The sequence below is a fragment of the Microbacterium sp. ZW T6_19 genome (assembly GCF_044987465.1).
In the GTDB taxonomy this organism is placed as follows: domain Bacteria; phylum Actinomycetota; class Actinomycetes; order Actinomycetales; family Microbacteriaceae; genus Microbacterium; species Microbacterium natoriense_A.
Window position 1 is genome coordinate 1 of sequence record NZ_JBJDRH010000003.1, and the last position, 56981, is coordinate 56981.

Sequence of the window (56981 nt, forward strand, 5' to 3'; positions counted from 1 at the left end):
TTCCCCACCCCCGCCGAGGCCCCACCTGGGCGCCGTCACCCAGATGGGGCGCGGACGCTGAGGTGGGGCGTCGTCGTGAGTCAATCGGTCGTGAGCAGCACCTTCGTGGCGCGGCGCTCGTCCATCGCGCGGTAGCCCTCGGCGGCCTCGTCGATCGGCAGCGTCAGATCGAAGACCGCGCCCGGGTCGATCTCGCGATCCCAGATCAGGCGGATGAGCTCGGGCAGGAAACGCCGCACGGGGGCGGGGCCGCCGTGCAGGTGCACGCTCGAGAAGAACAGCTCGAGCCCGTCGATCGAGACGTCGTGAGAGACGCCGACGAAGCCGACGTGTCCGCCGGCGCGAGTGGCGCGGATCGCCTGGTCCATCGACTCCTGAGTTCCGACGGCCTCGATCGTCGAGTGGGCGCCGAGCCCGTCTGTGAGCTCCTTGATCTTCGCGACGCCCGCGTCTCCGCGTTCCTCGACGATGTCGGTCGCACCGAAGCGGCGTGCGAGCGCCTGCCGGTCAGCGTGACGCGACATCACGATGATGCGCTCCGCGCCGAGCTGGGCTGCGGCGAGCGCACCCAGCAGTCCGACCGCGCCATCGCCGACCACGGCCACGGTCTTCCCAGGGCCGGCCTCTGCGGCGACCGCGGCGAACCAGCCGGTGCCGAGCACGTCGGACGCCGCGAGCAGCGAGGGCACGAGGTCTGCGGGAGGTTCGCCCGGGGTGACGACCAGGGTGCCGTCGGCGAGCGGGATGCGGGCGTACTGCGCCTGTGTGCCGACCGCGCCCATCATCACCTGGTGCACGCAGCGCGACTGGTAGCCGGCGCGGCAGATCTCGCAGGTGTTGTCGGAGGCGACGAACGATCCGACGACGTGGTCGCCGGGCTTCACGAGAACGACCGCGTCGCCGACCGACTCGACCACGCCGATGTACTCGTGCCCCATGCGCTGCGGGCCGTTCAACTGCTCGATGCCGCGGTACGGCCACAGATCCGATCCGCAGATGCAGGTGGCGGTGACGCGGATGATCGCGTCTGTGGCTTCGACGATCACAGGCATGTCGAGTTCTTCGGTGCGCACGTCGCCGGGGGCGTGCATGACTACTCCGCGCATGAGGGTTCCTTTCAATGGATGGTGGTGATGGTCCCCGTGGCGATCGGCTGCGGGACGCGAGCCGGCCGGACGAGGAAGACGAAGGCGAGGGCGGCCAGCACGAGGGACGTGACCGTGACGATGCCGAGGGGGAGGATGCTGGTCGCCCCCGCGACCCCGACGAGAGGCGCGGCGATGCCGCCGAACCCGTACCGCACCATGCCGAGCAGAGAGGACGCCGTGCCCGCGATCTGCGGATACTCGACGAGGGCGATCGTGGTGGCGGGCGGCGACGTGACGGCCGCACCGCCCGCGAGCAGGAACAGCGACACCAGCACGACCCACAGCGGCATCCGGGTCAGGCCCGAGGCGAGGAGGCCGAGCGCGCCGGCGCCGGCCACGACGATGCCGACGCTCAACGTGCCGCGCAGCGAACGGCCGGCGGTGCGACCGGCGACGAAGCCGAGCACCATGAAACCTGCAGAGTTCGCGCCGAAGGCGAGCGCATAGCCGAGCGGGGACAGGCCGTAGATGTCCTGCAGCACGAAGGTGGCGCCGGAGAGGTACGCGAACAACGCGGCGTACAGGAATCCCTGGTTGAGGATCGCCCCGAGGAACACCCGGTCGCTCACGAGCGTGCGGAAGTCGCGCAGCGTGCGGCCGAGGCCACCCGCCGTGCGCGACGCGATCGGCAGCGTCTCATCGAAGGCGATGAGGGTGATCAGGAGGATGACGGCGCCGATCGCGGCGAGGAACACGAAGAGCCCGCGCCAGTCCGTGACGCTGTTCAACAGCCCGCCGATCAGCGGTCCGACGATCGCCGCGAAGCCGCCGACCACGGTGAGCCGGCCGTAGAAGCGGATGAGCGCGCCGCCCGCGTAGACGTCGCGCCCCGCTGCCTGGGCGATCACGATGCCGACCCCGCCGGTGAGCCCCTGCACGAGACGTGCAGCGATCAGCAGTTCGATCGAGGGACTGGCCGCGCACAGCAGCGAGGTCGCGATGTACGCGACGATGCCGATGAGCAGGATGCCCCGCCTCCCGTACCGGTCGGAGAGCGGACCGGCGATCAGCTGCCCCGCCGCGAGGCCGACGAGGCACGCCGTGACGGTGAGCTGCGCGACCGACGTCGCAGCCGAGAGCTCGAGCGTGAGGGCGGGCAGCGCCGGAAGGTAGAGGTCCATCGAGATCGGGCCGAACACGGTCAGCAGGAGCAGCAGGGCCGGAAGGATCCGCTGGGCGAGCGATCGGGACGAAGTGGTCATGACTCCAGCATCCGCATTCGAGCGATCGCGTGGGAGTCCCTGAGAAGGGGTGTACCGGCAGGGCATCCCACAGCGCGGGCAGCCGGTCTAGCCTGCTGTTCATGGACAATCGAGCAGAGGTGCGGGAGTTCCTCATGTCGCGGCGTGCCAGGGTGAGCCCCGAAGCCGCGGGGTTGAACGCCGGCGGCAACCGCCGCGTCGACGGCCTCCGCCGCAGCGAAGTCGCCGCGATCGCCGGAGTGAGCGTGGAGTACTACGCCAAGCTCGAGCGCGGCGCGATCGCCGGCGCCTCGGCATCCGTCCTCGACGCGCTCTCGCGCGCTCTGCAGCTCGACGACGCCGAACGCGCCCATCTGTTCGATCTGGCCCGTGCCGCCGACGGCATCCCGACGAGCGGACGTTCCCGCGGGCGCGTCGCGAAAGCCGCGGCTCCACGACCGAGCCTGCACTGGGCGCTCGACGCGATCACCGAGGCCGTGGCGTTCGTGCGCGACCCGCAGCAGAACCTCGTCGCGATGAACGCGCTCGGACGCGCCTTCTACACTCTCGTGGTCGGCGACGGAGGACGGATGCCGAACCTGGCGCGCTTCCAGTTCCTCGACCCGGCATCGCACGAGTTCTACCCCGACTGGGAGCTCATGGCGCGGATGTGCGTCGGCGTCATGCGGGCGGAGGCGGGGCGCGACCCGCACAACAAGGCCATGCAGGACCTCGTCGGTGAGCTGTCGACGCACAGCGAGACGTTCCGTCAGCTCTGGGCCGCGCACGACGTGCGCATCCACGGCACCGGCACGAAGAGGTTCCGGCATCCGCTGGTGGGCGAGCTCGTGCTGGCCTTCGAGGAGCTGACGCTCACCGCCGAGCCGGGGAACGTGATGCTGATCTACAGCGCGGAGCCCGGGTCGCCCTCGGCGGAGCGGCTGCGTCTGCTCGCATCGTGGGAGGCGGCGGACGCGCGTGGCGAAATAGGTAAGGCTCAGCTAAGTTAGAAGGGTTCGTTTCGCTGACCCCTGGGTCCCTGAGCCTGTCGAAGGGCACCGTGCGCCCATCTGCGCCCCTGCTGAGCGTGCGTGACCTGTCCATCACCCACGCCGATGCCGCCGACCCCGCTCCCGCGCACGTCAACTTCGACATCCGCTCAGGAGAGGTCGTGCTGCTTCTCGGACCGTCCGGCTCGGGCAAGTCGACGCTCACGCTCGCGACGAACGGGCTCATCCCCCACGCTGTTCCGGCCGTCCTCACGGGCGCCGTCGAGGTCGGCGGTCTCGACGCCGCGACCACTCCGACGCCCACCCTCAGCACGCACGTCGCCATGGTGTTCCAGGATCCGGATGCGCAGATCGTCACCGGCACCGTGTACGACGAGGTCGCCTTCGGCCCCGAGAACCTGCTGCTTCCGCTCGCCGAGGTGCAACGCCGCACCGAGGACGCTCTTCGTCGCATCGGCCTCTGGGAACGGCGCGCCGACAACCCCGACCAACTCTCCGGCGGCGGCCGTCAGCGTCTCGCGATCGCGTGCGCCCTCGCGATGGGCTCTCCGCTCATCGTGCTCGACGAGCCGACCGCGAACCTCGACCCGCAGGGCATCGACGACGTGTACGACGCACTCGCCGACGTCGTCTCGGCCGGCGACCGCGCGATCCTGCTCGTCGAGCACAACCTCGACGCCGCCATGGGATTCGCGACCCGGGTGATCGTGCTCGATCGCGCCGGCCGTATCGCCTTCGACGGCCCAGCGGCTCCGGTGCTGCGTGACAACGTCGACGAACTGCTGGCGATGGGCGTATGGCTTCCGGCCGCGACGCTGGAGGCGCTGCGGATGCGGGATGCCGGTATCGTGTTCGACCCGCTGCCGCTCACCGCCGAAGAGCTGGGGCGCGTCCTCTCGGCCGCACCGGTCGTTGAGCGAGCACGCTCACGGGTCGTTGAGCGAGGGAGCGCAGCGACCGAGACGAAACGCGTCCACCCCACGTCGAGCTCGGAGAAAAGCGTCTCGTCTCGCTTCGCTCGCTCAACGAACGATGCGGAAGACGACCCGGTCATCCGGGCCCGCGGCCTCACCGTGCGCAAGGGGCGCCGCGAGATCCTGCACGGCGTGGACCTCGACATCCCGGCCGGCGGCCTGACCGCGATCGTCGGCACGAACGGCGCGGGCAAGACCACGCTGATCCAGGCTCTCGCCGGCGTCGTCCCTCCGCCCAAGGGGCAGGTCGACGTCGCGGGTCTCGACCCCGCCAAGGCCTCACCGCACGAGCTCGCGGCGCGCATCGGGTTCGTGTTCCAGAATCCCGAGCACCAGTTCATCGCGCACACCGTCTTCGACGAACTCGCGCACGGTGCCCGCGGGCCGTCCGTCGGCGACGACGTCCGAGAGATGCTCGTCCGCTTCGGGCTCGAGGACAAGGCCGACCGGCATCCGTTCCTCCTCTCCGGGGGCGAGAAGCGCCGCCTCTCGGTCGGCACCGCTCTGATCACGCGCCCTCACGTGCTCGCGCTCGACGAGCCCACCTTCGGACAGGATCGCGCGAGGGCCGCCGAACTGCTCAGCCTGCTCGATGACCTGCGCGCCGAGGGCACGACGATCGTGATCGTCACCCACGACCTGCAGCTCGTCGCCGAGCACGCGACCCATACCGTGATCCTCGCCGACGGACGTGTGCACGCGGCCGGCTCCACCGAGGAGCTGTTCCGGAGCGAGCAGACGTTCGCCGACGCCGGGTTGCGTCTGCCCGCGCTGCAGCGGATGCGAGCGGAGCTCTCGTGAGCGGCGCCTTCGACCCCTACGCGCGGATCGTGGCGACCTCGCCGCGACAGTTCCTCTACGCCCTGAACCCGATCTCGAAGATCGCCGCCGTCGCGCCGGCCATGATCCTGCTCGTGTTCGCGCGCGATCTGGCGACCCCCGCAGCGTTCCTGCTCCTCGCCTACGCGTTGCTGCTCGTCGGCGCACGGCTCACCGGCCGGCTCGCGGCGATCCTGTTCGGGGCGCTTCCCGCCGGCATGCTCCTGATCGGCCTCGGGTTCTCGGTATGGGTCGATGCGGCGCAGGTGCACGGCAGCGCCCCCGCCCTGCAGATCGGCGGCTGGACGCTCTACTCCGGCGCCCTCGCGATCGGCTTCGCCACCGCGCTGCGGCTGGGGTCGATCGTCGCGCTGGCGCTGATCGGCGGGCTCACGACGACCGGCCCCGACCTGGTGCGCGCGAGCGTGCAGCAGCTGCGGGTGCCGTACCGGATCGGCTACACGGCGCTCGCCGCGTTCCGCTTCGTGCCCCGCTTCGGGCACGAGCTCTCGGTGATCCGCGCCGCGCACCGCGTCCGCGGGCACCACGGCGGGCGCGGACCGTTCTCGCGGATCGCCCGCGGCTGGGGGTACATCGTGCCTCTGCTGGCCGGGGCGATCCGTCACGCCGAGCGCGTCGCCCTCGCGATGGACTCGCGCGCCTTCGGCGCCCATTCCACCCGCACCGAGCGGCATCTGGTGCCGTTCCGCGCGCGCGACATCGTCTTCATCGTGGTGGTGCTGGCCGCATCCGCAACGATCTTCCTCCTCTCCTGGAACCTCTGAAAGGCGCCCGATGGCATTCAGCAAGATGGTCAAACCCGAGTCAGCAGAGCTGATCCACCTCACCGTGCTGCGCACCGAACGGCTCTCCGCCCACTGGCTGAGAGTCACTCTCGGCGGAGGAGAAGTCGAGAGGTTCCGCCCGATGGGCTACGACCAGTGGTTCCGGCTGTTCCTCCCGATCGGCGGAGACGCCGGGCTCGAGCGTGTGCCCGCCAAGGCGAACAGCATGTTCGGGTACCTGAAGTTCCTGCGCATCCCCGACGGCGAACGGCCGGTCATGCGCAACTACACCGTGCGGGCGTACCGTCCGGCGACGGGCGACGCCGGCGCCGAGATCGACGTCGACTTCGTGCTGCACGGTTCAGCCGCAGACGGCACCGCCGGACCGGCGTCGCGCTGGGCGGAGACGTGCTCGCCCGGCGAGCACGTGCTGATCATCGATGAGGGTCTCACCTTCAATCCGCAGCGAGGCACCGACCGGGTCGTGCTCGTCGGCGACGAGACGGCGCTTCCGGCCATCGCCGGCATCTGCGCCTCGCTCCCCGCCACCGCCGTCGGCACGGCGATCATCGAAGTGCCCTCTGATGAGGACGCCCTGGCGTTCCCGCACCCGGACGGCGTCGACGTCACGTGGATCACACGTCCGCACGATACGGCCCCCGGCGTGCTCGCCCTGGCGGCACTGGCTACGAACGCCCTGCCCGACGCGCCCTTCCACGCCTACGCGGCAGGCGAGCAGTCGCTCGCCTCGGGCGTGCGCAAGCATCTGGTCGGCGAGCGCGGTGTCGACAAGAACGCCGTCAGCTTCTGCGGGTACTGGAAGATCGGCGCGGCGTCTCCCGCGTCGAAGGCCGCCCGCGAAGCCGCAGCGGAGCCCCTCGCATGAGCGGGACGGATGCCGTGAACGCCGGCCACGAGTCCCAGACCCCCCTTCCTGACGGCGCGTGGTCGGAAACGCATCCCGCCCCGCCCGCGGAGATGCAGAATCGACCACGCGCGAGCGGGAGGAGAGCGGATGCCGGACGCTTCCGCTTCCCGACCGCGATCCTCCTCACCTGCGCGGCGCTCGGCGTCGCGGGCGGACTGCTGCTCGCCCCGGCGAACTGGCTGTCGACCATCCTCTTCCCCGTGCTGCCGATCGTGAGCGTCGCGATGGCCGGGTTGTGGCTGCTGCCCTCGGTGATCGGGCTGCGCCTGCTGCGGCGTCCCCTGGTCGGCATGCTGGTCGGCCTGCTGGCGGGCCTCGTGATCGTGCCGTTCTCCGGCTACGGCTTCAGCAGCGTCCTCACGAACCTGTGGTGGGCCGCGTTCGCCGAGCTGCCGTTCCTCTTCGTGATCTGGCGCTATTGGGGTACCTGGATGCACTACATCGGCGCGCTGGTCGTCAGCGTCGTCTACCCCGTGATGGCGTGGGCGTCGTTCGACCTGGGAGCGTTCGGCCTCTGGTACCAGGTCTTGTTCTTCGCGGTCACGCTCGCGAGCTGCGTGGGGGCCACGGCTCTCGGCATCCTCATCGCCGACCGGCTGCGCAGGGCCGGCGTCGGCGGGCGGCTCCCGCAACCCCGGCGTTCGCGCCCGTAACCCCGCGCACTCAAGGCATCTGCACCCGATGCTGCCGCGGACCGCACGAGCGTGCGAGGGGATCAGGCGCTCCCCGCACACGCTCGTCGGGCTCGATCAGGCGGCTTTGACGCGACTGCCCACCTCTGCCGCAGAGGCAGTGCCCAGACGCCCGAGACCCCAGTACGCCCAGCCCTCGTCCTGCCACGATTCGGCGGGCAGGCAGTTGCGCGCATCGACGACCGCGCGACGCTCGACCAGCGCGCCGACTCGCGCCGGGTCGGCGGCGCGGAACTCCTCCCACTCCGTGAGCACCAGCACGATGTCTGCTCCACGCACAGCGTCGTCCATGCGATCCGCGTAACTGAGCGTCGGGAAGATCCGCTTGGCGGTGGGCCCGGCCGCAGGGTCGTAGATCGTCACGAGAGCCCCCCTCAGGTGCAGGGCCGCGGCGACGTTGAGAGCCGGAGAATCACGTACGTCGTCGGTGTCGGGTTTGAACGCCGCCCCGAGCACCGCGACACGCGCGTTCAGCACCGATCCGCCGAGAGCGGAGAGCGTGATGTCCATCACCCGCTGGCGCTGGTCCATGTTGATCTCGTCCACCTGCTGCATGAGCTTCACGGCCGAGTACGCCCCGAGCTCACCGGCTCGGTGCATCAGCGCCCGGATGTCCTTCGGCAGGCACCCGCCGCCGAAGCCCAACCCGGCGTTGAGGAACTTCCGACCGATCCGCGCGTCGTAGCCGATCGCGTCGGCAAGCACCGAGACGTCGGCATCCGCCTTCTCGCAGAGACCTGCGATCGCGTTGATGAACGAGATCTTCGTCGCGAGGAAAGCGTTCGCACTCACCTTCACGAGTTCGGCGGTCGGCAGATCGCAGGCGACGAATGGCGCCCCGGCCGCGATCGCCGTGCCGTAGACGTGGCGCATCCGCTCCTCCGCCCACGGCGATGCTCCCCCGATCACGACACGATCGGGCCGCAGGGTGTCCTCCACGGCCAGCCCCTCGCGAAGGAACTCGGGGTTCCAGATGAGCTCTGCGTGCACGGCCGGCGACGCAGTCGCGGCCACCATCTCCCTCAGCCGCGCCGCCGTGCCGACCGGCACCGTCGACTTGCCGACGATGAGCCCATCGTGGCCGAGGCTCTCGGCCACCGCGCGGGTCGCGGCATCCACGAAGCGCAGGTCGGCGGCATGGCTGGACGGATGCTGCGGCGTGCCGACGCAGATGAAATGCACATCGCTGGCCTGCACGGCCGCTCGCAGATCCGTCGTGAACGAGAGGCGCCCGGTCTCGACATGTCGGGAGATCAGTTCGGGCAGGCCCGGTTCGAAGAAGGGGACCTCGCCGCGCTCCAGCGCCGCGATCTTCGTCGGATCGGTGTCGACGCCGATGACGTCGAAGCCGAGTTCGGCCATCGCTGCGGCGTGGGTGGCGCCGAGATAGCCGGTGCCGATCACGCTGATCCGCAATGGGGCGGATCGATCCTCCGACGGCAGCGGGGTGATGTGTATCTGGTGCGCGTTCTTCGTCTTCATGATGTTTCCCTCCAGTTCACACGAGTCGAGCGATGGGTGGTGCGGACGTGCGGTCGAGGGGACGGGGCCGAGACCGCTGGGCGGGTCGGCCGACGCTCCCCGGAGCGGATCAATAGGGGATGAGGCGGAAGCGACCAGCCGGATCGGCGAGCCCCGTTGCGAACGCGGCGAGCGAATCGGCCCGCGAATCGATGCGCCAGTCGTTCGTGACGCGCTCGCCTCCGCTGATGGTCGTGACCGCGAGATTGAACCAGGCGAAGCCGATGATGTCGTCATTCGCGGGATCGGCGAACGCGTCGAACATCGACGTCACCCATGCGGCCTTGTGCCCGCCGGTCTCGGTCGCCCCGACTTCGGCGATGATGATGGGCTTGTCGGTGATCGCGCGCAGCTGATCCAGAGTGGCGTCGAACGTGTACCCGAACGTGAAGTCGTTCTCCGGCTTGAACGGAGTGCGCAGGTACCCCGACGCGCCGACCAGGTCGACGTATTCGTCACCGGGGTACAGCGATTGCAGGTACGACACGTCCTGATGACGAGTGGGCAGGTTGTTGACGATGTTGGGCGCCCAGGTCCAGATCACGAACTGGTTCGCCCCCTCCGCCGCGAAGATGTCGTGGACGTGGCGCCACATCGCGACGAAGTCGCCAGGACCGTTGCCGTTCAGCGATGAGCCGTCGCTCTTCTGCTCCGACCAGGGATACCAGGTGCCGTTCATCTCGTGATCCAGCCGGATCGCGAGCGGGAGCCCGGTGGCCACGATGTCCTTCGCGTACTGATGCAGGTAGGCGTCGAAGTCGCCGGCGAGGATGCGCGGCAGCGAGTATTCCGGCAGCACGGTCTGGTCGTTCGGCGCGCTGATCGGCCGCGACTCCCAGGTGAGCATCGGCAGCAGCCCCCGCTTCCATGACGCGGTGACCACGTCGCCGCGGTAGGTCTGATCCCAGCCGCCGAAGTAGCCCACGAGGGACTGCCGGCTGCCGGCATCCATCGCGGCATCATCGAAGGTGGCGAAATCGAACGGCGCCTGCGAGGTGTACATCCCGAAATAGCGCGACTCCGGCGCGAGGATGCTGGCGATCGAGGGGGCCGTGACCGTCTCGGGCGCCACCGGCACGGTCGGCTTGGGCGGGGATGTCGGGTGCGGCTGTCCCTCGCTCTCCGCATCGCGGTACACCACGATCGTCTCGGACTCGGGAATGGTCGGGGCATCGGGCGCCGCCGTGGGCGTCGGAGCGGGTGTCGGAGTCGGGCTGGGAGTCGGGGTGAACTTGTCGCCCTTCCTGCCGGCGGCATCCAGCTTCGCCTGAGCGTCGTCGAGCTTCTCCTGAAGCTCGGCGTTCTCCGTCTGGCTGGCGGCGAGCTGGGCGTCGAGGCTCGGCGGCGGGGTGGCTCCGCCGGGGCTCACCCAGACGAAGACGCTGACGATGACGAGGGAGACCACCAGAAGGGCTCCTCCGATGAGCCCGCGGCGACCTGCCGCGGGGGTGGCAGCCCACCAGCTCTGATTACGCGGTGCCGAGGACAATGAACATCGCCTCCAATCCGAAGATCGTGAACCCCATGACGTACGGCCACGCGGCCTTCGGGTTCAGCCGTCGGCGTTCGACGGCCGCCGGCACGTCCTGCATGGTCTTGCGGCGAAGCGGAGCAGAGGTCTTCACGAGAACCGCTGTCGATCCCGTCGACGTCGATACCGGATCGGCCGTGCTCGACTCAGGGGAGACCTTCACGCCGTCGGAGAGATCGCGCAGCTCCTGCAGCATCCGCTCGCTCTCCGGGTCAGCACCGCGGATGCTGTCGCCCGGATCGTCCTGACCTGCGGTGTAGGCGCCCGCCCTGGTCCCCCAGCCGGCCACATGCCCCATTCGGAAGAACCCGATGAGTCGAACAGGCATGAGGAAGAACGTCGACGCGAGGATGAAGACCGGCAGCCGCAGGAAGTCGCTGGGTTTCTCCGAGAGATGCCGCAGCTGCCGGATCGCCATGCTCAGCACCGACGAGACGACGATCAGCGCCACCACCCAGATCAGCCCTGATCCGACGCCGAACTCCTCGAGGATCGCCTCGTAGAAGTTGTGCCCGGCTCCGAGCGCCGCGCGGTACACCCAGCCCGCGATCACGCCGGCGAGCAGGAACGGCAGCACGATGTCCATGAGCATGAACACCGCGAGCATCGGGGCGTGCGCGAGCATCCAGGGGAGCATCCGCAAGGTGTTGTACTGACTGCCGCGGGCCCAGCGCAGCTGCTGCTTGAACAGCTTCCCCAGTTGGGTCGGAGCATCCGTGTAGACGAGGCTGGTGTGCTGATAGACCGTGCGGTAACCCTCCTTGAGGGTGAGGTTCGTGAGCGTACGGTCGTCGGACACCTCGAGGAACACGCCCATGAACCTCTCGGTCATGAACCTGTCCATCACGCGGACGAGGATCTCGCGGCGGAACGCGATCGTGCGTCCAGGCAGGCATCCCACCTGCCCGAGCACGCTCTGCGCCGGCATCGCGTAGAGCGCGCGGGAGTTCTCCAGCCAGTCGGCCCAGCGGGTCATCCACCGCCGCTCGGGCTCGAGGATGCGCTGGCGGGTTGTGACTCCGCCGACGCGTTCGTCGGCGAAGGGCTTGATCAGCTCCTCGAGCGCCCCGGGCGTCCAGACCGTGTCGGAGTCGACCAGGATCGAGATCTCATACGAAGACAGCTCGACGCCGACCTTGACCGCGTTGCGCTTGCCGGCGATCGTCGTATGCACCCAGCGCACCTTCGGGGCGAACTCGGCGCAGACCTCTTCGAGGCCGACATTGCGCGCACCGTTGATCACCACGATGATCTCGTCGGGGTTCTGGTCGATGATCCGCCCGAGAACGTCGCGGAACAGGTCGAGCGGCTCGTCGACCACCGGGATGATCACGCTCGTGCCGGCTCTGTGCGGCTCGGTGTACGGCCGGTAGTGCTGGCTGATCAGGAGCTTGGTGAGCCACAGGCCCCAGATCAGTGCCGAGTACACGACGAAGAGGTACAGCTCGGGATACCCCCCGAGCATGTTCCTCAGCTGCAGCAGAAAGATGAACATCGCACTCCCTCAACAGTTCGAACGGTTGGTGGAGCCCGCGACGCTGGGGGCGCTTTCGGTAAGGCCGAGTGTGAGAGCACTCGCGACCGCGCGCAAGCTTCTGACGAGATTCGTCATACGCCGTTAACAAATCCGCGCTGTCCGCCATTTGGCGGACAGCGCGGATTTAATCCCTGCTCAGGCGGCAGAATATTGGGATGTCAGAGAGGGGGAATCCGCCCTCTCATCCCTCCTCGGCTCAGCGCTTGCCGACGATCTGGCGACCCACCAGGTCGCGCATGATCTCGTTCGTTCCGCCGTAGATGCGGTGAACGCGGGCGTCGGTGAAGGCCCGCGCGATCGGGTACTCCATGATGTAGCCGTAGCCGCCGTGCAGCTGCACGCCCGTGTCGAGCACCTCCCACTCGCGCTCGGTCGCCCAGAACTTGACCTTCGCCGCGTCTTCCGCAGTGAGCTTCTTGTCCTTGTACGCGAGCAGCGCGCGGTCGATGTACGCCCACATCGCGTCGGTCGTGGCCGACATGTCAGCCAGCCGGAAGCGGGTGTTCTGGAAGTCGGCGATGCGCTCGCCGAACGCCTCGCGATCCTTCGTGTAGGCCACGGTCCAGTCGAGCGCTGCCTGCGCGGCGGCCGCGGCGGCCACACCGATCGACAGACGCTCGAGCGGCAGGTTCAGCATGAGCTGGATGAATCCCTGGCCCTCCTTGCCGCTGATGAGGTTCTCGTCGGGGACGAACACGTCGGTGAAGCTGAGCTCGGCGGTGTCCCAGCCGTGGAAGCCCATCTTGCGGAGCTTCTTGCCCTGGTCGAAGCCCTCCATGCCCTTCTCGACGAGCAGCAGGCTGAAAGCGTCGGGACGGTTGCCCTCGCCGGTCTTGACGAAGGTCACGACGACGTCGGCCGTCGTGCCCGAGGAGATGAAGGTCTTCGCGCCGTTGAGGATGTAGCCGCCGTCGACCTTCTTCGCGTTGGTCTTGATGCCACGCAGATCGGAGCCGGCGCCCGGGTCGGTCATCGCGAGAGCGCCGAGCACCTCGCCGGTGGCCATGCGCGGCAGCCACTTCTCCTTCTGCTCCTGCGTGCCCATGTGCACGAGGTACGGGACGGCCAGGTCGTCCTGGATGCCGAAGGCGCCGGCGAGCGAGCCCGCACCGGACGCAATGACCTCTTCCATCACGATCGTGCGGAAGCGGTAGTCCTGCAGCATTCCCGCGCCGCCGAACTCCTCGGGGACGGAGAGTCCGATCAGACCGGCCTCTCCCGCCGCCAGCATGGTCTCGCGGTCGATCTCACCCGCGGCATCCCACTTCTCGATCGCCTCGTTCGTGACGTGGCGCTTGACGAAGTCCTTGACGAGGTCGCGGAAGGCCTCGTGGTCCTCTTCGTAGATGTCGCGTTCCATGGGGGTCCTCCGATGAGTCTCGTGCGTCGTTGCTCCCGAGATTCTATGTCGGAATGAGAACTGATTCCACATTTGGTGAGACTCAGTACCGCGATCGGCGGATGCTGCGGCCCTGCGTTGTTCACTGCAGATAATCGGGCGCGGCCGGCAGCCCGAAGAACTCCTCGAGCGTGTGGAAGCCCCCCGCGTGGTACGCCTCCGCCAGCTCGACGCCGATGTAGCGGACGTGCCATGGTTCGGGCATGTATCCGCTGATCGGAGTCGATCCGTCTTCGTAGCGCACGATGAAGCCGTACTCCCACGCGTGCTCGGCAACCCAGGCGCCCTGTGGCGTCGCGCCGAAAGCCTCGATGCCGCCGCAGGGAGCGCACGCGACGAGGTCGAGGGCCAGACCCGTCTGGTGTTCGCTGTGCCCGGCCCGCGCGGATGCGGCATCCGCGTGATCCTGCCCCTCCGCCCGCACGTGCGAGGCGTAAGTGCGAACCTGCAGGTCGTAGGAGCGATAGCCGTTGTTGGCGCCGATCTGCCCCACGCCGTCGGCCGCAGCCCCCGCTGCGAGTTCGCCGACGGCTGCGGCGACATCGGATCGTGCCTGCCCCGACCCGGTCGTGAGCTGCAGCGGCGCCGCCGTGAGCGGCTGCGGCGTGAAGTCGATCGGGTCGAGCGGCCGCGCCTTGTTGACCACGACCCAGACGTGCGAGGGGTCGTTCAGGGCGATGCACGGGGCGTTGCCGGCGACGACGGCCTCGCGGAAGCTCTCACCCCCGCCGAACGCGGCGATGGTGGCGGCGTCATCCGCGCTCGCGATGGCCGCCTGCACGGCGGGCTCGGAACACGGATCGGCTGCCGCGATCGCATCCAGCTCGATCCCCGGCACCGCCTCCACGACGCTGGGTTCGGGCATCGTCTGCTCGGCGGACGCTCCGTTCGTCGGCGCCGTGCCGATCGCGATGAGGATGCCGATCGCCGTGACCGCGAGCCCGATCGGCAGCGCGGGACCGTGGATCGGGGAACGCGGCGGCGCGTGCTGGGGCTGCCGCGGAAGATGCATGACTCCATTGTCGCCGACCGCGGGGACGACGCCAACGCGGACGCATGCTTGTAGCCTCATTGCATGCCGCAAGCCCGAGAGTCCGTCTCCCCTTCGACGAGCATGGGTCGCGGCATGGACGTTCTGACCGCGCTGACCGCGCTGCGTCGAGACGGCGGCAAGCCGACGGTGGCGGAGATCGCCCGCGTGCTCGACCGCGAGCGCTCCCAGGTGTCGCGCACCCTGGCCACTCTGGCCGACAGCGGCCTGATCGAGCGTCGCGCCGATCGCTCCTTCGATCTCGCCTGGGGGTGGTACGCGACCGCGCAGGAGCTCACGGCGCAGAGGATGCGCGTGCACGGCCTCGCCGTGCTGCAGAGCCTCTCCGCCGAGCTGGGCGAGGCCGCGTTCCTGAGCGTGCTGCAGGGCGCGACGACGCTCACGATGCTCGAGAGCCTGCCAGCTGCCTCGCGGATGATCGGCTCGTGGATCGGGCGCGCATATCCCGCCTACTGCAGTGATGCCGGGCGGGCGACGCTCTGGGACGCGGCCGACGAAGAGGTCCGCGCCGTCTTCGAGACGACCGAGTTCTCGCCGCAAGGGCCGCGGACGCCGCTGTCGATCGAGGAGTTCCTGTCGAGGCTCGATGACGATCGCAGCCGCGGCTACTCGATCGTCGATCAGGAGGCGGAGCCGGGGCTGTACTCGGTCGCGGCTCCCGTCTGGGACTTCCGCGGAGAGGTCGTCGCCGCGATCCAGGTGGTGGGTGCACGCGAGGCGATGTCGGCGCGTGCGGCCGAGTGCGGTGCGGCGTGTGCCCGCGCGGCGACCGCCCTCTCAGACGCCCTCGGTGCGCCGCGAAGCTCGTGAGATGAGGCTCAGCCGCGCTCTGCGATATCGCTGAGCTGCTGCGAGAACTGCTCGAGCAGCATCCTGGTCCGCCGGCTCGGCCCCTTGGCCGTGTGCCGGCCGCGCACGGCGATCGAGGCGATGACCGCGCCGCCATGCCGGATGGGAAGAGCGAACTCGTCCACGCCCTGGTCGTACTCCTCCCGTGCGGAAATCAATCCGGCCGCACGGTCGCGCTCCTGCACCCGCTCGACCTCGTCCGCAGAACGCGGCGCAGTCGGTCCGCCCACCCCGACGAACTGCACGTCGTGGAGCAGGGTCTCGATGTCGGCGCGCCCGTGATCCCACAGCAGCGCCCGCCCCGCTCCGGTGCACCAGATCGGCGTCACCAGGCCGTCCCTGAGGGAGCGATCGGGACCCTCCGCGGCGGTCTCGTGTCTCAGGACCACGCCGCGCACTCCCTCGGCGACGGTGATGAACGCGTTCATGCCGAGAGCGGATGCGAGGGAGCGGAGCGCGACACGCGACTCCCGCAGCCAGGACACGTTGAGCGCAGCCGCAGTGCGGAAGAACTCCGCGCCGGCGGTGAAGAGCGCGTCGCCGTCGCGCTCGAGAAGCCGCCGCTCGCTCAGCTCGCGGCTGAGGCGGGAGACCCGGCTCCGCTCGATGCCCGTGTACTCCGCGAGGCGGGAAGCCGTGACACCGGGACGAGCGGAGCGTTCCTGTTCGACGGCGGCGGCCAGGAGGGCGAGCCCCTGGGTCAGCGATGATGATGCCACCGTGCGATCTCCTCCACGCGTCGAGACCGCCAGCCTAACCGCAGGGGCCGGCGTGGCCGCCGCCCCCTGCGCAGGAGCGTCCCGCTCGTCCGTCGATCAGTGCGGAGCAGTCAGACCCCGTCGGATTCGGACTCGTGGTCCACGGCAGTCGCGTGGCCCTTGCGTCCGTGCCGCCACCAGAAGTACAGGTAGCACGCGCCGACGAACGGCAGGCCGAAGTAGAGCGCGGCGACCTGGTTCGGGTCGAACGCGATCGCGATGACCGAGACCAGCAGAAGTGCGAAGGCGACGATCGGCAGAACCGGGTACAGCGGAGTGCGGTACGCGAGGTCGGCGACGCGCCCGCCCTCTCTGACGAACTTTCGCCGGTGGAAGTACAGCGAGGCGACGATCGACATCCACACCGCCACGACCGCGAAACCCGCGATCGACACGAGCACGAGGTACACGGTTCCCGCGGCGATGACACTGGTGAGCAGCGAGACCATGCCGATCAGGATACTGACGCTGAGGGCGATGATCGGAACTCCGCGCTTCGTGAGGCGGGTCAGCGCCTTCGGAGCGTGCCCTTCCTCGGCAAGGGAGAACAGCATGCGCGCACAGGAGAAGAGCCCGCTGTTCCCCGCCGAGAGGAGCGCGGTGATGATGACGAAGTTCATGATGTCGGGCGCGAACGGCACCCCGACGTACTGGAAGACGTCGACGAAGGGGCTGCTCGTGACGCCGGCCTGGTCATACGGGAGGATCGCGGCGACCACCGCGATCGCGCCGACGAAGAGCACGACCAGCCGGAGCACCGTCGATCGCAGGGCCTTCGGGATGTTCTTCGCCGGGTCCTTGGTCTCGCCGGCGGCGACTCCGATGAGCTCCGAGCCGCTGAAGGCGTAGAAGACGGCGAGCGAGGTGATGAGGACGCCGCTGAATCCGTTGGGGAAGAGCCCGCCAGGTGTCTCGAAGTTGCTGAAGAGCAGGGCAGGAGGATGCTCGGCTGACAGCGGCGTGAAGCCGAAGACCGCCGCGGCGCCCAGGACGATCAGCGCGACGATCGCGACGACCTTGACGAGGGAGAACCAGAACTCGGCTTCGCCGAAGACTCGCGCCGAGATCGCGTTCAGGATGAAGAGCACGGCGGCGAAGACGAGGCACCAGACCCAGACGGCGACGCCGGGGAACCATCGCTGCATGAGGATACCGGCGGCGGTGAACTCGGATCCGAGCGCCACCACCCAGCACAGCCAGTAGAGCCACGCGGTCGTGAAGCCCGTTGCGGGGCCGATCGAGCGCGCGGCGTAGATGTGGAACGCCCCGGAGACCGGGTAGGCGATAGCGAGCTCACCGAGGCACGCCATGACGAGGTAGACGACGGCCGCGCCGATGAGGTACGCGATGATCGCGCCGAGAGGGCCGGCCTGCGAGATCGTGTACCCGGAGCTGAGGAAGAGGCCGGAGCCGATCACGCCTCCGAGCGCGATCATGATGAGGTGCCGCGCGTCCATCGTGCGCTGGAGACGCCTCAGCGGCACCTGGGTAGCCGTGGTGTGCGGCAGGGCATTGGGGAGGGTCTTCTCCCCGGGGAGTGGCGTCATCGGGAAACTCGCAATCGGGTGCTATGTGCATCATATTCACATCCTTGTGTTTATGATGCATCTTTTTGTGGGTTGCCGGGACACTACCCCGGCGACGCGGCATCCCACAAGAACCCGTTCCGCATCCGTGCCCGCTCTCGGCCAGAGCGGGCGATCCGTCATCGCGACGGACAATGCGCCCATGTCCGCGGCCGTTCCGGAAGGGGCGCACGGACATCACCCGAGCCGACGATGGAAATCTGCCCCGCACGGCGTCGCCGCGCGGCATCCCCATCACGAACTGGAGAACCCCGTGAGCCACCACGACATCGCTCTCATCGGCTTCGGAGGCGTCAACCGGGCGCTCGCCGAGATCATCCACTCCCGCGGCGAGCGCCTCGCCGCGGACATCGGCTGCACCTTGCGCGTCGTGGCGATCACCGACCTGCGCTTCGGGTCGCTCATGCAGAGCGAAGGCATCGATCTCGCCGCCGTACTCTCGATGACCGGTGACCAGAGCTTCGCCGGGATGCCCGGCGGCGATTCCGAGCCGAAGAACGAACACGTCATCCGCCATACGACAGCGGACATCGTGGTCGAGGCGACCTTCACGAACCCGATCGACGGGGAACCGGCCGTCTCGCACGTGCGCGCCGCCCTCGAATCGGGCAAGAGCGTGACCACGACCAACAAGGGCCCCGTGGCTCTGGCCGGCCGCGAGCTGTCGGCGTTGGCCGAGGCGCACCGCGTGCGGTTCGAGTACGAGGGCTCGGTGATGAGCGGCACTCCCGTGCTGCGTCTCGCTGCGGAGACGCTGAAGGGCCTGCAGATCTCGAGCATCCAGGGCATCCTCAACGGCACCAGCAACTTCGTGCTCGGGCGGATGGAGGCGGGGTCCTCTCTCGACGCCGCCGTAGCCGAGGCTCAGGCGCTCGGCTACGCGGAGGCCGATCCGACCGCCGATGTCGAGGGATCGGATGTGCAGCTCAAGGTCGTCATCCTCGCCAACGAGATCCTCGGCGCCGGCATCACCACGGCCGACGTGAGCCGCACGGGCATCAGCGGGATCACCGAGCACGACGTCGCTGCGGCTGCGGCCGACGGCGAGCGCTGGAAGCTGGTCGGCTCGATCGCCCGCGACGAGTCGGGATCGGTGACGGCATCGGTCCAGCCGCTCGCGCTGGGGGCCGAGCATCCTCTGGCCGGAATCTCCGGAGCCACCAACGCCGTCGCCTTCACCACCGATCTGCTGGGCACGGTGACGATCTCCGGCCCGGGTGCCGGACGCATGGAGACGGCGTACGCGCTGCTCTCCGACATCATCGCGATCGACGCGCACCAGACCGCTCTGGCCGGGGCTGCACGATGAGCCTGCAGACCGTGCTTCCGCCCGCTCCCGCGGACTCGCTGCTGACCGTCCGTGATCCCTTCTCGGACGAGATCATCGGCCGGGTGGTGCAGAGCGATGCCGCAGACGTCGCTGAGATCATGGCGCGCGCCCGCCTCGGGGCGTCGCTGTCGCGGGAGCTCACCCGGTTCGAGCGGCACGCCATCCTCGCCCGTGCCGCGCGACTGCTCGAGGATCGTGCCGACGAGGCCTCGGCGCTCATCGTGCGCGAAGCAGGCAAGACGATCGTCCAGGCGCGCAAGGAGGTCGGCCGGGCGATCACGACCCTGTCGCTCTCGGCCGAGACCGCGCGGTCGTTCCAGGGAGAGGTCATCCCCTTCGACGCGTACGAGGGCTCGGCCGATCGGCGCGGCTGGTACACCCGGGAGCCGCTGGGCGTGATCCTCGCCATCACGCCGTACAACGACGCACTCAACCTCGTCGCGCACAAGCTCGGACCCGCCATCGCCGGCGGCAACTCGGTGATCCTCAAGCCGTCGCAGTTCACCCCGCTGACCGCGCAGCTGCTCGTCGAGGTGCTCACTTCCGCCGGCCTCCCCGACGAGATCGTGACACTCGTGCACGGCGACCGCCACCTGGCGCAGGCGCTTGTCTCGGTGCGCGACATCCGCATGGTGTCGTTCACGGGCGGTTTCGCGACCGGCGAGGCGATCGCACGCGCCGCCGGTCTCAAGAGGCTCGCGATGGAGCTCGGCGGCAACGCCCCCGTGCTCGTGTTCGCAGATGCCGACATCCCCGCGGCCGTCGAGGCGTGCGTCTCCGGTGCGTTCTGGGCCGCGGGGCAGAACTGCGTGGGCGCCCAGCGCCTCCTCGTCGCGCGCCCCGTGTACGACGAGTTCCGAGATCGCCTTGCGGCGCGGACCTCGTCTCTCACGGCCGGTGACCCGGCAGACCCCTCGGTCGATGTGGGTCCGATGATCTCCCAGGCCGCGGCGGAGCGCGCCGAGGCCGCGGTCGACGATGCCGTCGCAGCCGGCGCCCGCGTCATCGCCGGGCATCGCCGTGAGGGCTCGGTGTACTGGCCGACCGCCGTCGAGAACGTCGACGCGACGAGCGGACTGTGGACCGAGGAGGTCTTCGCCCCCGTCGTGGCGCTCATGCCGTTCGACACCGAGCACGAGGCCGTCGCGCGCGCGAACGACGTGGAGTACGCGCTGCACGCGGCCGTGTTCACCTCGGACGTCACCCGCGCGCTGCGCGTCGCCGAGTCGCTGGAGGCCGGCGGGGTGATGATCAACGACTCCTCCGACTACCGCGTCGACAGCATGCCCTTCGGCGGTGCCAAGTACGGGAGCATGGGCCGAGAAGGCGTGCGGTTCGCCTTCGAGGAGATGACGCAGCCGAAGGTGACCTGCATCGCGCTGTGATGCAGGAGTGGGCGGGCGGATGCTGCGCAGCCTCCGCCCACCGCTCACTCGCGGTCGATGACGCGGGTGAGCGAGACCGCCGTGACCGTGTTCGACACCCCGGGCAGCGCGGCGAGCATCTCCCAGATCTCCCCGATGCGGTCCATGGACTCCGCCTCCAGCGACACGAGCAGATCGAAATCCCCCGACATCACATCGCATCGGCGCACTTCAGGGATGCGGGAGATCTCGGCGATCACCCCTCCCCCGCGCATCCTGTCGCTGCGATACACCATGACGATGGCCGACACCCGCGAACGACCCGCGCGCCCGGAGACGACGGTGTATCCCGCGATCACTCCCTCGCGTTCCATGCGGTCCATGCGCTGCTTGACGGCGTTGCGCGAGAGATGCACGCGGGCGGCGAGCGACACCAGCGGGACTCGCGCGTCTTCGGTGAGCGCCGCGATGATGCGGCGATCGATCTCGTCCAGACGATGCTCGCTCATCTGCGCCTCCCGTGCATTATCAGCAATTGTCTGTGCTTATTATGCACTCTAAGATCGACACAGAACCATCCGCGCATCGCGGAGCGAAGGAGCATCCATGCACGCGCGTCCTGACCGCCACGACCCCCGCACCCTCTCGGATCTGAGCCTGGCGGTGCATGCCGGCATCCAACTCGACTCGACGCTGGCGCTGCGCACCCCGCTGGTCATGGCGAACTCGTATCAGCTCCCCGACGATCCGAGCGACATCAGCTGGTCCGCCACGGCGCCGGGTCTCTACACGCGCAACACCGGGGTGAACCAGGCCGCGCTGGAGCAGAAGCTCGCCGCTCTGGACGAGGCCGAAGAAGCCGTCGCCCTCGCCTCGGGCGTCGCCGCGCTGCACGCGGTCTTCTTCACCCACGTGCGCGCCGGCGACCACGTCGTGGTGAGCGATGTCGTCTACGAGGCGACCTGGCGGCTGTGGACCGAACTGCTCCCGCGCCGCTACGGACTGGAGGCGACCTTCGTCGACGTGAGCGATCTCGATGCGGTGCGGGCCGCGATGCGTCCGGAGACCAGACTCGTGTGCATCGAGGCGATCGCGAACCCGACCACGAAGGTCGCCGACGTCGCAGCGATCGCCGAGATCGCCCATGCCGGCGGAGCGCTCCTGATGGTCGACTCGACGTTCACCCCGCCGCCGTTCTTCCGGCCGATCCGCAACGGGGCCGACCTCGTCGTGCATTCGCTGACCAAGTACCTGAACGGTCACGGCGACGCGATGGGCGGATCCGTCGCAGGCCGTCACGAGCTCATCGAGCCGATCAAGGCCGACGCGATGGTCGACGTCGGCGGCATCATCTCGCCCTTCAACGCCTGGCAGATCCAGCGCGGAACCGTCACGCTCCCTCTGCGTCTGCGTCAGCACTTCACGTCGGCCGCCCGGATAGCCGACATGCTGGCCGACGATCCTCGCGTGGAGTACATCGCCTACCCTGGGCTCGACTCCCACCCCGATCACGCCCTCGCCGTGCGGCAGTTCGAAGGTCGCGGCTTCGGAGGCATGATGGCGTTCGCAGTGAAGGGGTCGCCCGATGTGCAGAACCGCTTCGTCGCGAACCTCCGTCTGATCACCTCCGGGTTCTCGCTCGGTCACGACGATTCGCTGATCGTGCACACCGGCACCGAGGGCGGTCGAGTCGCCGCCTATCCAGAGCCGTTCCGGACGCACGGTCACCTCCGCCTCTCGGTCGGCCTCGAGGACGCCGACGACCTGCTGCACGATCTCGCAGCCGCGCTCGACGCGACGTTCTCGCACTGACTCGCCGCGTCGTGCCGGAAGCACCCGCGGGCGCCGCGTGTTGCATTCACAAGCAGGGTTTCCGCACGACGACCAGAGACGGCACGCCGACATGACAGAGACGCACCCCTCGCCCGCACTCGAGGTGCCAGCCACGCCCGGCCCGGGAATCGCTCACGACACCTTCACCATCACGCGCACGTTCGACCTGGACCGCGCCGAGGTGTTCGCTGGGTTCGCCGACGATCGACGCCGCAGGCGATGGGTCAGGATGCCGGGCGGCGGCGCCACCTACGATCACGACTTCCGGGTCGGCGGCGGGGAGGATGCACGGAGCACCTTCTCTCTGCCCGGCGTGCCGGTCGAGACGGTGCGGAATCGATCGCGCTATCTCGACATCGTTCCGGACCGACGGATCGTGTTCGTGTACGAGGCGATCGTCGACGACGTGACCCGATGGGTCTCCCTGGTGACCGTGACGCTCGAGGACGCGCCCGAGGGAGGCACGACACTGACGTGGACCGAGCAGGCGGCATTCCTCGTGCGGACGGGCGACGGCAGCGCCGACCTGCCGCATCTGCGCACGGGCACGGCGCTGCGACTCAACGGTCTTCCCGCAGCCCTCGACGTCAAGCCGCCCACCGCCTCGTGATGGGAAGATAGTTTCGATGTCGGCTTGACATCTGTTCGCTTCTTTGTTCGAATAAAGCATGCGTTGGCAGGGTCAGAAGCTCGGAGACACGGATAGCGCCGCCCTGCCCGGCCTCGAGAACCGTGCCGGCATCCTCCGCACCGTCACGACTCCCGAGTTCGCCGGGATGACCTTCCACGAGGTGCTCTCGAAGTCGGCGCTGAACAAGGTTCCCGGCGCCTCGCAGATGCCGTTCTCATGGACGATCAACCCTTATCGCGGATGCAGTCATGCCTGCGTGTACTGCCTGTCTCCAGACACGCGGATCCTGTGCGCCGACGGGCGCCAGCGGCCGCTTCGCGATCTCGAGATCGGCGATGAGATCATCGGCACCGAAGTCCAGGGCGCCTACCGACGGTACGTGAGAACGACGATCACGGCGAAATGGGACAGCCGGAAACCGGCGTATCGCGTCGGCCTCGCCGACGGCACGCAGCTCGTCGCCAGCGGAGACCACCGTTTCCTCACTGACCGAGGATGGAAGCACGTGACGGATGCGGAGACCGGGCAGCGTCCCCACCTCACTCTGAATAACCGGCTCATGGGATTCGGCATCGGTGTCGACAGCATCTCGGTCGAGAGGACAGCGGTCAAGACCGTCGCCGATCTGCGCGTCGTCGAGATCGTTCCGCTCGAGGGGGAGCACGACCTGCTCGACATCACGACGGGCACCGGGGATTTCATCGCCAACGGAGTGATCAGTCACAACTGCTTTGCTCGAGGAACCCACGAGTACCTCGACCTCGACGGCGGAGCCGACTTCGACTCCCAGATCGTCGTCAAGGTCAACGTCGCCGAGATCCTCGAGAAAGAACTGCGGCGCGGCAGCTGGCAGCACGAGCTCGTCGCCCTCGGCACGAACACCGATCCGTACCAGCGCGCCGAGGGCCGCTACAAGCTCATGCCGAGCATCATCGAGGCGCTCGCGGCATCCGGCACGCCCATGTCGATCCTCACCAAGGGCACGCTGATCCGGCGCGACATCCCGCAACTGGTGAAGGCGGCGCAGCGCGTGCATGTCGACATTCAGATGTCGATCGCGATGTACGACGACGATCTGCAGAAGGCGATCGAACCGGGCACGCCGACGACGCAGGCGCGGCTCGACACGGTGCGGGCCCTCACGGATGCCGGGTTCCGGGTGACCGTCTTCCTGATGCCGATCATGCCCCACATGACCGACTCGGTCGACGCGATCGACACGGCGCTGGCCCGCATCAAGGCGGCGGGAGCGGTGCGCGTGATCTACGGCGTCCTGCATCTGCGGCCCGGTGTGAAGCCGTGGTTCATGCAGTGGCTCGGCGAGTTCCGCCCTGATCTGCTGTCGTCGTATCGCGGGCTGTATCCGGGGATGTCGGCCGAGGCGCCCAAGCCCTACCGGCAGTGGCTGTCGAAACGCGTGCGACCGCTGATCCGCATGCACCGGCTCGACGGGTACGACGAGATCGAGGTCGAGCCGGCGAGCGGCAGGGGGTTCGGACGGATGCCGGTGCGCCCTATTCGCGTCGCAGCATCCGCGCCGGCACAGCCGATGCTCTTCTGAACGCGCGCCGTATCGCTAGGATCAGGCGCATGTACGGGGGATTCATCATCGTTCTGCTGCTCGGAGGAATCGGCGCCGTGTTGTTCGGCGCGTCGATGCCGGCCACGATCGGAACGGTGTTCGTGGCCTTGGGCGCGGCCGCGTTCTGCGCGGGCCTCGTGCACGTCGGCACGCGCCTGTGGGATCAGGAGTCCGCGAAGAAGTAGCCTCCGCGCGCCGTAGGCTTGGGCCCTATGGCTATCGGATCGACTATGTACACGTTCGACGTGCAGCTCGCCGACACCGATCGCGGGGTGTACGAGGACTACGCGCTGCGGGTGGCGCGGCATCCGTCCGAGACCGACGCCTACATGCTCACGCGCGTGCTCGCCTACGGCCTCGAGTACACCGAGGGCATCGTCTTCGGTGGGAGCGTCTCGTCCACCGAAGAGCCGGCCGTGCTCGTGCGAGACCTCACCGGTCTCACCACCGCGTGGATCGAGGTCGGCGCCCCCGATGCCGAACGCCTGCACTACGGCAGCCGGATCGCCGAGCGCACCGTCGTCTACACGCACCGCGACCCCGCGAAGGTCATGGCGCTCTGGGTCGACAAGCGCATCCACCGGGCCTCGGAGATCAGGGTCTACAGCTTCGACCCCGGATTCATCGACTCGGCCGTGCCGGCGCTCGAGCGCCGCAACACGCTGACGATCACCATCACCGAGCAGACGCTGTACCTCTCGCTCAACGGCGTGACGCTGAGCACCGCGGTGCACGAGCACGAACTCGGCTGAGCCCCGCCGCAGCCCCACGGCATCCGTCTGCCCTCTGCCCTCTGCCGTCTGCCGTCTGAGCAGCTCTCGCTTCGAAGGAGATCTCTCGCTGCGAAGGATCATTCCAGCGGATCCTTCCTTCGAAGCGAGAGATCTCCTCCACAACGTGCGCTCCGGCACGCCTGCGGATTCCACGACGAAGGCCCCGCCCCGCGGATGCGGTGACGGGGCCTTCGTGAGCACAGCTCAGGAGGTGAGGTCGGCTGCGGTCGGAACGCGACCGGCGATCTCCTCGATCAGGTCGTCGTCGAGACGGGCGTTCTCGAACGGCGCGTCGATCTCGGCGCGCTGCAGCAGCTCGGTCATCCGACGCTGGCGCTGACGAGTGATCAGCGTGACGACGCGGCCCGAGCGACCGGCGCGGCCCGTACGGCCCGAGCGGTGCAGGTACGTCTTGTACTCGTCGGGCGCATCGGCCTGGACGACCAGGTCGATGTCGTCGACGTGGATGCCGCGGGCGGCGACATCCGTCGCGACGAGCACGTTCACGCGGCCCGACGTCAGACGCTCGAGGTTGCGCGTGCGCTTGGCCTGGTTGAGGTCGCCATGCAGAGACACGGCAGGGATGCCGGCGTCGTCGAACTGCTCGGCGAGCATGTCGGCGTAGGCACGGGTGCGGGCGAAGACGAGGGTCTTGCCCTGGCGGTCGACGAGCGACGTGAGGATGTCCGCCTTGTCGCGGTGCTCGATCACGAGCACGCGGTGCTCGATCGTGCTGGACTCCTGGTCCTCACCGGCGACCTCGTAGACGGCCGGGTCGACGAGGAACTCATCGACGAGAGCCGCGACCTCGCGGTCGAGCGTGGCCGAGAACAGGAGCTTCTGGCTGCCGTCGGCGGTGTGACGCAGAATCCGCTGCACGGGCTCGACGAAGCCGAGCTCGCACATGTGGTCGGCCTCGTCGAGAACCGCGATGCGGCAGTCGGAGAGGTCGAGCTTGCCCTGGTTGATGAGGTCCTCGACGCGGCCGGGAGTGCCGATGACGATGTCGACGCCCTTCTTGAGTGCGCCCACCTGACGACCCTGCGGCACGCCGCCGTAGATCTGGGTGGTGAACAGGCCCACGCTGCGCGCGATCGGCTGGATCGTGCGGTCGATCTGCAGCGCGAGCTCGCGCGTCGGAGCGAGGATGATCGCGCGCGGCGAGCGGCCGAACTCACGACGCTTGCCGGCCTGCGACTTCAGCACGTTCTCGACGAGCGGAGCGCCGAAGGCGATCGTCTTGCCCGAGCCGGTGCGGCCACGGGCGAGGACGTCGCGACCTGCGAGCACTGCGGGAATGCTGGCCGCCTGGATCGCGAACGGCGACGCGGCGCCCAGGTTCGCGAGGGTCTCGACGATGTTGGAGCCGAGGCCCAGATCGCCGAAGCTCACACCGTCGACCTCGACGGCCGCCACGGACTTGGCCTCGAGGCGCTCGTGCACGACATCGTCGGTCGGCTCGAACGCGGCCTTGGGCTTCGCGCTCCAGTCGTTGCGGCTCGGACGCGTGTCACGGGCCGTGCGGTCGTCGCGACGGGGGCGATCGGTGCGGTACGCGCCGCCGGTCGACGGACGCGAACGCTCGTCGCGGCCGCCCTCGATCGAGCGCTGTGCGCGATCGCGGTCGAAGGCGCGACGCGCACGGTCGGCGTCGTAGGAACGCTCAGGGCGCTCGGCTGCGCCGCGGTCGTTGCGCTGCGGGCGCTCGCTGCGGTCATCGCGACGCGGACGCTCGTCACGGTCGAAACGCGGGCGGTCGGCGCCGCGGTCGTTGAACCGGGGGCGCTCGGTGCGGTCGCCTGCGCGATTGGCGCGATCGCCGAAACCACGGTCGTCGCGCTGCGGGCGGTCGTCACGGTTGAACCGGGGGCGCTCGGTGCGGTCGCCTGCGCGATTGGCGCGATCGCCGAAACCACGGTCGTCGCGCTGCGGGCGGTCGTCACGCTGCGGGCGCTGACCGCCACGGTCGTCGCGATACGTGCCGGGACCGGTGGGCCGCTGGCCGTCGCGCTCGAAGCGAGGACGCTCTGCGCCGCGGTACGGGGCTCCCGAGCCTGTCGACGGGCGCGAGCGCTCGTCGAAGCGACGCCCCGTGGTCGGGCGGTCGTTGAACCGGGGGCGCTCGGAGCGCTCGTCGAAACGAGGACGCTCGTCGCGGTGGTGCGGCGCCTCGCGGCGACCGGATTCGGCGCGGTTGCGGATGCTGCGGGCCTCGTCACGGCCGGCGCGCTCCTGCGCGTTCCAGCGCTGCTTGGGGGCACCGGACTCAGCCTCAGCCGGACGGTAACCGCGGTGACCGGCGCTGCGGCTGCCCGGGCGACGGTCGTAGCCGCCGGCGGCGGGTGCGCTGCGGCGTTCGCCGGCATCCGCGCGGAAGGCGCCGCGCTCGGGACGGGCGCCGTCGCGGGCACCGGCGTGGCGGTCGTGGAAGGAGGTCTTCTTGGCGCCGTAGCGGGGCTCGAAGTTGGCGGCGGGACGGCCGCCGCGCGGCTTCTTGTTCTTGGGCATGGGTGTGTCCTTCTGAGTTCTCGCACGAGAACAGCGCTGCGCGCACGCGCGAGCACCCTGCGACTGAGCGCGGGTCCGGACTGTCTGCGGCCGGGGCCATTCATGTGATGGTTGATTTACGTCGATCGACGCTCACCATCGGCCCCTGGACTCACACTTCTTGCACAAAAACGTCCGCGACATGCGCGGGTGTCCGAAGCCGACCGCACGAGTCTACAGGCTTCGGCTGGGAGAGAGCCGGGCGGCGGCGTGCACGACCCCGGAGCATGTCTCCTCGCAGCCGCCGGATCGATCGCGAATTCTGCATCCGCTCGCGGATCGCGAGCAGTTGCGAACACGGCCAGCGCCGTACGATTGCGGGGTGAGCACCGAAACCCCCACCGGCACCCAGGTTCATCTCCGACGCGGCGAGGTCACCGCTCAGATCGCGCAGGTGGGCGCGTCGCTCCGCTCGCTGCGCATCGGAGACGTCGACCTGATCGCGCCCTACCCGCTCGAGGCGCCGACGCCCTCGTGCTCTGGCGTGGTGCTCGCCCCCTGGCCGAACCGGGTTCGCGACGGCCTCTGGAACGATGAGGGCTCGCAGCGCCAGCTGGCCATCAGCGAGCCGAAGTTCGGCAACGCCAGCCACGGACTCCTCCGCTTCGCCGCCTACGAGATCGAGCAGACGGATGCCGCCGCCACCCTGCGCGCGGCGGTCGTCCCGCAGACCGGCTATCCGTATCTGATCGACACGGCCGTCACCTACACGCTCACGGCGTGGGGCGTCGAGGTCAGGCACACGCTCACGAACCGTTCCGCGGAGGCGGCTCCGGTCGCGCTGGGTACGCACCCCTTCGTCACGATCGGCGACGTCGACCCGCACGAGCTGGTGCTCCGGGTCCCGGCCCGGACGGCGATCGAGACAGACGAGCGGATGCTGCCCACCGGAACCCGCGCGGCGGACCCGGCGCTGCGCGACGGCGTGCGCGTGGGCGACGTCACCCTCGACACCGGCTTCACCGACCTCGACCGCGACGACGACGGCCTGGTGCGGCACTCGCTCACGGCCCCGGACGGCCGACGGGTCACGCTCTGGCAGGACGAGAGCTTCGATTACGTCCAGGTGTACACCGCGACCAATTACCCCGGCCGTGAGCTCGCTGTCGCGATCGAGCCGATGACGGCACCCGCCGATGCGCTGAACAGCGGTCTCGGCATCCGCCGCCTCGCTTCCGGCGAGACCTGGAGCCTCCGCTGGGGCGTCGAGCTCGGCTGAACCGACGGCTGCCCGGGTGCGCGTTACGGTCGCCTCGGGCTGCGGAAGGCGACCGCAACGCACACCTCGCCCGCTCTCCGACTCAGGTCGCGATCGGTGTCGTCAACTCACGAGATGAGCGGCACAGTTCGCGACCCGAACGAGGAAGCCGGAACGCCGACTACTCGGCCGTCGGGTGCTCGCGCAGTTGCCGCCGGGTGAGCTGCGGAGCGTGCGGGAGTCCGGAAGCGGATGCCGACGACGGCCCCTCGACACCGGACGACGCCTCGGCTGCATCCGAGTCATCCGCCGCATCCGAACCGGCATCCGCATCCGAACCCGCATCCGAACCCGCCCCGGCCTTGCGGGCCTTCCGGCGCTCCCTGGCGCCCTCGACGAGGTTGTACAGCGTCGGCAGCACGATGAGCGTCAGCACGGTCGATGACACGAGTCCGCCGATCACGACGATCGCGAGCGGCTGCGAGATGAACCCGCCGTGGCCGGTGATGCCGAGCGCCATCGGGGTCAGCGCGAAGATCGTCGCGAGCGCCGTCATGAGAATCGGGCGCAGACGCTTCTCCCCGCCCGCGAGCACCGCCTCCGCCGTGGGCAGCCCCTTCTCGCGGTACTGGTTCACGAGGTCGACGAGCACGATCGCGTTCGTCACCACGATGCCGATGAGCATCAGCACGCCGATCAGCGAGGCGACGCCGAGCGGCACGCCGGTGACGATCTGCAGCAGGATCGCTCCGGTCGCCGCGAACGGCACCGAGACGAGCAGCAGCAGCGGCTGGCGCAGCGACTTGAACGTCGCCACCATCACCACGTACACGATGAGGATGGCCGCGAGCATCGCGAGTCCGAGCTGCGAGAACGAGTCGGCCTGCTGCGTCGCGACACCGCCGACCTCTGCCGAGGCGCCGTCCGGCAGGTCCACCGCGGCGAGCGCGGCGGAGACGGAGGTGGTCGCTACGGCGAGGTTGTCGGATGCCGGGGGCACCGTCACGGTAGCCGTGCGCTTGCCCTTCTCGGTCGTGATCGAGGTGGGGCCGTTGCGCTCCTCGACGGTCGCGATGTCCTGCAGCTGTACGATGCCGGCCAGCGTCGGGATCGCGAGCTCCTTCAGGGCCTGCGCCGTCGTGGGCGGCTCGGGGGCTGCGATGTACACAGTCAGCGCGGTGTCGTCGATCTCGACGGACCCGGCCTGCTGCGGACGCATGGTGTTCGACACGATCGAGCCCACGGCGACCTCGGAGAGCCCGCGCTCGGCCGCTGCCTGACGGTCGACGACCACGGCGAGGTACGGCAGCGCGGCGGCGAGGTTGTCGGTCACCTGGCCGACACCGTCGCGCCCCTTGATCTCGTCGACGACCGCAGAGGTCGCCTTCTCGAGGTCCTCGGAGTTCGACGCAGTGACGGAGACCTCGATGTCGCTGGACCCGAGGCCGGCGGATGCTCCTACGGCGACGTCTCCGACGTCCTTCAGCCCGTCGATGGCCTCCTGCACGTCGGCGCGAAGCTTCTCCTGATCGGCGTCGCTGTCGGTGAGCACCGAGAACGTCACTCCGGCACCGCCGGAGAACGCGTCGCGCAGCGCCGATCCGCTGGAGCCGATCGAGGCCTGCACGTGGGTGATGCCGTCGATGCCGAGGAGAGCCTTCTCGACCTTCATCGCGGCATCCGACTTGGATTCGAGGCTCGCGGTCGGACCGAGATCCTGCGTGACCGTCATCGTGTTCTGGCCGGAGTCGCTGAGGAAGTTCACCTTCATCAGCGGGGCTGCGGCGAGCGTCGCGCCGAGCACGACGACCGCGAGGATCACCGTGATGCCGGAGTGCTTGAGCGTCCAGCCGAGGATCGGCCGGTACGCGCGCTGCAGTCGCGTCGGCGGAGCGTCCGGGTGCTCCGGGTCGATCTGCACGCCGTGGTCGTCGAGCAGAGGCTTGCCGGGGCGCAGGAACCAGTAGGCCAGCACGGGGACGATCGTGAGCGCGACGAGCAGAGAGGCGACCATCGCGATCGTCACGGTCATCGCGAAGGGTCGGAACAGCTCGCCGACCATGTCGCCGACGAACACGATCGGCAGGAAGACCGCGACGGTCGTGATGGTGGATGCCGTGACAGCCGCCGCGACCTCGCGCACGGCGAGACGGATGGCGTCGCCCTTGTCGGCGTCGCCGACGTAGTGGCGCTTGATGTTCTCGATCACGACGATCGAGTCGTCGACCACGCGTCCGATCGCGATGGTCAGGGCGCCGAGGGTGAGGATGTTGAGCGAGTATCCGAACGCCTGCAGGCCGATGAAAGTGATCAGCACGCTGGTGGGGATCGAGATGGCCGTCACGAGCGTGGAGCGGATCGAGAGCAGGAACACGAGGATGACGATCACCGCGAACACGAGCCCGAGAAGGCCCTCGGTCGCGAGCGTGTCGATCGACTGGACGATGAAGGGCGCCTGGTCGAACACGATCGTGAACTTCGCGTCGGGGAACGCCTCCTTGATGTCGTCGAGAGCGGCGATCACCCCGTGCGACACCTCGACGGTGTTCGCGGCAGGCAGTTTGGTGATGGAGATCGACAGAGCGTCCTTGCCGTCCACGCGGGAGATCGACGTCACAGGATCGGTCTCCTGCACCACGGTCGCGACGTCGCCGATCGTCGCGTCCGTCCCCACGAGCGGGAGCGCGGCGATCTCGTCGACAGAGGTGATCTTCGCGCCGGTCTGCACCGTCAGGGTCTGACCGTTCTCGGTGATGTCACCGCCAGGGAACAGCGTGCCGTTCTGCTGCAGGGCCGAGCTGATGGCCTGGGTACTCTCGCCTGCGGCTGCGAGCTTGGCGACGTCCGGAGTGATCGTGATGCGCTGACCGACACCGCCGACGATCTGCGCGGCGTTGACGCCCTTGACGTCTTCGAGCTTCGGGATCGCGACGCTCTGGAGCTCGGCCTGGGCGTTGTCGGCATCGGCGAAGCCGGAGACCGCGACCTGGATCACCGGGAAATCGTCGATCGATACCGACAGGACCTGCGGGGTCACATCATCCGGCAGAGTGGAGGAGATGCGGTTGATCGCCTGCTGGATCTTCTGCTCGGCGGTGGCGAGGTTCGTGCCGTAGGTGAACGTCGCCTGCACGATCGAGGCGTTCGTCGTGCTGGTCGCCGTCGTTCCTTCGAGCCCCGGAACGCCCTGGATGGCCGACTCGATCGGCGTGGAGACGTCGTTCTCGACGACCTCCGGCGACGCCCCGGGGTAGGTCGTCATGACCATGAGGTTGGGCAGCTCGAGCGACGGGATGAGCTCCTGCTTGAGGTTCGTCAGCGCGAGGCCGCCGAACACCGCGGCGACGATCGTGATCAGCGCGATGAGCGCGCGGTTCTTCAGGCTCAGGACGGCGAGTTTCGACAAGGCGGTTCTCTCGGTTAGGCGGATGCTGCGGCTGGTGTCAGGATTCCGACGAGGGCGTCGCGGATGATGCCCTCGTCGAGCGGTTCGTCGTGGATCTGAGCGTGCCAGAGTACGCCGTCGATGAAGACGGCAGCTGCCCTGGCTCGGTCCAGACCGTGAACGGGTGCGATGAATCCGACGACCTCGTCGGACCAGTGCCGTGCGAGTTCGCGCACGCGCGGATCATGGACGGCCGCGGTGACCACGGCGCGATCGGCCTGCACGGCGTGAACGTCCGACAGGCTCTCGTGGATCAGCCGAGCCAGGCCTGCAGGTGTGACGCCGTCGGCGAGGACGGCCTGTCGCGTGGCCTCGATGCGGTTGTCGACCTCGGCGGCGAGCTCGCCGACTGCGGCTTCGCGGAGATCGTCGAGTGTGGCGAAGTACTGGGTCGTGGCGCCGAGCGGCACCCCTGCCCTGGATGCGACTTTGCGGTGCGTGATCGCGTCGACGCCGATCTCGACGATGAGCTCGGCTGCCGCGGTCACGATCTCGCGCCGGCGCGCCTCGGGGTCGCGCCTGCGCCGCAGTGCTTCGCTCATCCCCACCCCCTGTACAAGCAGTACATGTACGTTTGTACATTTTATGCCGAGGCAGGCTGAACGTTCGCCGCATCCGGCGAAGTCTGGCCGATGGTCTCTACCGCCGGCCGCTCGTGGCACGGACAATGGGATGCTGCCGCTGCCGACTCCCCTACCGCTGCGGCCTTCCGGAGGCCCCCATGGTCGCAAGACCCCCTACCGTGCGCGCCCTTATCGCCGCAGGAATCGTCGCCGCCGCGGTGTTCACGACGTCGACCGCGGCTCCGGCATCCGTCACCACACGCGTCAGCATCCTCGACGGCGATCACACGATGATCCTCGGCTGGGCATCGCACGACCTGACCACCATGTCCGCAGAAGAAGCGGCCTTCGAGCGATCGGATGCGATGATCTCGACCTACGTCGACTTCGTGCAATCGCCGGCCTTCCCCGATGACGAGGCCGACGCCGCCGAGGCACGCGGCTCAGCTCTGCTGATCGCGTGGGAGCCGTGGGACTGGAATCTCCCCGCCGATCAGCAGCCCGGGTTCGCACCGGCGCTGATCGCGGCGGGCGATTACGACACGTATCTGACGTCGTGGCTCACGTCGGCCCAACAGCGCACGGCCGACGCCGAGATCATCGTGCGCTTCGCACCCGAGATGGACGACACCACGCGTCCCTGGTCGAGTGGAACCGCGCCGGGAGACAGCACCCCCGCCGACTACATCGCGATGTGGCGGCACGTCTACGAACTGAAGCAAGCCGTCGCCCCCGACGTCGTCATGCTCTGGAACCCGCTGAACTACGGAGCGGGCCCGCATCCGTTCGAGGCGTACTACCCCGGATCGGCCTATGTCGACGCGCTCGCTCTCGACGGCTTCAACTGGGGATACACCCCGATGAGCCAGGCCGGCTGGCAGAGCCCCGACGACGTGTTCGGCTTCACCGACCCGAACGGCCCGGTGCCGCGGCTCAAGGCGCTAGCGGGCTCCAAGCCGTGGGGCATCGCCGAGACGGCATCCGCTCCCGACCGTCCCGCCGACTTCCAGCCCGGCGGACCGGGCTACGGCTCCTGGGGGAGCTGGGTGTTCCAGTGGCCCGAGAACCCTCCCTACGAGGCGACAGCGGATGACTGGATCACCCAGGAGGGATGGTCGCGGATGCTGATCGAACGCGCGAAGGACGCCGGCGCGTCGTTCGTCGACTTCTTCCACACCGTGAAGGAGACCGACTGGCGTCTCACCGACACCGCCGTTGGGCGCGAGGTGCTGAACGCCGGATCGTGAGCGCGGCGCCGGAGGGCACCGGCCACCACGTGAGCGACGCGCCACCACCCGAGCGACGTCATCTCGGCGGTGGCGCGTCGACATCACGGTGGCGCACTGCGGACTGAAGCCCGCTACTCGACCTGGCCGCGCTCGAAGTATGCGACCAGCTCGGGATCGAGTTGCGGCACCTCGATGGCCGAGCCGTCTCCGCGGAGCGACTGCGTCGCGAGGATGCCGGTGGCCACGGCTTCGCGGGCTGCGACGGGAGACGTCTCGGTGAGACCGCCGTCGCGCACGAAGCGCAGGAACTCGGCGACGAGCAGCGCGTCGGCGCCGTCATGCCCGGCATCCTCGACCTCGGGCACGATGAAGGTCTCGTCGGCCTCCCCCGCGCCGCGGTGACGGCGGTTCCACAGCTTGACCTCACTGCCCGCGGTGTCTCCGAAGTTCTCGATCCGCCCTTCGGTGCCGATCACCGTGTAGTTGCGCCAGTAGTCGGGGGCGAAATGGCACTGCTGATACGACGCCATGATGCCGCCGCTGAGCCGCATGTTCACCATCGAGATGTCCTCGACGTCGATCACCGGGTTCAGTCCGGTGAGCGACGTGGGCGGCCAGTTGTCCACGCTGAACCAGTCCGGCATCCGTTCGCCGGTGCGGTCGCGCCGATCGGCGATGCCGCCGTACACGCTGAGTTCGCCCATCGCCGCGACCCGTTCGGTGTAGGCGCCGGCCAGCCAGTGGATGATGTCGATGTCGTGCGCCCCCTTCTGCAGGAGGAGCCCGGTCGTGCGCCGGCGGTCGGCGTGCCAGTCCTTGAAGTAGAAATCGCCGCCGTGGCCGACGAAATGGCGCACCCAGACCGCCTTGACGTCGCCGATCCGCCCGTCCAGGATCAGCTCGCGCATGAGCGTGATCACGGGCATGTGCCGCATGTTGTGTCCGATGTAGAGGCGGCTGCCGGTACGGCGCGCGGCCTCCAGCATGGCGTCGGCGTCGGCGAGATCGATCGCGAGCGGCTTCTCGCAGAACACCGCGACGCCCGCCTCCAGGGCGCGGATGCTGAGAGCGGCGTGCATGTCGTCGGGTGTGAGCACCATCACGGCGTCGACGCCGGAGGCCAGCAGCTCGTCGACGGAGCCGGTGACGAGGGCGTCTGGAACGAGTCGTCGTGCGTCATCGCGAGCACGCTCTGACGGGTCGCAGATGGCGGTGATGCGCGACCCCTCGCCGGGGCGCTGCACCTCCTCGCGGAGAGTGGCGCGCGCGCCGAAGCCGATGATGCCGATGCGGAGGTCCACGGTGGCCTTTCTGGGAGTGTCGATTCGAGGACGGCGGGGCCGTCAGCGGGATGCCGGAGCGTCGATGTCGGTCGACGCCCCGGGGAAGAGCGACCACGAGAACTCGTGCAGCCGACCGGTGACGTCGTCGGCCGAGAGGGCGCGCTCGATGATGATGCGCGCCTGCCGCTCGTAGAAGTCGGTCGGGCCGACCGTCGTCAGTGTGGGAGCGATCAGCCGGGCGTCCGGCGTGTTGCCGACGCCGACCACGGCGACGTCGTGCGGCACACGAAGCCCCAGCATGTGCGCGGCGTTGATGGCCGCGATGGCCGCGAAGTCGGTGGTCGCGTAGACCGCATCCGGGCGGTTCTCGCTCGACAGCAGCCGCACGGCTGCGGCGAAGGCGCTTGCCTGGGTCTCGGCGTAGGTCTCCGTCCACGCCGGATCGACGACGAGGCCTGCGGCCGACATCTTCTCGACGTACGGCGTGTACCGGGTCACCTGGGTGGAGGCCAGGCGCACGGCCCCCTCCGCCGCCAGGCATCCGATCCGGGTGCGGCGCTCGATCAGGTGATCCATCGCGAGCTCGCAGCCCGGGATGGCGTCCGAGCGCACGACGTCGAAGCCGTCTGGTTCGAGGTGCTCCGAGAAGACCACGAGCCGCTGCCCGCGACGCACGAGGTCGCGCAGCTTCTCTTTCGCGACCTCGTCGAGTCCGACGCCGTCGAGATAGGCGACGTCGCTCTCCACCCGATCCAGTGCCGCGTGCCAGTCGCCGTCCGCGAGGATCAGCGTCGTGAGCCCGTGCTTGTTCGCCTCGGCGTTCACGGCATCGGCCACCGCGAGCGACCACGGGTCGCTGAGCATGTGCAGCGAGAGCTGCACCATGCCGCTGCGTCCGGTGCGGATCGCCCGTGCCGCGGTGTTCGGCCGGTAGTTCAGCTCCTCGGCTGCCGCGATCACCCGCGCCGCGGTGGCTTCGGCGACACCGGACCCGCCCGTCCCTGCACGTCCGGAGAACACGTACGAGACCGTCGCAGTCGACACGCCGGCCAGTTCGGCGACCATCCGAAGAGTGGGGCGGCGAGCATCCGTCTTCCTGCGCTGCACCATCGGTCAGCCCTTCGATCCGCTGAAGGCGATGCCCTGGATGAACTGCCGTTGCAGGATCATGAAGGTCACGAGCATCGGCAGCGTCGCGAGAAGGGCGCCCGCCATCAGCACGGGGTAGTCGGTGCCGTGGATGCCGACGAGCTGCGAGAGCCCGACCGAGAGCGGCATCTTTGCGGGATCCGTCGTCACGATCAGCGGCCAGAGCAGGTCGTTCCACGACCACAGCACAGTGAACACCACGAGAGCGATGATGCCAGGCTTCGCGAGCGGAACCATGATCCGCCAGAACGTCTGCCACGGATTCGCTCCGTCGATCCGCGCCGCCTCCTCGAGTTCGGCCGGCATCGACATGAAGAACTGCCGCATCAGGAACGTGCCGAACGCGCTGAAGATGCCGGGCACGATCAGGGCCTGCAGGGAGTTCAGCCAGCCGAGAGACTGGATGATCTCGTACTGCGGCAGCAGGTACAGCTGCGACGGCACCATGAGCACGGACAGGAACACCACGAACAGCGCGTTGCGGCCGGGGAACGGGATGCGCGCGAACGCATAGCCCGCCATGGTGCACAGCACCACCTGGCCGATCGTGCGCCCGACCGTGAGCAGCACGGAGTTCGCGAACATCTGCGCGAACGGCATCGATTCGAAGACCTCGGCGAAGTTCGTGAAGACCCATTCGCGAGGAAGGATGCTCGGCGGCACCTGCACAGAGTCGGACAGCGTCTTGAACGATGTCAGCAGCTGCCAGATGAAGGGGAACACCATGATCACGGCGCCGAGGCTCAGGAGCAGGTGCACGATCCAGAGGCCCCGGTTCTTCGGCTTCCCCGCGCGTGGCGTGCGCCCGGAGGGTACGCCGATCACGGCGCGCGTGTCGAGCGAGAGGTCACTCATAGTGCACCCACTTCTTCTGCAGGCGGAACTGGACGACGGTGAGCAGCAGGATGATCACGAGCAGCAGGAACGCGACAGCGGCGGCATAGCCGCGATCGTTGTCGAGGAAGCCCGCTTCGTAGAACAGGTACACCACGGTGCGGGTGTTCGGCATCGCCGGGTTGCTGCGTCCGAGCATCATGTAGATGAGGTCGAACACCTGCAGCGCGCCGATCACGCTGATCACGCTCACGAAGAAGATCGACGGCGACAGCATCGGGATCGTGATCGAGAAGAACTTGCGCACAGGGCCAGCGCCGTCGAGGTCGGCGGCCTCCATGATCGTGTCGGGGATGCCTTGCAGACCCGCGAGGAAGATGACGATGTTGGTGCCGAGGCCCGCCCAGATCCCGACGACGGCGATCGCGACGAGCGCGGTGCTCGGATCGGTGAGCCAGCTGCGGCCTTCGACGCCGACGGCTCCGAGCGCCGCGTTCAAGACGCCGTAGTCGCCGTTGTAGATCATCCGCCATACGAGCGCGATCGCCGCCGGCATCGTGACGACGGGAATGAAGTACAGCGTGCGATAGGCGCTGCGTCCCTTGAGTCCGGTGGTGTTCAAGAGGGCGGCGATCGCGACGGCGAGTGGAATGCCGATCAGAGCGATCACGGTGTAGATCGCGGTGTTGCGCAGCGCCCCGATGAGCTCGGGGTCCTGCAGAAGGCGGGCGTAGTTCTCGAAGCCCACCCACTCGGATCCGCCGAAGGGGCCCGACTTCGTGAACGAGATGATGAGGGTGCGCACGGTCGGCCAGAGGTAGAAGACCGTGATGCCGAGTGCGGTGGGACCGATGAAGACCAGTGCCCACCACGGCGAGGCACCGGGGTTGCGCCGCCGGCGGCGGATGCCGGGGCTGGGGGCCTCCGGCATCCGCCCCTCCGACGTGCGCGCGTGGGGCGCGACGACGCTCATGGAGGTCCTTACTTCTTCTGCTCGTCGTCCAGCGCGGCCTGCATCTTCTCGGCGAGGTCCTTCAGGCCGTCCTTCGGCGTCACTGCGCCCGACCACACCTGAGACAGGATCTCGCTCTCGATGCTGGTCCACGCCGAGGTGTTCCTCGAGACGGGGTAGGGCACCGCGGTGTCGAGCGCGTCGATGTAGACCTGGAGGTCGTACTGCGGCAGCGCGTCGACCCACGCCTGCTGGGTGCCGTTGAACGCGGGGATCACGGTGCCGGTCTCGGCCTGGATCTTGGCCGCCTCTTCACCGGAGGCGAACGCGGCGAAGGCCTGGGCCTCTTCGAGATGCGCGCTCTTGGCGTTGGCGACGTTGCCGACGCCGTGGATCACGCTCTGGTTCCCGTCGGGGCCCGCCGGCAGCGGGGCGACGTCGACCTTGCCGCCGATGTCGGCGTTGTCGGCGTAGGCGATGGCCGCCCACGAGCCGTTCTGGAACATCGCGACCTTGCCTGAGAGGAAGAAGTCCTCGGGGTTGGTGTCGGTCATCTGCTGCGCCGTCGGCGAGGATCCGCTCTCGATGAGGTCCGTCCACAGCTCGATGCCCTCGAGCGCCTCAGGCGATCCGTATCCGCTCGTCGTGCCATCCGCGGATATGACCTCGCCTCCCGCCTGCGCGATCGAGTTGTAGTAGTTCTCCTGGCCGTACTGGCTGGCCGCGATGCCGTACTGGCCCTTCGCCGGGTCGGTCAGCTTCGCGGCGGCGGCGGTGAAGTCGTCCCACGTCCAACCCTCGTACGGGTAGGCGACGCCCGCGGCGTCGAAGAGCTCCTTGTTGTACCAGACGGCGACGGTGTCGAAGTCCTTGGGGGCGCCGTAGAGCTTGCCGTCGTAGGTGTAGAGGTCGATGAGACCCCGGGGGTAGTCGGAGGCCTCGATGCCGGAGTCGTCGAGGGGTGCGAGCTGCCCGTTGGACGCGTACAGCTGGAAGTTCGGACCGTTCATCCAGAACACGTCGGCCGCGGAGCCTCCCGTCGCCGCGGTCTGCAGTTTGGTGAAGTACTCCTTGTACGGCGTGACCTGGATGTCGATCGTGACGTTCGGGTGCTCCTTCTGGAACGCCTTCGCGATCTCCTCCATCGCCGGTTTCTGGTTCTCGTCCCAGATCGCGTAGCTGAGGGTGACGTCGCCATCGGCAGAACCGGAATCCCCTCCGGTGGACGACGAGCAGGCGCTCAGGGCGAGCAGGGCGGCCGCTGAGGCGGCAAGAGCGCCGAGGGTGCGGCGGGGGAGGCGAGCCATGGTGTCTCCTTTGACGGTTCTGAGGCTTCGAGTCGGGCGCAGCTCTGGGGGAACACGCTTGTTAAACGATTAGCAGTTAAACGATTAGCACGAATGTACCCGTTGTTGCGGATGGGCGCAACAGGCGGATCAGAGAGCGGAGCCGAGCGCGAGTCCGAGACCGGCGGCCAGCACCCCCAGCAGCAGGGTGCCGATCGCGTTGAAGGCGGATGCCGGGCGTTCGCCGTCGCGCCACAGAGCCACGGTGTCGAGCATCGCGGTGCTGAAGGTCGTGTATCCGCCGAGCAGACCCGCGCCGAGCAGGAACGCCTGGTCCGGGAGGGCAGTGGTCACGACGCCCAGCGCGAACGATCCGCTGAGGTTGACGACGAAGACGCCCCAGGGGAAGCGTCGACCTGCGAACCGCGCGACCCCGAGATCGACGAGGTAGCGCAGCGCCGCGCCGACTCCCCCGGCGAGCGCTGCGCCCACGAACAGCAGCGGACTCACGAGACGACTCCCCTCGGCGGCCGCTCCGCACGCGGACGGCCGAGGTGCAGACCGAGCGCTGCGCCTCCGAGCCCGAGGACGAGAGAGCCCGCGGCGTACACGACGGCGAGGAGCGGAGCATCCGCCCACAGCCCCACGGTTCCGGTCACGAATGCGCTGTACGTCGTGAACCCTCCGAGCGCTCCCGTTCCGAGCAGGAGCCGCAGGTCGGCGCGTGCCGGATCCGCGAGCCGCTCGAAGGGCCGTGCCATGAGGAGGCCGATCAGGAAGGCGCCGACGACGTTCGCGATCAGCACGGGCAGGACACCGGCGTCGGCGAGCAGCATCCCGAGCGCGATCCTGGCGGCGGTCCCCGCCGTGCCCCCGGCGACGACGAGGAGCACGCGGCGGAGATTCACCCTGTCACTGTAGTCGTCGCCGACACTCGCCGCCGGGTGCTGACAGCACCCGGTCGTGCTGTCAAGGCGGTGCGAGCGGCGCGCTCGACGGGTTGACTGTTCGCATGACCCCGCTCTGGAAACTCGGCCCGACCGTCCCCCTCGGCTCTCCGTTCGAGCCGGGCGCGCGCCACGACGTCGTGATCGTCGGCGCAGGACTCACCGGCCTCTCGACCGCCGTCATGCTGGCGGATGCCGGACTCGACGTGGCCGTGATCGACGCGGGGGTCGTGGCCGAACTCGCGACCGGCGCCAACACCGGCAAGCTCTCGCTGCTGCAGGGCAGCCGCCTCGCCGAGATCCGCCGGCATCATCCCGCGTCACTCGTGCGTGCGTACGTCGACGCGAACCGCGACGGCATGCAGTGGCTCCTCGAGTTCGCAGAGACCGCCGGCATCCCGTGCACGCGTCGCACCGATCACAGTTACGCCCAGGAACGCGCAGGCCTCGACGTCCTGCGTCGCCAGCACGCCGCGGCGCGCGAAGCGGGTCTCGCTGCGCGGATGGTCCAGCCCGCAGACCTCGACGTCCCCTTCCCCGCTCTCGGCGCGGTCGCTCTCGACGATCAGGCGACGATCGACCCGGTGCGGGTCACCCAGGCGCTGGCCCGCAGGCTGCTCGCCTCGGGCGGCACTCTGCACGAGCATGTGCGCGCGACAGGCGCGCATGCCCTCCCCGAGCCGCGCGTCGAGACGACCGCCGGTCCGCTGTTCGCTCACGACATCGTGCTCGCGACCGGCACGCCGTTTCTCGACCGCGGGCTGTACTTCATGAAGGTCCGCGGTCTGCGCTCCTACTGCGTCTCGTTCCGCACCTCTTCCCCCGTCCCCGAGGGCACGTTCATCTCGGTCGACGGCTCGACCCGATCGATCCGTGCCGTGGCGGAGACCGACGGTCCTGCGGACGCGGCTCAGCTGGTCGTCGGAGGAGGCGGACACCCGGTCGGACGCTCCGACGGCGAGACAGCGGCCATCGATGATCTCGTGGCGTGGACCCGCCGGCATTTCCCGGATGCCGAGGAGACGCACCGCTGGTCCGCGCAGGACTACGAGTCGCACAACCTCATCCCCTTCGTGGGGGCGATGCCTCGGGGCCTCGGACGGATCCGCTTCGCCACGGGCTATGCGAAGTGGGGCCTCACGAACGCGCCGGCCGCAGCGCAGCGGCTCACCGCCGAGATCCTCGGCACGCCGCGGCGCGAGCGCGCTTCGTGGATGACCGCGATCGGCACACGGCTCACGGTGCCTGCCGACCTGGCGAGAGGCGCGGCCGAGGGCGCGCGCGTCGCCGCTGCGGCCGCATCCGGCTGGGCCGACGCGGAGCGCCGAGCCGTACCCGTTCCGCAACCCGCGGAGGGCCAGGGCGTGGTGGCGAACAGGGCCGCTCGCCCCGTGGGCATATCGACGGTCGACGGGGTCACCCGGGCAGTGGATGCCGTGTGCACGCACCTGGGCGGTGTACTCGACTGGAACGACGCCGAGTGCACCTGGGACTGCCCGTTGCATGCGTCGCGCTTCGCTCCTGACGGGCGACGCCTCGAGGGACCCGCCGTGCACGATCTCGGCCGCGTGCCGCGGACACGGGCTGACTGACGAGATTCAGGGGCGCGCGGCATCCCATCCGTCCTGCGGCGTCTCGCAGGTCTCGCGGAACACGTACTGCGACACGAGCCGGCGCTCGCTGCTCTTCCAGTCGATCGCGGGCCGACGCTGCTCGGGCGGCACGTAACCCAGCCGGTAGACGGCCATGAGCTCGAGGTCGTCGGGCACCCGCAGCATCCGCACGATCTCGTCCCAGCGACCAGGCACCTCCATCGGGAAGGAGATGAACTGGATGCCCATACTCAGCTCGACCGTGGTGAGCCAGATGTTCTCCATGGCGGCCCCCATGCTGAACACGGAGTAGAACGACGAGAGCTGCCCTGGTCGGTACTCGCTGCGATCGAGCATGACGCCCAGCAGCAGCGGTGAGCCGGCGACGAGCCGACGGTTCTCCTCGCCCAACGTCTTCGGCACGCCGAAGGCGTTCATGAGCTTCTGGCCGCGTTTCGTGAAGACCTGTCCGGTGAACGGCCGCAGGGCCGCAGGCAGCTTGTCGAACAGCATCCCGCTGCGCTTTTCGTCCATCTCGGCCTGACTGAACCGGAAGTACGGCTTGTAGCGTTCGAAGAAGGTGCCGTTCGACATCGCCTCCGTCATGCTCTCTCCGGAGATGCGCGCGATCGCCTCGATCGTGTCGCGGTTCTCGATCACGACGAACCGCCACGGCTGGCTGTTCAGCTGCGACGGGGCGCGTCCGGCCGCCTCGAGCAGAAGGCGCTGATGCTCCTCGGACACGGGGTCGGGCAGGAACGGTCCGTTCGTGGTCTTGCGGCGGCGGATGGCGTCGAGCAGTTCCATGCGGTCACTTCCGGTCGAGGGGCAGCAGTGATGAGGCGACGCTCGCGAGATAGAAGGGCGCCGCGGCGAGCGCGATGAGCGGATGCCGTCGGCCTCGCGTCCCCGCATACGGGATCACGGCGAGCGGCACGACGGCCGGTGCGAGGGCGATCGCCGCGCGGCGGCCTGTGCGCGATCGCCAGGCGCAGACGAGGGCGACGGCAGTGGTCGCGCAGGTCACGACGTACAGCAGGTGATGCACCCAGCGGAACCGGCTCGTGTCGACGAGCCGTGCGGCCACGGCAGTGCCGAGCGCACAGTTCGCGGCATAAGCGGCCGTGGCTGCGACGACGATCGCCGTCGCTTCCGTACGATCCCGTCGGCCGACCATGGCCCCGACCCTACTCCAGCCACGCGTTTCGTCTCGCTCCGCTCGCTCAACGACCGGAGGCATCCGGTCGTTGAGCGAGAAGCGAAGCGACGAGACGAAACGCCTACAGGTTCGCCTCCGCGTACACGCGGAGCGCGTCGCGGACGAACTCCGCACCGTTCGTGCCGCCGGCGGACGTCGCGTAGTTCGCACCGAAGCGCGGATCTGCCACGTACATCTCGCCGAGCCCGATCACGTAGCCCTTGACGTCTCCGCCGGGCACAGCCGCGGGCGTGCCCGGGATGCCCGTGAGCCACTCGACGTGGCGACGCGCGATGGCCTGGGCCTCGTCGGATGCCGGATCGACGCCGCTCTCGGCGGCGGCGATCCAGTCGCGTCCGAGGTCGGACACGCGGCGCTGCCAGTCGGCGCGCTCGGCATCCGTCATCCCCTGCCACCAGCGGTTGCTGTCGGCGTAGGCCTTCTTGCCCCAGCGCTCCTCGACCTCCTCCTTGTACTGGGTGTGGTCGAAGCCGTCGAACATGTTCTCTGCCATGAGTTCTTCACCTCCTTCCAATGCTCCGATGGTGGATTCGACCGACGCGATCTGCCGCGCCAGCCGGGCCTGCTCCTCGCGGAGGAGCGCGAGGTGGGTCTTGAGTGCCGTTGCTTCGGCGCGCTCCCTGTGGAGCACCTCCGCGATCTGCGGCAGCCCGAGTCCGAGTTCGCGCAGCAGCAGGATCCGCTGCAGTCGCACGAGCGCCTGCTCGTCGTAGTGCCGATAGCCGTTGTAGGCGATGCGCGACGGCGGCAGCAGACCGATGTCGTCGTAGTGACGCAGCGTTCTGCTGGTGGTGCCGGCGAGCCGTGCGATCTCCTGGATCGACCAGTCCCTGGTTCCCATGTCGCCCTCCTTCCGTAGTGATATCTCCACGGTAGAAGTTGACGCTACGTCAATGTCAACCGGGAACATTCGCCGGTTCGTAACACGCGCGACGCGCATGCTCGATACCGTCGACACGTGACCCGCGCCACGCATCCCCTCGCCCTCGCCCCTGTGACCGCTCCGGAGACGTCGGCCGACGCGTTCGTCGCCGACTTCCTGCACAACCTCAATTTCGACCGTGGTGTCGCACTGTCGGCGTCGAGCGAGAACGATCGGTACTTCGCGCTCGCGCACACGGTCCGCGACTACCTAATGGCGCGATGGCTCGAGGATCTGCGCCGCCAGAAGGAGTCGCAGGCGAAGGGCGTCTGCTATCTCTCGGCCGAGTATCTTCTGGGCCGCCAGCTCGACAACAACCTTCTCGCCGGGGGGCTCGCCGACATCGCGCAGGAGGCGCTCGCATCGTGCGGCGTCTCGCTCGACGATCTGCGCCAGCACGAGGTGGAACCGGGGCTCGGCAACGGCGGCCTCGGCCGGCTCGCGGCCTGCTTCGTCGACTCGCTCGCGACGCTCGGCGTGCCGAGCATCGGCTACGGCATCCGCTACGAGTACGGGATCTTCCGGCAGACGTTCGTCGACGGCCAGCAGGTCGAGCAGCCGGATTCCTGGCTGTCGCTCGGCTCGCCGTGGGAGTTCGCCCGCCCGGAGGACGCGCAGACGATCGCCTTCGGCGGTCACACCGAGACCTATGACGACGAGGGCGTCACGCGCTCGCGCTGGGTGCCGGGGTGGAACGTGCAGGCGGTGCCGTACAACTACATGATCCCCGGCTTTCAGAACGGCCGAGTGAACACTCTCCGGCTGTGGAGCGCGGTGGCGACCAAGGCGTTCGATCTGCGGATCTTCAACTCGGGCGACTACGAAGAGGCGGTGCGCGCCCAGACGTACGCCGAGACCATCTCCAAGGTGCTCTACCCGGAGGACTCGACGCCGCAGGGCAAGGAGCTGCGCCTGCAGCAGCAGTACTTCTTCGTCGCGGCATCCATCCACGACTTCCTCGACAGCATGCTCCCCGGCGACTACGACCTCGCGAAGCTCCCCGAGCGCGTGATCTTCCAGCTCAACGACACGCACCCGGTAATCGCGGTTCCCGAGTTCATGCGCGTCCTCGTCGACGAGAAGAAGATGGACTGGGATGCCGCGTGGGCGATCACGCGGCAGTGCTTCGCCTACACGTGCCACACGCTGCTGCCCGAGGCCCTCGAGGTCTGGCCCGTCGAGCTGCTCGGCCGTCTGCTGCCACGACACCTCGAGATCATCTATCGGATCAACGAGGAGTTCCTGGATGCCGTGCGCGCCCGCTACGGCGACGACGAGATGCGCATCCGCAACATGTCGATCATCGCGGAGCATCCGGTCCGTTCGGTCCGGATGGCGTACCTCGCGACGGTCGCGGGGGCGAAGGTCAACGGCGTCGCCGAACTGCACTCGCAACTGCTGCGCGACAAGGTGCTCAGCGACTTCGACGACTTCTTCCCCGGCAAGTTCACCAACGTGACCAACGGTGTCACGCCCCGTCGGTTCCTGCGCCTGGCGAATCCCGGGCTGTCGGGGCTCATCACCGAGGCGATCGGCGAGGGCTGGCTCACCGATCTCGAGCGCCTGCGCGAGCTGGAGCCGTTCGCCGACGACGCCGGGTTCCGCGCCTCCTTCGCCGAGGTCAAAGCCGCGAACAAGCGTCGGCTGAACGACGTGCTCCGTGAACGAGACGGATTCGAGGTGAGCGACGGTCACATGCTCGACGTGATGGTGAAGCGCCTGCACGAGTACAAGCGGCAGCTTCTGAAGGTGCTGCATGTGGTCTCGACCTACGAGGGCGTGGTGTCTGGGCGGGTCGCGGCATCCGATGTCCAGCCGCGCACCGTGATCTTCGGGGCGAAGGCCGCACCGGGATACACGATGGCCAAGCGGATCATCCATCTGATCAACGCGGTGGGATCGATCGTGAACAGCGACCCCCGGCTCGAAGGGCGCCTGAAGGTCATCTTCCCGCCGAACTACAACGTGACCCTCGCCGAACGGGTCATCCCCGCCGCCGACCTCTCCGAACAGATCTCGCTCGCCGGAAAAGAGGCCTCGGGCACCGGCAACATGAAGTTCGCCCTCAACGGCGCCCTGACGATCGGCACCGATGACGGCGCCAACGTCGAGATCCGCGAACTCGTCGGCGACGACCACTTCTTCCTCTTCGGCATGAGCGAACCCGAGGTCGAGACGCTCAGCGCACGCGGATATCGGCCCAGCGAGTTCTACCAGGCCGATGCCGGGCTCCGGGCCGCGATCGATCTGATCGCCTCAGGGGCGTTCTCACGCGGCGATCGCTCGGTCTTCGAGCCGGTCGTGTCGAATCTTCTCTACGAAGATCGGTTCATGGTGCTCGCCGACTACGCCTCGTACATCGCGGCCCAGGAGCGGGTGGATGCCGCGTACGCCGATCAGGAGGCGTGGACCCGCTCGGCCGTCCTCAACGTCGCCCGCACCGGATTCTTCTCCTCGGACCGATCGATCCGCGACTACATCGACCGCATCTGGCACACCCCGCCGCTGGCCTGACCCGCCCCGCCGGCCTCCCGCGCATCCACTTCGCACTCGGGACGTCTGCAGGGGCCGGGCACGTCTGCAGGAGCATCCCCCCGTTCGTGTCCTGCATTCGTGCGCCGATCCTGCAGACGTTCCGAGAAATCGCGATGCGTCTTGACCAAATCGAGCTATATCGTGTTACGCTGTTCAAACGCGATATAGCGCGATTCCGAACAAGGAGAAGCAACATGACCGAGAAGTGGCTCATCGCCCCGGGCGAGGAACGCGTGATCGACATCGAGAACGTGACCCGTCTGAAGATCGGGCTCGTCGGCGGGCAGGTCGACGTGATCGCCCATGACGAGCCCGGCATCCGCATCGAGGTGCACGGCGTCACCACCAAGGACCTTCGCATCGAGTCGATCGACGGCCAGGTCGAGATCGATCACCCGCAGCTGGGGTGGGACAACTTCCTCGAGGTGTTCCGCAACTTCGGCGCCGGCGGCCCCAAGGCCGAGGTCAGCGTCGCCGTCCCCCGCTCGATCGCCCTGAACCTGGGCGTGGTCAGCGCCGGTGCGCTCGTCTCCGGCATCCGCAACGATGCCCGGCTGAGCACCGTCTCGGGCGACATCATCGTCGACACGCTGATCGGCGACCTCTCGATCAACACCGTCTCGGGCGACGTGCAGGTGCGCGGCCTGACCGGGTCGATCAACGCCAACAGCGTCTCGGGTGATGTCGCCGCCACGGGAACGATCCGCAAGGCGACCGTCGACATCGTGTCGGGGACGACCATGATCGATGCAGCAGGAGACGTGAACGCCATCAACGTGAACTCGGTCTCCGGCGGCACGACCGTGCGGCTCGACGAGTCCCTCGCGGCCAACTACGTGATCCGCTCGATGAGCGGACGCATCCTCGTCGACGGAGTCGAGCGAGGATCGAGCGGTCCCAGCAACTTCACCGGTTCGACCGGTGAACTCGCCGGACGCTTCGTCGACCTGCGCGCGAACTCCGTCTCCGGCGGGGTGACCGTGCTGCGCCGCGCGACCGAGTCGATCGTGAACGACCCGGAGTGGGAAGCATGAGCCCGGCAGTCTTCTCCCACGGCGACCTGCGCCTGTACCTGCTCGCGCTGATCGCGGAGTCCCCGCAGCACGGCTACGGCATCATCCAGGCCCTCACCGACCGGACGGGCGGCACATACACGCCCAGCGCCGGCACGATCTACCCGCGACTGGCGAAGCTCGAAGAGGAGGGCCTCGTCACGAAGACCGTCGACGGCCGCACCACGATCTACACGATCACCGACGCCGGACGGGCCGAGGTCACGGCGCGCGAGGGCGAACTCGCGGGCATCGAGGCCGGGCTCACCGATTCGGTACGGCTGATCGCGAACGAAGTCCGCCAGAGCGTGCAGGAGGCGATGAAGAGCCTCCGCGCCGATCTCGCCAGCGCGGCGCGCGACGATCGCGCGTCGTCGAAGACCCGCCCGCGCACTCCCGCAGACGACGAGCGGATCGTCAGCCGCGAAGAGATCCATCGGGCGGATGCCGTCATCAACGCGTTTCGCGCCAGGGTGCGCACCGATCTGCGCACGCATGTCGCGCGCGGCGGCGTGCTGCCGGCATCCATCGTCTCCGAGCTCGAAGACGGCCTGGAGGCGGCGTCCAAGGGCGTCACCGCCGCGCTGGCCGCGCTGCAGGCACCCGGTCGTTGAGGGAGCGACCTCTCCACGCCGGTCGTTGAGCGAGCGAAGCGAGACGAAACGCGGAATCAGTCGTAGGACCGATTCCGCGTTTCTTCTCGTCGCTGAGCTCCTCGCCCAACGACCAGAGAGCTACTCGACCCAGATGTCCTTCTGGGTGTCCGGAACAGGCTCTTCCAGGGGCACCACGAGCACCGAACGATGCTGACGGTGTGCCAGGCGCGCGGCGACCGATCCGGTGAAGAACTCGCGGATCGACTCGCCGATGCCGCGCTTGCGCGTGCCGACGACGATCAGCTGCGCGTCGAGCTTGTTTGCGAGCTGCTTGATCGCGATGGCGGGGTCGCCGACGAGCTGGCGAGCGGTCCAGGTGAGTCCGGTGCTGTCGAGCACAGCGGATGCGGTGGCCTGCACGGCTTCGAACTCCGCAGCTCCGGCTTCGAAGTTGATGTCGATCGGAGCGGAGTGCACGTAGCCGTCGGGGTCTTCGTAGGTGACGAACCGAGTGACGTCGACGTGCACGACGACCAGGGGCGCGCCGAGGAGGCGCGCGTACTTCATGGCTTCGTCCAGCACGTGCTGCGACTGGTCGGGCTGCAGCCCGACGATCACCGCTTTCTGCAGAGCCGCGTTCTGTGCGGCTTCCTCGCTCGGCGCAGAGGGGTTGTCGGTCATGAGAATCGCTCCCTTCACCAGGCGGGCTACAGCAAGAGGGTCTTACCCGCGTGCTATTCTGAATGCTACTCTTACCGGCTTCGCGCCGGTGTCCTGAAACGCGCCGGGACTCACCACCCGGCTGCTGACTCGTGAGGGGGTCTCGCGCATGGGCCGTGGCCGTCAAAAGGCGAAGCACACCAAAATCGCCCGCGAACTCAAGTCGTTCAGTCCGTCTGTGAACTATTCGGCGCTGGAACGAGAACTCGGGCACCCGAGCGACGACTCGGAACCCGAGTACGTCGACAAGTGGGCCGATGAGTACGCCGACGAAGACGAGGACGAACTAGAGAAGGCCTGACCGCCTCTTCTGCTCGTCGTCTCCCCCGCGCGTTGCGCGGGGGTTTCGTCGTACCCGGAGGTCTTTCGCTCCACCGTCCGCGTCGACTCCGCCTTCCCCTTCTTGTCATCCCTTCTTGACGCCCCTCCGCACCGGTGTCGACAGGGAGTCCCGTGAATATCGAGGGGCCCGGACGGCGGGAGAGCACGGGCACGGGCGAACCACCGCGACAGGAAGAACCCTCCGCGATCGCCCGCGCCGGCATCCGATAAGCGAATGTCAGCGCTCCCCTCGGCTGCCTCGAATTCTCTTGTTTCGATTGCATTTCTGAGCTTGTGAACGCAAACATTTTCTGATTTGATGTGCAGAGCGATCGACGCCGCACGCGGTGTCGGGCCCCCGCCCTGGGGGGATATGCAGGAACATGACCTCAAAGAGGAGAACAGCATGGCAACCACCCGCTTCACCCGCACCGCCGCCATCGTCGCGGTCGGCGCCGTGTCGGCCTTCGGCCTCGCCGCCTGCTCGTCCGGCGACAGCGGCGAAGACGCTTCCGGCGAGCCGGTCACGATCGAGTATGTGCACCGCCTTCCCGATGGCGACGGCATGACCAAGATCGACGATGTCGTCGCGCGGTGGAACGACGAGCACCCCGACATCCAGGTCACGGCGACGAAGTTCGACGGCAAGTCGAGCGACATGATCCTCAAGCTCGAGACCGACATCAAGGCGGGCAACGGCCCGTGCCTTGCGCAGACCGGGTACGCCGAAGTCCCGCAGCTCTACGTCAAGGGTCTGCTGCAGGATGTCGCGGATGAGGCGAAGAAGTACGAAGACGACTTCTCGGCCGGCGCTTTCAGCGGCATGAAGGTCGGCGACGCGATCGTCGGGCTCCCGCAGGACACCGGACCCCTCGTGTACTTCTACAACGAGACCGCGTTCACGGCCCTCGGCCTGGAGGCCCCGAAGACCCTGGACGACCTGACCGCCGACTCCGTCGTCGCATCCGCCGCGGGCAAATACGTCACCGCCTTCACGCCGGACGAGGCGACGAACTGGCTCGCCGGCCAGTCGGCGGCCGCCGGCGACACCTGGTTCTCGACCGCCGGCGACGAGTGGAAGGTCGACGCCGAGGGCGCGGGCTCCCAGCGGGTCGCCGCGTTCTGGCAGGGCCTGCTCGACAGCAAGCAGACCCTCGCGACCGAGCGCTGGGGCGAGGGCTTCACGGCCGCGCTCAACGACGGCAGCCTCATCGGACACGTCGGCGCGGCGTGGGAAGCCGGCTTCCTCCTCGACTCGCTCGACGGCACCCCTGCCGAAGGCCAGTGGCGGGTCGCGCAGCTTCCGGACTTCGGCGCGGGCGCCCTCAGCGGCCCGGACGGCGGTTCCGGCGTATCCGTCATGAAGGGCTGCGAGCACCCCGCCGAGGCCATGGAGTTCAACGCGTGGCTCAACACCCAGGTCGACGACCTCGCGTCGCAGGGCCTCGTGGTCGCCGCCAAGGGCAGCGTGAAGACCCCTGACAAGATGCTGCGCCAGTTCGGCGGACAGGACGTCCTCGCCGAGCTCGCCACCGCGACCGAGAACCTGAACCCCGACTTCCCCTACGCTCCCGGGTTCTCGACGCTGTCCACGATGAACGAGACCGCGGCAGCCGCTGTCGCCGGCACCGCGAAGGTCGCCGACATCTTCACCACCGCACAGGACACGGCCGTCTCCTCTCTGAAGGATCTCGGCCTTCCCGTCGCGGAATGACCGTCGGACAAGGCATCATCTGATGATCGACGGCGGAGTGCAACCACGAGGCGCACTCCGCCGTCGTCATGAAACGAGAGGCGCACGCATGGTCACCGTGACCGACAGCCGGGTCACCCCGAAGACCCCGGCCCCGCACCTGCCCGCCAAGAGACGCCGCGGCACGGGCATCCGACGCGAAGGACTCACCGGCTGGCTGTTCATGCTGCCGTTCGCGGTGCTCTTCGTCGTCGTGTTCCTCGTGCCGATCATCGTGTCCGTGCGCTCGGCGTTCTTCGCGCAGGTGCCGTCAGGCGGCGGCCTCTACGGCGGCGGCGAACTGGTCGACGCCTTCGTCGGCTTCGACAACCTCGTGATGGCGGCCACGAACGGCGCCTTCTGGGCCGGGATGGGCCGGGTCGTCCTCTTCGCGGCGATCCAGATCCCGTTCATGATCATCGGCGCCCTCGCCCTCGCTCTGCTCCTGGACTCGTTCATCGTCCGTCGACCCGCGCTGTTCCGCCTCTCGTTCTTCCTCCCCTACGCCGTTCCGGGCGTCATCGCCGCGATGATGTGGCTCTACCTCTACACGCCTCAGGTCTCGCCGTTCCTCCCGTTCCTCCCCGAGGGCACCGACCTGATGTCGCCGCAGACGATCCTGTTCTCGATGGCGAACATGACGACCTGGACCTACACCGGCTACAACATGCTGATCTTCCTGTCGGCGCTGCAGGCCGTGCCGCGCGATCTGTACGAGGCGGCGCGTCTCGACGGTGCGTCCGGCTTCCAGGTCGCGATGCGCATCAAGGTCCCGCTCGTGCGCGGAGCCGCTCTGCTGGCCGTGCTGCTGTCGATCATCGGCACGATCCAGCTGTTCAACGAGCCGGTGATCATGGAGGCCGCGAACTCGTGGATGGGCAAGGACTTCACTCCGATGATGCTCACCTACAACTCGATGATGGGCGAGATCTCGCCGTCAGGCAGCGGTCCCGCCTCCGCCTACTCCCTCCTCATGGCCCTGATCGCGGGCGTCCTCGCGATCGGCTACGCACTCCTGCAGCGCCGAAAGGGTGACGCATGACCACCACACGACTCGTCACCGTCCCCCCGGCATCCGCTCGCCGATCCCGCAAGCCGCAGGCGGCGGATGCTCCGCCCCCGTCGATCGCGCCCGGTCCCGTCGCGCGCACCTTCGGAATCATCGCTCTCATCATCGCGACGCTGTACTTCCTCGTCCCCGTGTACTGGCTCGTCGTGGCGTCCACCAAGAGCAACACCGATCTCACCTCGACCTTCGGCTTCTGGTTCGCCGACGGAAATCTCGGCGCGAACTACGACAGCCTGATGGGCTGGACGCAGGGGCTGTTCTGGCGCTGGGTGGGGAACTCGTTGTTCTACTCGGTGAGCGCCGGGGTCATCGGCACCCTGTTCGCCGTGATGGCCGGCTACGCGATCGCGAAGTTCGCGTTCCCGGGGAAGAGGATCGCTGTCGGCGTGATCATGGCAGGGCTCCTGCTGCCGGTCGCGCTGCTGACAGTTCCGCTGTACATCGAGTTCCACTCGCTCGGCCTCACGAACACCGCCTGGGCGATCATCATCCCCTCGGCTGTCTCACCCTTCGGCGTTTTCCTCGGCATGGTCTACGCGCAGTCGTCGGTGCCGACCGAGCTGCTGGAGGCCGCACGAATCGACGGCGCGGGTGAGGCACGGATCTTCTTCACGATCGTCCTGCGTCTGCTGGGACCGGCGATGGTGACGATCTTCCTGTTCATCTTCGTGGCGACCTGGAACAACTTCCTGCTGCCGCTCATGATGATCTCCAGCGCGGATCTCAAGCCGGTCACCCTCGGCCTGTACGGCATGATGAGTTACTTCTCCCCCGACAAGGGCGCTGTCATGCTCGGCGCTCTGCTCGGCGTCATCCCGCTGATCATCCTGTTCTTCACCCTGCAGAGGTATTGGCGCTCCGGCCTCGCGGCCGGCGCCGTGAAGGGCTGAGACACTCTCCCCACACGCGTGGCGGGGGGACCCTCCCCATCTCCCCGCCACGCCGGTTCGGGAGGAGAAAGCGCGTTCGGGAGGACCCGCCACGCGGAATCCTCCTCCCGAGCGTGAGAACTCCTCCCGAAGCAGCGTCTCCTCCCGGGCGTGAGTTCCCCTCCCCGACAGGGCGGATGCCGCGGCAACCGGCTCCTGTTAGAGTCGGGCTGTGGGAACAATATGCTCTGCGCCCGTGACGGGGCGCTTCTTCACTTTCCGCGACCGCCGCGCCTGACGGCGCGCTCGCATCCGCTCGATTGAGCGCGCCGTCCCTCCGAGACGTCATCACGCACCTCGGACCGGCGCTTCCGCATACCCGCGACCCGGCCTCTCCGCGGTGCTCCAGAACCTTTCCTTGGAGCGCTCCCATGCCTCGTTCCCTTCACGGCGGCCGCCATGAACTCGGCCAGAACTTCCTCGTCCACCGACCAACCATCGACGCCGTCATCGCCCTCGTCGACGCGACCACCGGGCCCATCCTCGAACTCGGGGCTGGTGACGGCGCCCTCACGCGCCACCTCGCGTCGACCCGCCGGCCGCTCACGGCGATCGACCTCGACGAGCACCTGGTGCGGCGCCTCGCACGCGCCCTCCCGCACGTGCGCGTCATGCACGCCGATGCGCTGCGGCATCCGCTCGACGCGCCCGTCGTCGTCGGCAACGTGCCATTCCACCTCACGACGCCGATCCTGCGGCGCCTGCTCTCGGAGCGCCGGTGGGATCACGCCGTGCTCGTCACCCAGTGGGAGGTCGCCCGCAAGCGCGCCGGCGTCGGAGGCGGGACGATGATGACGGCGCAGAGCGCACCGTGGTTCGAGTTCTCCCTGCGGGGGCGGGTGCCCAGCTGGGGTTTCGCGCCCCGGCCCGGCGTCGACGGCGGCATCCTCACGATCACCCGACGCGGATCGCCCCTCGTGCCGCACGCCGAGAGACGCGCGTACGAGAGGTTCGTCCGTGACGTGTTCACCGGGCGCGGCGCCGGCGTCGAGAGCATCGTCAGGCGGATTGCGCCGACGAGAGCCGCGACCGTTCGGCACGCCCTCGCCGCGGCGGAGGCGCCGCCGCGCGCACTGCCCCGCGACCTGACCGCAATGCACTGGGCCTCGCTGTGGGCGGCGGTGCGCGGCGCACGATGATCGCCTCCCCGGCGCGGAGCGGCGGATCGGAAACGCGTCCGCGCGCCGTCCTCGGCGACGTCTCCGATCCGCGATCGCGTGGACGCCGGACCATGCACGACGCGGCCCGGAGGAATCATCCTCCGGGCCGCGTCGTGCTGCGGATCTGCGGATCAGCTCAGCCGACGCCGCCTCGTCCACAGCACCGCACCGAGGGCCAGCAGACCCAGAGCGGACGCCGCCACGGCCGACCACAGCGAACCATCGGCTCCCGTCGTGGCGAGATCCGCTCCGAAGCCCGTGCCCGCACCGGGCGCGGCCGTGACCGCCAGCCCGGCCGATGCGAGTTCGACGCCCTCGGCATCCGTCGCGACGAGCGTGTGGGCACCCGCCGGGGTCGAGGCGGGAACCGTGATCGACAGCACCGCCTCGCCGTCATCGGACACCGTCGCCTCGCCGACCTTGACTGGCTCGGAGTGCAGCCACAGCTGCACGAGCTGACCGGGCTCGAATCCGCCCAGCTGCACGGTCAGCGTGCCGCCGGAGCGCACCGTCCCGACCGACGGGGTGATCCTCGGGTCCTTGGCCGGCTTGGCCTTCTTGACCTTCAGCTCCGCGCTCGCGAGCTCGGCTCCTGAGCCGTCCTTCACGATGACGCGGTGCGTGCCGATCTCGGCATCCGCCGGGATGAGCAGCGGCGTGCTGAGCGCACCGTCGGTGTCGACCGCGGCATCCGCGATCTTCGCGTCATCGAGCCAGAAGGACACCGCCGAGGACGGGGCGAAGCCGGTCAGGGCGGCCCCGACCGTCTCTCCCGCCCGCACCGAATCGGCGTCGAGAGCGAGCGCCGGGTCGGTCGCGGGGGTGCACTCGCCCAGGTCGTCGGCCGGACGCGCCTTCGGGGCATGACCGTCCTTCGGCGCGGGCGTGCCGTAGATCGCCATCTCCGCGATCGCCGCGAACTGCGTGCCCGAGATCGACGAGGTCGCGGTGACCCTGACGTACCGCGCCGAGACGGAGGCGAAGTCCACATCCTGCCAGTCTGCGATGTTCTTCCACTCGCCGGAGACCACGTCAGCGTACGTCTGCCCGTCGGTCGACACCGCCACCTGATAGCCCTTGATCGGGCCGTTCTGGTTGGCTCCGCGGCGCAGATACGAGATACCGTCGACCTGCTCCGCGCTGCCGAGATCGAAGGTCACGACGTGCGGATACGAGGTGGCGTTCTCGCTCCAACGGCTGTGCCAGAAGGTGCCGGCCTGGCCGTCGAGCATGTTGGCGGCCTTGCCGTCCTCCCCCTCTGTCTCCTCAGAGCTGGCGGACGCCGTGATCTGCGCATTCGAGATGCGGGCGCGCGCCGCGATCGAGGTCTGCTGCACGGTCGAGACGGTGCGCACGTCGCACTCCACGAGATAGGTCGCCGAGATTCCGATTCCGACGGCCCCGCCCGCGGCGGCGGCCGGGGCCGTGACCAGCCAGGTGGTGTCGACGCTCTCGCCCGGCGCGACCGAGTCGAACAGGTTCGACGAGCCGTCCGCGACCTCGACCGCATATCCTTCGGGCAGCTCGAGCTGCACGCCGATGTTCTCGGCGGTGAGCTCCTCGCTGTTCGTGAAGGTCGTCGTGAACGTCGCCTGGGCTCCGGGGTTCAGCACCGCGGTTCCACCCGACACCGTCGCGCACGGCGTGCCGCCGGAAGTCGGCCCGAGATCGGCGACCGTGAAGTCGTCGAGGACGAAGTCGACGTCGGCCCCGCCGGTGCGCTCGAGTCCGACCCAGGTGTAGTCGCCGCATCCGACGATCACGTCCTGGCTGAACGCCGCGGTCTCCAGCGCCTGCTCGATCGGCGTACGGCTGAGCGTGGTCGAGGCGACCTCGCCTCCCGTGACGGCGTCCGTGCCCGTGAGCCATCGGTAGGACCCGCTCGCTCCGGCCTGGTAGTCGAAGCCGATGCGGTAGGTGTGCCCGGCTTGCAGGGGCACGAGCGTCGGGTCGGTGCGATAGACGAGACCGTTGTTCTCGGAGTGCGACAGCAGCGAGTGCTCGCCGTTCAACGTCGAATCGACCGCAAGACCGGCCAGCGCGCCGCCAGGAGCGAACGGTGAAGCCGTGTTGCGCCACTCGCTGCTCGTGTACGGCTCGTGACGACGCGAGATGCTCGTGCGGGGGTCCTCGATGCCGCCGGCGTCACCCTTCACGAACGGACCCCAGCCGGCCTGATCGCCCTCGAAGTCGTTCGAGTACACGGCGCCCGCCGCCGCAGGAGCGGTGGTGTCGACCATGACTCGGGCGTTGTCGACGCGGACCTTCGCGTCGCCGGCGGCAGCCGCGACCGAGACGGTCACCTGGCCGGATGCCGGAGCGAGGAACGAGACGGCGCCGCGCTGGTAGTGCTGTCCGGACTTCGAGTCCGCTCTCATGTAGTTGGTCGTCGGCGAGAGGCTCCACGTGCGCTGCACGG

49 protein-coding genes (1 of these 49 running past the window's edge) are annotated in these 56981 nt (G+C 68.6%); 24 read left to right on the top strand and 25 right to left on the bottom strand.

Annotated features, from left to right (window positions below; all coding sequences use genetic code 11):
* Positions 1 to 80: 80 nt before the first annotated feature.
* Positions 81 to 1106: a zinc-binding dehydrogenase gene (locus ACI3KT_RS05060; protein WP_404902877.1), complete on the bottom strand. Its 1026-nt coding sequence runs from the start codon at positions 1104 to 1106 to the stop codon at positions 81 to 83.
* 11 nt (positions 1107 to 1117) lie between these two features.
* Positions 1118 to 2350, bottom strand: a complete 1233-nt coding sequence (locus ACI3KT_RS05065; RefSeq protein WP_404902879.1) for a multidrug effflux MFS transporter — start codon at positions 2348 to 2350, stop codon at positions 1118 to 1120.
* A gap of 101 nt (positions 2351 to 2451) precedes the next feature.
* Here ACI3KT_RS05065 and ACI3KT_RS05070 point away from each other — a divergent pair, with 101 nt between their 5' ends.
* Genes ACI3KT_RS05070 through ACI3KT_RS05090 form a run of 5 tightly spaced genes read left to right on the top strand, consistent with a single transcriptional unit; the run spans position 2452 to position 7498 of the window.
* Positions 2452 to 3339, top strand: coding sequence for a helix-turn-helix transcriptional regulator (locus tag ACI3KT_RS05070; protein WP_404902881.1), 888 nt, complete (start codon positions 2452 to 2454; stop codon positions 3337 to 3339).
* A gap of 50 nt (positions 3340 to 3389) precedes the next feature.
* Positions 3390 to 5114, top strand: coding sequence for an ABC transporter ATP-binding protein (locus ACI3KT_RS05075; RefSeq protein WP_404902883.1), 1725 nt, complete (start codon positions 3390 to 3392; stop codon positions 5112 to 5114).
* Positions 5111 to 5917 carry an energy-coupling factor transporter transmembrane component T gene (locus ACI3KT_RS05080; protein ID WP_404902885.1) on the top strand — a complete coding sequence of 269 codons (807 nt, stop codon included), beginning with the start codon at positions 5111 to 5113 and terminating at the stop codon, positions 5915 to 5917. Before ACI3KT_RS05075 ends, ACI3KT_RS05080 begins: the two co-directional genes overlap by 4 nt.
* 10 nt (positions 5918 to 5927) lie before the next feature.
* Positions 5928 to 6803, top strand: coding sequence for a siderophore-interacting protein (locus tag ACI3KT_RS05085; protein ID WP_404902887.1), 876 nt, complete (start codon positions 5928 to 5930; stop codon positions 6801 to 6803).
* On the top strand, positions 6800 to 7498 hold the full coding sequence (locus ACI3KT_RS05090) for an ECF transporter S component (RefSeq protein WP_404902888.1): 699 nt from the start codon (positions 6800 to 6802) through the stop codon (positions 7496 to 7498). The genes ACI3KT_RS05085 and ACI3KT_RS05090 overlap by 4 nt, the downstream gene beginning before the upstream one ends.
* Before the next feature lie 96 nt (positions 7499 to 7594).
* Here ACI3KT_RS05090 and ACI3KT_RS05095 read toward each other — a convergent pair whose 3' ends face one another.
* From ACI3KT_RS05095 to ACI3KT_RS05115, 5 genes are all read right to left on the bottom strand, one after another.
* The gene (locus ACI3KT_RS05095) at positions 7595 to 9019 is read right to left on the bottom strand and encodes a UDP-glucose/GDP-mannose dehydrogenase family protein (RefSeq protein ID WP_307294179.1); all 1425 of its coding nucleotides are present in this window, start codon (positions 9017 to 9019) and stop codon (positions 7595 to 7597) included.
* Positions 9020 to 9128: 109 nt separating this feature from the next.
* Entirely contained in the window at positions 9129 to 10463 is a 1335-nt protein-coding gene (locus ACI3KT_RS05100; RefSeq protein WP_404902890.1) for a glycoside hydrolase family 26 protein, read from the bottom strand.
* Between the two features lie 64 nt (positions 10464 to 10527).
* Positions 10528 to 12084, bottom strand: coding sequence for a glycosyltransferase family 2 protein (locus ACI3KT_RS05105; RefSeq protein ID WP_404902892.1), 1557 nt, complete (start codon positions 12082 to 12084; stop codon positions 10528 to 10530).
* Positions 12085 to 12322: 238 nt separating this feature from the next.
* Positions 12323 to 13486 carry an acyl-CoA dehydrogenase family protein gene (locus ACI3KT_RS05110; RefSeq protein ID WP_292907559.1) on the bottom strand — a complete coding sequence of 388 codons (1164 nt, stop codon included), beginning with the start codon at positions 13484 to 13486 and terminating at the stop codon, positions 12323 to 12325.
* A 121-nt stretch (positions 13487 to 13607) separates the two neighbouring features.
* On the bottom strand, positions 13608 to 14537 hold the full coding sequence (locus tag ACI3KT_RS05115) for a M15 family metallopeptidase (RefSeq protein WP_292907557.1): 930 nt from the start codon (positions 14535 to 14537) through the stop codon (positions 13608 to 13610).
* Between the two features lie 63 nt (positions 14538 to 14600).
* Between ACI3KT_RS05115 and ACI3KT_RS05120 the strand changes: the two genes are divergently transcribed.
* Positions 14601 to 15386, top strand: a complete 786-nt coding sequence (locus tag ACI3KT_RS05120) for an IclR family transcriptional regulator (RefSeq protein ID WP_404902893.1) — start codon at positions 14601 to 14603, stop codon at positions 15384 to 15386.
* A gap of 8 nt (positions 15387 to 15394) precedes the next feature.
* On the opposite strand, the gene ACI3KT_RS05125 is transcribed toward ACI3KT_RS05120, so the two are convergent.
* Positions 15395 to 16144, bottom strand: a complete 750-nt coding sequence (locus ACI3KT_RS05125; protein WP_404902895.1) for an IclR family transcriptional regulator C-terminal domain-containing protein — start codon at positions 16142 to 16144, stop codon at positions 15395 to 15397.
* Positions 16145 to 16254: 110 nt separating this feature from the next.
* Complete coding sequence (locus ACI3KT_RS05130; RefSeq protein ID WP_404902896.1) at positions 16255 to 17730, bottom strand: amino acid permease; 1476 nt, start codon at positions 17728 to 17730, stop codon at positions 16255 to 16257.
* A 292-nt stretch (positions 17731 to 18022) separates the two neighbouring features.
* On the opposite strand from ACI3KT_RS05130, the gene ACI3KT_RS05135 reads away from it, so the two are divergent.
* The gene (locus ACI3KT_RS05135) at positions 18023 to 19078 is read left to right on the top strand and encodes a homoserine dehydrogenase (protein ID WP_404902898.1); all 1056 of its coding nucleotides are present in this window, start codon (positions 18023 to 18025) and stop codon (positions 19076 to 19078) included.
* Positions 19075 to 20484, top strand: coding sequence for an aldehyde dehydrogenase family protein (locus ACI3KT_RS05140; protein WP_404902900.1), 1410 nt, complete (start codon positions 19075 to 19077; stop codon positions 20482 to 20484). The genes ACI3KT_RS05135 and ACI3KT_RS05140 overlap by 4 nt, the downstream gene beginning before the upstream one ends.
* A gap of 44 nt (positions 20485 to 20528) precedes the next feature.
* Here ACI3KT_RS05140 and ACI3KT_RS05145 read toward each other — a convergent pair whose 3' ends face one another.
* Positions 20529 to 20972: an Lrp/AsnC family transcriptional regulator gene (locus tag ACI3KT_RS05145; RefSeq protein ID WP_307294155.1), complete on the bottom strand. Its 444-nt coding sequence runs from the start codon at positions 20970 to 20972 to the stop codon at positions 20529 to 20531.
* 97 nt (positions 20973 to 21069) lie between these two features.
* Between ACI3KT_RS05145 and ACI3KT_RS05150 the strand changes: the two genes are divergently transcribed.
* From ACI3KT_RS05150 to ACI3KT_RS05170, 5 genes are all read left to right on the top strand, one after another.
* Entirely contained in the window at positions 21070 to 22275 is a 1206-nt protein-coding gene (locus ACI3KT_RS05150; RefSeq protein ID WP_404902902.1) for a trans-sulfuration enzyme family protein, read from the top strand.
* Positions 22276 to 22366: 91 nt separating this feature from the next.
* Entirely contained in the window at positions 22367 to 22906 is a 540-nt protein-coding gene (locus ACI3KT_RS05155) for an SRPBCC domain-containing protein (protein ID WP_404902904.1), read from the top strand.
* A gap of 58 nt (positions 22907 to 22964) precedes the next feature.
* Positions 22965 to 24488: an Rv2578c family radical SAM protein gene (locus ACI3KT_RS05160; RefSeq protein ID WP_404902905.1), complete on the top strand. Its 1524-nt coding sequence runs from the start codon at positions 22965 to 22967 to the stop codon at positions 24486 to 24488.
* A gap of 29 nt (positions 24489 to 24517) precedes the next feature.
* The gene (locus tag ACI3KT_RS05165) at positions 24518 to 24694 is read left to right on the top strand and encodes a hypothetical protein (RefSeq protein WP_292907537.1); all 177 of its coding nucleotides are present in this window, start codon (positions 24518 to 24520) and stop codon (positions 24692 to 24694) included.
* Between the two features lie 27 nt (positions 24695 to 24721).
* On the top strand, positions 24722 to 25261 hold the full coding sequence (locus ACI3KT_RS05170; protein ID WP_404902907.1) for a YaeQ family protein: 540 nt from the start codon (positions 24722 to 24724) through the stop codon (positions 25259 to 25261).
* Between the two features lie 225 nt (positions 25262 to 25486).
* On the opposite strand, the gene ACI3KT_RS05175 is transcribed toward ACI3KT_RS05170, so the two are convergent.
* Positions 25487 to 27790: a DEAD/DEAH box helicase gene (locus ACI3KT_RS05175; protein ID WP_404902909.1), complete on the bottom strand. Its 2304-nt coding sequence runs from the start codon at positions 27788 to 27790 to the stop codon at positions 25487 to 25489.
* A gap of 361 nt (positions 27791 to 28151) precedes the next feature.
* On the opposite strand from ACI3KT_RS05175, the gene ACI3KT_RS05180 reads away from it, so the two are divergent.
* A complete protein-coding gene (locus ACI3KT_RS05180; protein ID WP_404902910.1) occupies positions 28152 to 29048 on the top strand; it encodes an aldose 1-epimerase family protein in 897 nt (298 codons plus the stop codon).
* A 160-nt stretch (positions 29049 to 29208) separates the two neighbouring features.
* Here ACI3KT_RS05180 and ACI3KT_RS05185 read toward each other — a convergent pair whose 3' ends face one another.
* Together ACI3KT_RS05185 and ACI3KT_RS05190 are read right to left on the bottom strand one after the other, a co-directional pair.
* Positions 29209 to 32433, bottom strand: a complete 3225-nt coding sequence (locus tag ACI3KT_RS05185; protein WP_404902912.1) for an efflux RND transporter permease subunit — start codon at positions 32431 to 32433, stop codon at positions 29209 to 29211.
* 14 nt (positions 32434 to 32447) lie between these two features.
* The gene (locus ACI3KT_RS05190) at positions 32448 to 33014 is read right to left on the bottom strand and encodes a TetR/AcrR family transcriptional regulator (RefSeq protein ID WP_292907527.1); all 567 of its coding nucleotides are present in this window, start codon (positions 33012 to 33014) and stop codon (positions 32448 to 32450) included.
* Positions 33015 to 33193: 179 nt separating this feature from the next.
* On the opposite strand from ACI3KT_RS05190, the gene ACI3KT_RS05195 reads away from it, so the two are divergent.
* On the top strand, positions 33194 to 34282 hold the full coding sequence (locus ACI3KT_RS05195) for a hypothetical protein (RefSeq protein WP_404902914.1): 1089 nt from the start codon (positions 33194 to 33196) through the stop codon (positions 34280 to 34282).
* Between the two features lie 113 nt (positions 34283 to 34395).
* Here ACI3KT_RS05195 and ACI3KT_RS05200 read toward each other — a convergent pair whose 3' ends face one another.
* From ACI3KT_RS05200 to ACI3KT_RS05230, 7 genes are all read right to left on the bottom strand, one after another.
* Positions 34396 to 35565, bottom strand: a complete 1170-nt coding sequence (locus tag ACI3KT_RS05200; RefSeq protein ID WP_307294131.1) for a Gfo/Idh/MocA family protein — start codon at positions 35563 to 35565, stop codon at positions 34396 to 34398.
* Positions 35566 to 35607: 42 nt separating this feature from the next.
* Positions 35608 to 36657 carry a LacI family DNA-binding transcriptional regulator gene (locus ACI3KT_RS05205; RefSeq protein WP_404902916.1) on the bottom strand — a complete coding sequence of 350 codons (1050 nt, stop codon included), beginning with the start codon at positions 36655 to 36657 and terminating at the stop codon, positions 35608 to 35610.
* Positions 36658 to 36660: 3 nt separating this feature from the next.
* A complete protein-coding gene (locus ACI3KT_RS05210) occupies positions 36661 to 37551 on the bottom strand; it encodes a carbohydrate ABC transporter permease (RefSeq protein ID WP_404902918.1) in 891 nt (296 codons plus the stop codon).
* A complete protein-coding gene (locus tag ACI3KT_RS05215; protein WP_404902920.1) occupies positions 37544 to 38503 on the bottom strand; it encodes a carbohydrate ABC transporter permease in 960 nt (319 codons plus the stop codon). Before ACI3KT_RS05215 ends, ACI3KT_RS05210 begins: the two co-directional genes overlap by 8 nt.
* A gap of 8 nt (positions 38504 to 38511) precedes the next feature.
* A complete protein-coding gene (locus ACI3KT_RS05220; protein ID WP_404902921.1) occupies positions 38512 to 39789 on the bottom strand; it encodes an ABC transporter substrate-binding protein in 1278 nt (425 codons plus the stop codon).
* A 129-nt stretch (positions 39790 to 39918) separates the two neighbouring features.
* A complete protein-coding gene (locus ACI3KT_RS05225; protein ID WP_292907523.1) occupies positions 39919 to 40278 on the bottom strand; it encodes a CrcB family protein in 360 nt (119 codons plus the stop codon).
* A complete protein-coding gene (locus tag ACI3KT_RS05230) occupies positions 40275 to 40676 on the bottom strand; it encodes a CrcB family protein (RefSeq protein WP_307294115.1) in 402 nt (133 codons plus the stop codon). The genes ACI3KT_RS05225 and ACI3KT_RS05230 overlap by 4 nt, the downstream gene beginning before the upstream one ends.
* Before the next feature lie 104 nt (positions 40677 to 40780).
* Between ACI3KT_RS05230 and ACI3KT_RS05235 the strand changes: the two genes are divergently transcribed.
* Entirely contained in the window at positions 40781 to 42307 is a 1527-nt protein-coding gene (locus ACI3KT_RS05235) for an FAD-dependent oxidoreductase (RefSeq protein WP_404902922.1), read from the top strand.
* A gap of 6 nt (positions 42308 to 42313) precedes the next feature.
* On the opposite strand, the gene ACI3KT_RS05240 is transcribed toward ACI3KT_RS05235, so the two are convergent.
* The 3 genes from ACI3KT_RS05240 to ACI3KT_RS05250 all read right to left on the bottom strand — a co-directional run bounded on the left by ACI3KT_RS05240 (position 42314) and on the right by ACI3KT_RS05250 (position 44367).
* Positions 42314 to 43114 (bottom strand): nitroreductase family protein, encoded by an 801-nt coding sequence (locus tag ACI3KT_RS05240; RefSeq protein WP_404902924.1) that lies wholly within the window; start codon positions 43112 to 43114, stop codon positions 42314 to 42316.
* Between the two features lie 4 nt (positions 43115 to 43118).
* Positions 43119 to 43484, bottom strand: a complete 366-nt coding sequence (locus ACI3KT_RS05245; RefSeq protein ID WP_404902925.1) for a hypothetical protein — start codon at positions 43482 to 43484, stop codon at positions 43119 to 43121.
* Positions 43485 to 43587: 103 nt separating this feature from the next.
* Positions 43588 to 44367, bottom strand: a complete 780-nt coding sequence (locus ACI3KT_RS05250; RefSeq protein WP_307294109.1) for a MerR family transcriptional regulator — start codon at positions 44365 to 44367, stop codon at positions 43588 to 43590.
* A gap of 117 nt (positions 44368 to 44484) precedes the next feature.
* On the opposite strand from ACI3KT_RS05250, the gene ACI3KT_RS05255 reads away from it, so the two are divergent.
* The 3 genes from ACI3KT_RS05255 (at position 44485) to ACI3KT_RS05265 (ending at position 48649) form a co-directional block, all read left to right on the top strand.
* Complete coding sequence (locus ACI3KT_RS05255; RefSeq protein WP_404902927.1) at positions 44485 to 46962, top strand: glycogen/starch/alpha-glucan phosphorylase; 2478 nt, start codon at positions 44485 to 44487, stop codon at positions 46960 to 46962.
* Between the two features lie 215 nt (positions 46963 to 47177).
* A complete protein-coding gene (locus ACI3KT_RS05260; RefSeq protein WP_307294105.1) occupies positions 47178 to 48017 on the top strand; it encodes a DUF4097 family beta strand repeat-containing protein in 840 nt (279 codons plus the stop codon).
* The gene (locus tag ACI3KT_RS05265; protein WP_307294103.1) at positions 48014 to 48649 is read left to right on the top strand and encodes a PadR family transcriptional regulator; all 636 of its coding nucleotides are present in this window, start codon (positions 48014 to 48016) and stop codon (positions 48647 to 48649) included. The genes ACI3KT_RS05260 and ACI3KT_RS05265 overlap by 4 nt, the downstream gene beginning before the upstream one ends.
* Before the next feature lie 120 nt (positions 48650 to 48769).
* Here the strand turns inward: ACI3KT_RS05265 and ACI3KT_RS05270 are convergent, their stop codons facing one another.
* Complete coding sequence (locus ACI3KT_RS05270) at positions 48770 to 49312, bottom strand: universal stress protein (protein WP_307294102.1); 543 nt, start codon at positions 49310 to 49312, stop codon at positions 48770 to 48772.
* Between the two features lie 148 nt (positions 49313 to 49460).
* On the opposite strand from ACI3KT_RS05270, the gene ACI3KT_RS05275 reads away from it, so the two are divergent.
* The 5 genes from ACI3KT_RS05275 (at position 49461) to erm (ending at position 54541) form a co-directional block, all read left to right on the top strand.
* A complete protein-coding gene (locus tag ACI3KT_RS05275) occupies positions 49461 to 49652 on the top strand; it encodes a DUF3073 domain-containing protein (RefSeq protein ID WP_045256918.1) in 192 nt (63 codons plus the stop codon).
* Positions 49653 to 50078: 426 nt separating this feature from the next.
* Positions 50079 to 51386, top strand: a complete 1308-nt coding sequence (locus ACI3KT_RS05280) for an ABC transporter substrate-binding protein (protein ID WP_404902928.1) — start codon at positions 50079 to 50081, stop codon at positions 51384 to 51386.
* A gap of 88 nt (positions 51387 to 51474) precedes the next feature.
* Complete coding sequence (locus ACI3KT_RS05285; RefSeq protein WP_404902930.1) at positions 51475 to 52446, top strand: carbohydrate ABC transporter permease; 972 nt, start codon at positions 51475 to 51477, stop codon at positions 52444 to 52446.
* A complete protein-coding gene (locus ACI3KT_RS05290; RefSeq protein ID WP_292907497.1) occupies positions 52443 to 53363 on the top strand; it encodes a carbohydrate ABC transporter permease in 921 nt (306 codons plus the stop codon). The genes ACI3KT_RS05285 and ACI3KT_RS05290 overlap by 4 nt, the downstream gene beginning before the upstream one ends.
* A gap of 410 nt (positions 53364 to 53773) precedes the next feature.
* Complete coding sequence (gene erm / locus ACI3KT_RS05295) at positions 53774 to 54541, top strand: 23S ribosomal RNA methyltransferase Erm (protein ID WP_404902931.1); 768 nt, start codon at positions 53774 to 53776, stop codon at positions 54539 to 54541.
* 152 nt (positions 54542 to 54693) lie between these two features.
* Here the strand turns inward: erm and ACI3KT_RS05300 are convergent, their stop codons facing one another.
* A protein-coding gene (locus tag ACI3KT_RS05300; RefSeq protein ID WP_404902932.1) for an endo-alpha-N-acetylgalactosaminidase family protein crosses the window boundary here: on the bottom strand, positions 54694 to 56981 show its final stretch. Its footprint extends 2914 nt past the window's final position; 2288 of the gene's 5202 nt are visible here — the last part of the coding sequence; its start codon lies off the right edge, out of view — the gene reads right to left on this strand; it ends in the stop codon at positions 54694 to 54696.

Coding starts and splice junctions, on each gene's coding strand:
- ACI3KT_RS05165 (WP_292907537.1), top strand. CDS start 24,518: ATGTACGGGGGATTCATCATCGTTCTGCTGCTCGGAGGAATCGGCGCC.
- ACI3KT_RS05290 (WP_292907497.1), top strand. CDS start 52,443: ATGACCACCACACGACTCGTCACCGTCCCCCCGGCATCCGCTCGCCGA.
- ACI3KT_RS05175 (WP_404902909.1), bottom strand. CDS start 27,790: ATGCCCAAGAACAAGAAGCCGCGCGGCGGCCGTCCCGCCGCCAACTTC.
- ACI3KT_RS05160 (WP_404902905.1), top strand. CDS start 22,965: ATGCGTTGGCAGGGTCAGAAGCTCGGAGACACGGATAGCGCCGCCCTG.
- ACI3KT_RS05250 (WP_307294109.1), bottom strand. CDS start 44,367: ATGGGAACCAGGGACTGGTCGATCCAGGAGATCGCACGGCTCGCCGGC.
- ACI3KT_RS05095 (WP_307294179.1), bottom strand. CDS start 9,019: ATGAAGACGAAGAACGCGCACCAGATACACATCACCCCGCTGCCGTCG.
- ACI3KT_RS05270 (WP_307294102.1), bottom strand. CDS start 49,312: ATGACCGACAACCCCTCTGCGCCGAGCGAGGAAGCCGCACAGAACGCG.
- ACI3KT_RS05190 (WP_292907527.1), bottom strand. CDS start 33,014: ATGAGCGAAGCACTGCGGCGCAGGCGCGACCCCGAGGCGCGCCGGCGC.
- ACI3KT_RS05060 (WP_404902877.1), bottom strand. CDS start 1,106: ATGCGCGGAGTAGTCATGCACGCCCCCGGCGACGTGCGCACCGAAGAA.
- ACI3KT_RS05285 (WP_404902930.1), top strand. CDS start 51,475: ATGGTCACCGTGACCGACAGCCGGGTCACCCCGAAGACCCCGGCCCCG.
- ACI3KT_RS05205 (WP_404902916.1), bottom strand. CDS start 36,657: ATGGTGCAGCGCAGGAAGACGGATGCTCGCCGCCCCACTCTTCGGATG.
- ACI3KT_RS05210 (WP_404902918.1), bottom strand. CDS start 37,551: ATGAGTGACCTCTCGCTCGACACGCGCGCCGTGATCGGCGTACCCTCC.
- ACI3KT_RS05170 (WP_404902907.1), top strand. CDS start 24,722: ATGGCTATCGGATCGACTATGTACACGTTCGACGTGCAGCTCGCCGAC.
- ACI3KT_RS05140 (WP_404902900.1), top strand. CDS start 19,075: ATGAGCCTGCAGACCGTGCTTCCGCCCGCTCCCGCGGACTCGCTGCTG.
- ACI3KT_RS05145 (WP_307294155.1), bottom strand. CDS start 20,972: ATGAGCGAGCATCGTCTGGACGAGATCGATCGCCGCATCATCGCGGCG.
- ACI3KT_RS05070 (WP_404902881.1), top strand. CDS start 2,452: ATGGACAATCGAGCAGAGGTGCGGGAGTTCCTCATGTCGCGGCGTGCC.
- ACI3KT_RS05130 (WP_404902896.1), bottom strand. CDS start 17,730: ATGACGCCACTCCCCGGGGAGAAGACCCTCCCCAATGCCCTGCCGCAC.
- erm (WP_404902931.1), top strand. CDS start 53,774: ATGCCTCGTTCCCTTCACGGCGGCCGCCATGAACTCGGCCAGAACTTC.
- ACI3KT_RS05260 (WP_307294105.1), top strand. CDS start 47,178: ATGACCGAGAAGTGGCTCATCGCCCCGGGCGAGGAACGCGTGATCGAC.
- ACI3KT_RS05215 (WP_404902920.1), bottom strand. CDS start 38,503: ATGAGCGTCGTCGCGCCCCACGCGCGCACGTCGGAGGGGCGGATGCCG.
- ACI3KT_RS05120 (WP_404902893.1), top strand. CDS start 14,601: ATGCCGCAAGCCCGAGAGTCCGTCTCCCCTTCGACGAGCATGGGTCGC.
- ACI3KT_RS05085 (WP_404902887.1), top strand. CDS start 5,928: ATGGCATTCAGCAAGATGGTCAAACCCGAGTCAGCAGAGCTGATCCAC.
- ACI3KT_RS05235 (WP_404902922.1), top strand. CDS start 40,781: ATGACCCCGCTCTGGAAACTCGGCCCGACCGTCCCCCTCGGCTCTCCG.
- ACI3KT_RS05090 (WP_404902888.1), top strand. CDS start 6,800: ATGAGCGGGACGGATGCCGTGAACGCCGGCCACGAGTCCCAGACCCCC.
- ACI3KT_RS05155 (WP_404902904.1), top strand. CDS start 22,367: ATGACAGAGACGCACCCCTCGCCCGCACTCGAGGTGCCAGCCACGCCC.
- ACI3KT_RS05245 (WP_404902925.1), bottom strand. CDS start 43,484: ATGGTCGGCCGACGGGATCGTACGGAAGCGACGGCGATCGTCGTCGCA.
- ACI3KT_RS05240 (WP_404902924.1), bottom strand. CDS start 43,114: ATGGAACTGCTCGACGCCATCCGCCGCCGCAAGACCACGAACGGACCG.
- ACI3KT_RS05265 (WP_307294103.1), top strand. CDS start 48,014: ATGAGCCCGGCAGTCTTCTCCCACGGCGACCTGCGCCTGTACCTGCTC.
- ACI3KT_RS05275 (WP_045256918.1), top strand. CDS start 49,461: ATGGGCCGTGGCCGTCAAAAGGCGAAGCACACCAAAATCGCCCGCGAA.
- ACI3KT_RS05280 (WP_404902928.1), top strand. CDS start 50,079: ATGGCAACCACCCGCTTCACCCGCACCGCCGCCATCGTCGCGGTCGGC.
- ACI3KT_RS05195 (WP_404902914.1), top strand. CDS start 33,194: ATGGTCGCAAGACCCCCTACCGTGCGCGCCCTTATCGCCGCAGGAATC.
- ACI3KT_RS05220 (WP_404902921.1), bottom strand. CDS start 39,789: ATGGCTCGCCTCCCCCGCCGCACCCTCGGCGCTCTTGCCGCCTCAGCG.
- ACI3KT_RS05115 (WP_292907557.1), bottom strand. CDS start 14,537: ATGCATCTTCCGCGGCAGCCCCAGCACGCGCCGCCGCGTTCCCCGATC.
- ACI3KT_RS05105 (WP_404902892.1), bottom strand. CDS start 12,084: ATGTTCATCTTTCTGCTGCAGCTGAGGAACATGCTCGGGGGGTATCCC.
- ACI3KT_RS05150 (WP_404902902.1), top strand. CDS start 21,070: ATGCACGCGCGTCCTGACCGCCACGACCCCCGCACCCTCTCGGATCTG.
- ACI3KT_RS05065 (WP_404902879.1), bottom strand. CDS start 2,350: ATGACCACTTCGTCCCGATCGCTCGCCCAGCGGATCCTTCCGGCCCTG.
- ACI3KT_RS05110 (WP_292907559.1), bottom strand. CDS start 13,486: ATGGAACGCGACATCTACGAAGAGGACCACGAGGCCTTCCGCGACCTC.